We start from the raw sequence: 54,719 nt of genomic DNA, 5'->3' as shown, positions 1-54,719 counted from the left end.
CAGTTATGCCTGGCGGCCATAGCGAGTTGGCACCACCTGATCCCATCCCGAACTCAGCAGTGAAACAGCTCAGCGCCGATGATAGTGTGGGAGTTCCCATGTGAAAGTAGGTCACTGCCAGGCTTTATATATAAAAGAAGCCCATCCAATCGGATGGGCTTTTTTTATATCTGATAGTTTTGTAGTGCCCTTACCCGAACATGTGAACACCCCATGTGACAAAAACGCCGGGAGCGTTTTTGAATGAGCGAAGCGAACCCGAAGGGTCAGCCACAGGGATGTGGCTGATAAAGTAGGTCACCTTAAATGCTGAACCAAGACTTGATACGTACCCGGTCCTCATAGAGGCCCGGGTATTTTTTTGTCTCAAGGTTTGGGATTGTCCTGTCTTGAGTCGGGGAAATACCCATGTGACATTATCGCCGGGAGCGATAATGGACGCCGCTAGGCGCCCGAAGGGCTGGGCACAGGAAGTGCCCAGTCAAAGTAGGTCGGAGAATAAGCCAAGCTTAGTGAGGTGGCCTTTTCTATTATCTGAAGTTTAGACCGTGACCTACTTGAACGCAGTGACCGCCAATTGCTCCTGCATTGGCGGCATACCGTCCATCCATGGACATAACAAAAACATCAGGAATGTTTTTGCACGACCACAGGGAGCCCGGAGGGTCAGCCAAAGGGATGTGGCTGATAAAGTAGGTCACTTTAAAACAAAAGCCCACCTCAAATATATTGAGATGGGCTTTTTTTATATCTGATAGTTTTGCAGTGACCTTACCTGAACATGGTAACACCCCATGTGACCACATCGCCGGGAGCGATGTGGGATGACCACAGGGAGGTCGCGCAGCGATTTGCCCCAGGGATGGGGCAAACAAAGTAGGTCACCTCTGAACTCATCGCAAGTTCTTATTACAAACACATATACAGTCAACCAAGAATCTTTTTGCACGATCGCAGGGATCCCGAAGGGCCGCCTACAGGGAGGTAGGCGATAAAGTAGGTCACTGCTAGGTTTTAGCGTGGAAATTATTATGTGAGGCTGTTGCTAAAATTAAGGTACACACTCAATATCTGGAAACCCCTGACTTAAGGGTGATTAAGTGTGTGTATTAGGAGCTGTTGTTTAATCAAGATACTGTTGTAAGAGCTTCCATATTATCTTTTGCAATACTTTCATAGTATTGCTTTGTTAGCTCTGACTGTAGAAAATCATCATTTAAGAGTTTCAAAAACAATTCTTGAGATTTTTTTGTCTTTAAATTGAACTGAGAGCCATCATCACTATATTTAAACTTTGACTTGAGCGATGGGTGTGTTTTGGTAAATGAAATTATTTGGTGATTAGGGATAATTCCTAATACTGGCGAGTTTTTAGCTGATTTTACTAGCTTACGCGCGAATGAAATATCTCCGAGCCGATCTGTGAAAAGTTCACAGTTCATCACGAGATTAGTACTTTCAATGTTTCCAATACCTTCTTTAGCTACATTTTTTATGGCTTCATGAAAACCAAAGAATCTTTCGAGCGATTTTAAATCAAGGATGTAGTATTGACCATTGATTTTGAAAAACTCGAATTTGGCATTAATTTTAAGAATATCCGAATCAAGTTTTTTCAGTCTGTTTGCACCGTTTGGCTTCATTAAATTAAAGCCGCCACTGTCTTTTTTGAGCAAAGATACTGGGTATTGGTGTTTATACAGAGCAATCTGAGTGTCCTGATCACCAAGCAATATTAAAATTCCAGCTAGATTTGAGAAGTCATCCGAGCTTATATCAAATGCCTCAAAATCATCTGTCTCAATAATATCTTTCAATGAGCCCAACTGTGCGGGAATTGTATCGAGGTCATATCGATAGATAACGTCTTTTCTGCTATCAGCACTGGATAACTCTAATAGTGTCAGTTCATCATCCATGAGAACTTGGTCGCTTAGAGACTGAATGAAAATATCAGCTAGTTCATTATGGTCATCATGATTGATATCAACTGATTTGACTGATAAATCATCGTCATGACCTATTAGAAAATAAAATTCAGCCGAACAAGTACTTTTACCGATAATATTTGATATTTGTTTTTTTAGTTCATCCATTGTCATTTAACCTTCCTTCCGAAACTAACTTTATCATCTAGATCAAGCAAACGAACTTGATCATGTTCCCCTAGATGGTCTTTTGTTATTACAACAATGTTTTCTTTTTTCCCTGTGCGGCTAAGAACACTTACCTTATAGAGCCGAAAACCTAAAACAGCTAGGGTTGGGTTTACATAAAACTTGTCTGTTTTTACATAGATTATCCCAATGATGATTAACAATAGTCCTAAGGCAAGTAGATACCTCGTGCTTGTTAGGTTGAAACAAATTAATGGGATTATATATGTGGTTAAGAACGTAAGGTGTTCGTAGTTCAAGTCCTCAATACGAATAATTTTTGCAGGAATTTTGCTGCTTCCAGAAATTTTGTAATCGAACCTGAAGAAAAAAAACATACCCAAGAGGAGCATGAAAAATGCGGTGAGAGGAACTATGTTCGTTGATAGTAGTTCGTACCAGCCAATGAAAGAGCAAGCTGGGTCAAAGCATACTGGGAAATCGAGTGTTATAAGGATTATTAAGAAAAATAACAGCCAGAGCGACAAAATATATAGTTCCAGTTTGTCACTGACTTCACTCAGCTTCATTAATCCATCCGTGGTTGACTTGAGAGTTAATAATTGATCCGTGGGTATGGTAATTTATAAGATAAGCCTTGTCCAAGTTGTTACTTGTTGATAGCTCAAAATATACTAGTGGATACCATGCACGTGTTTTGTCTTTAGAGTTAAATTAACACCAAAACCAAACAATCTCTATGGATGTCTAGGTTTGTCCATCCAAACGAATCTAGTTTGTCTACGGCTAGTCTTGCTAAGGTCTTTAACAATCTCACTGTAGCCATTATTTGAAAAAGGCCCCGGTAACTAAACTATGTGCATATTAGGCAAGGTCTCGTGAAACCTGACCTACTCACTCCCCAGGCTTCCGAAACCGCAAAGTCATCCGATCACTCTCCCCAATTTCTAAATACTTCTCCCTATCCTTATCCCCCAATCGCAACATAGGCGGCAAAGTCCAGACCCCAGCAGGGTGATTAGTCGTATCCTTGGGGTTACTGTTGATCTCGGATTTTTCCTCGAAAACAAACCCAGCTTTTTGAGCCAATTCAATCACCAGTTCCTCAGTGAGATAACCCGAGGAATTCATTGTCTCCAGATCAGTACCCGGCTTGGCACGGTGATCAGTGAGCCCCAGCACGCCACCGGGTTTGAGCACTGCAAACATGGCATCGAATACCGTGTCAGCAAAGCCGCCTTTGACCCAGTTGTGGACATTTCTGAAGGTCAGTACAGCATCGGCGCTGTTATCTTCTCCCAGTTTCCAGTTATCAGGGCCGCTGAACACGGTGACATTGACCTGGTCGAATCGATCAGGATCACCGGCTATCCATTGGTCATAACGGGTCTGAATATTTTGTCGCCACTCAGGGCCGGTATCCTTGGGGAATGCTGCCGCAGTAAACTCACCGCCGCCTTGTTTTATCCAGGGCGCGAGCACTTCGGTATACCAGCCCCGCCCCGGCCAGATTTCAATCACGGACATATCCGGGCTGATGCCAAAGAATTCCAGTGTTTGTGCTGGGTGGCGGTATTGATCGCGCTGCATATTGCTGTTGTCGCGGTCAGGGTGTGTCAGTGCGCTTTGAATGTCTGCACTGACGCTGACTTGTGGCAGAAAAGTCATACAGGCGCCGAGAATGGCGGAGAGCAATGATTTCATAACGTCCTCTAGCTTTAATGGAGTGCTGAATAATCAATGACAGCATGAGCGGCGGATAGTTACAAGCAATGCCCATCTCAATGGTGAGCTTTGCTGATGATCAGCGTGCTGTGAGGGTATCAGTCAGTTTTGGGTTTCAGACGATATGATGCTTACCCACTAACTTAACGGTACTGGCCTGGGGTCCATTATCACCCTGAGTTTCAGTAAAGCGAACTTCCATACCTTCTTCCAGTTGTTCCAGCGCGCCATCTATCACGCTGTTACGGTGAAAGTAGATATCACGGCCATCGGGCGTCATCAGCCGACCATAATCCTGGGTCGGGGAGACGTGAGTAATACGGCCATGTGGCGGCGCTTCATGGGTTTTGACTTCAGCGCGCTGAACCCGGGCATAGCTTTTCAGTTGCCGTTTCATGGCATCAAAGGCATCACGCACGGCGACGTAAGCATCCTCATGGGCATGGTTTTTCGGGTCGCGGCTGACGACCAGTTCCTTGCCGGGGACGCGCAGGTCAATGGTGATATGGAACAGGTTGCCCTGGTTGTGATTCTTGTTACTCATTTCCACTATCACGTGGCAACGGGTGATTCGGTCATAGAGTTGTTCCAGCCCCTGAATTTTTTCACGGATCTTGGCTTCCAGGGCTTCGGAGGGTTCCATTTGACGGAAGTTGATCTGAATAGGCAGCTGCATCGCTTAATCCTCCGGCTTTGGTTGAGAATTTGCTAATTTGAGTTGTCATAGCCTGCCTTGGTCTGACAACTTCATCATGCGCCCAAGCGATGTGGCTGCGCAAGCAGAAGCGCGCGTCTGATTTGCTATCATGAACGGCTAATAAGCGGACGAGGGCATAAAATGGTGCAAATCCAGAAAGCCGACCCTGCAGCACGGCGCAAGGCGATACGGGGCATCCTGGTTGGGGCGCTGGTCGGCGCGGTGCTGTTTTTCCTGCTGCAGGGCACAATGGGCAATATCACCCCGTGGATTGAAAGCCATGCCGAGTTGCTGGTTGAGCACCACTACCTGGCGTTTTTGCTGATGTTGATACCGGTGGCGCCGATCATTGTCCTGAGTGGCTATCTGATAAAGCATGCCAATAAGGTCGTCAGGACGCAGCGATTTCCGCCGCCGGGTACGCCGGTAATCCGCGATGTTCGGGTCATTGAGGGCCAGAGCGCCGTGCTCCGTGGCCGCGTTGCCCTGGTCCTGCTGTGGATCATTCTGCTCAGTGCCAGTGCGATTCCACTACTCATCTGGTATATCTTCTACACTGTCAGCTGTGTGAGCTGATCAGCTGTCGATATAATTCTTTTCCTGAAAACGTGGCGAGCAGATGGCCAGGAAGATGAGATCCTGCTCACCGGTATTGCTGATCCGCTGTCGTGTTTGGGGCGGAATAATCACCACATCGCCAATTTTGACCTGTTTTGGTGCGCCGTCCCCGATCTCAACCTGCCCTTCGCCTTCAAGAATCACATAACGTTCGGTGGTCTGATTGAGACGGTGCCATTGTGTCGTGACGCCGGGTGTCACTCTGGCACGCGCGATTGACACATCGGGGTCGAGGCCACCATTGGATAATTCGTTGATAAAGCAGCCTTCAACAAAAAAATACTCACCGTCCGGGTCGTAGTATTTGATATAACTGGTCATGGGCCGATAGTAAAGGGTTTTTGCCGTCAGGAGAATAAAAAATAAAGGCACTGACGGAGGCTTTTCCCGCATCTTACTGATGGCACTGAAAAAAACTGGCACCAGTTATGCAAAAGCAGGTATGACACAACTCGTTGAGAGGTGAGTTATGAGATGGTTCATACTGATAATGTCACTGGTTTTACCCAGCGTACAAGCGGATGATTTTGTGCCATGGAACCGGCTGATACTCACTGGCGGTCCACATATCGTGATGGGCTTTGCGCCTCCCGAGTTAAGACGCACAGACGTGCTCAATATTTTCATTGAAGGCGATGGTATGCCCGGCGTGGCGCTACAGATGGCCAAGGATATTGGTGGCAACAGCGTCTATCTTGGTCGCCCATGTCAGTATCTGAAGGCCAGCCGGACGAATACCTGTGGCAAGGATGTCTGGACCTCGCATCGCTATTCAGGGCGGGTTGTGCATTCGATGAATCGTGCCATTTCTGCCATGAAGCTCCGCTACCAGGCGAAGAAAGTGCGTCTGATTGGCTTCTCCGGCGGCGGTACGGTCGCCAGCATTGCAGCGGCTATTCGTGACGATATTGAGCAGTTAGTCACGGTGGCCGGTAATTTGGACCATAAAAGCTGGACTGATTTCAACCAGATTGATCCGCTAAGTGGTTCCCTCAACCCTATCGACTTCAGCCAGGCGCTGGAGAAGGTGCCGCAGATTCATCTGATTGGCGAGCGTGATGAAGTGGTGCCGGGTTCGGTATTGACCTCGTATCTTTCCAATTTGAAAAAGCTGGATAACGTTCAGAGCTATATTGTGGCCGGGGCTGACCATACCTGTTGCTGGTCAGTGGCCGTGGCGGGCGTCCTGCAATAAAAAAAGCCCCTCGGGAAGGGGCTTTTTAAAGGTGGCGAGACTGTTGCTTAGCGGTTAGCGATGTACATGGTGACTTCGAAACCGAAACGCATATCCGAGTATTCTGGTGTAGTCCACATAATCATTTCTCCTGTTAATAGAAGGTGCGTTAACGGGCCTCTCCGTTAACGTTGAGTACATTGTGGCTGACACCAAAAAACAAGTAAAACGATGGTTTTCTATTATTGTTATCGCCTTTAGCGATTACTGCGCCGCCAGCCAGTCATCGTCTGATCCTTCGTTCATACCCTCAAACAGATAGGTCGACAGGTAACGCTCACCGGTATCCGGCAGCATCGCCAGGATGGTAGAACCCGGTTCAGCTTTTTCGGCCACTTTCATGGCTGCTGCCAGCGTACCACCACAGGACAGGCCGACAAATATGCCTTCCTCACTGGCCAGTCGCAGTGCCCAGTCCTTGGCTTCTTCATCGGTCACCGGGTAGAGCTCGTCGTGGACATCACGGTTAAGCACATCGGGCACAAAGTCCGGCGTCCAGCCCTGTATCTTGTGTGGATTCCAGTCGCCGCCAGCCAGCAGGGAAGCGGCCGCCGGTTCGGTAGCAATAATCTTGGTGTCGGGCCGGGCCAGTTTGATCATTTCACCGGCACCGGTCAGCGTGCCACCGGTCCCCCAGCCTGAGACCCAGTAATCAAGGCGTTTGCCAGCGAAGTCAGACAAAATTTCAGGGCCGGTGGTGTTGCGGTGAAAGGCGGGGTTGGCCGGGTTTTCGAATTGACGGGCCAGAAACCAGCCATGCTTGTCGGCCAGTTCTTTGGCCTTGTTGACCATACCGGTGCCTTTTTCAGCGGCCGGGGTCAGGATGACCTTGGCGCCCAGTGCGCGCATGATTTTACGACGCTCGACCGAGAAGGTTTCCACCATGGTGGCGACAAAAGGATAGCCTTTAGCGGCACAGACCATGGCCAGAGCGATGCCCGTGTTACCCGAGGTGGCTTCAACTACAGTCTGGCCGGGTTTTAGTTCACCGCGTTTTTCAGCATCATCAATGACGGCAAAGGCCAGCCGATCCTTGACCGAACCCATCGGGTTGAAGGATTCCACTTTGACGAACATATCCACATGGTCGGGAGCGATATTGTTGAGACGGACAACCGGTGTGTTGCCAATGGTGTCGAGAATGCTGTTGTAGATCATGGTTTGTCTTCTTGTTAAAAAAACTAAAGACCAAGCTTACATCAATTTGCAGTCAGGTAAAAAATGCCCGGGGAAAACAATGGAGCGTGCACAGTATGGCCTGTTAATGACTATGCCTCTGGAGCAGGGCCAATGCTCTCAGAGTTGATCGTTTTCGTAGTCAGCGATAATCGCCTCAGCCTGCGCCATGTCATCTTCATCAACGAAGACATAAGCAAAGTCGCTGGCAGGTAAGTCGCCTACTGCACCCTGAAGAAAATGACCGCCGACATGGCTTTCGATACCGTGGCTGTTAAGCAGACCTGCCACAATGTGGGCTTCCAGAATATTGCCGGCACGAAATACCAGTTGCATCTCGCTCTCCTGTTATTGCGCTGTGATTGCCAGTGTAGCGCGGGTGCAGATACAAAAACAGCTACCGAAGTAGCTGTTTTTATAACAGAGCAGCAAGTCCTGAGCTCAGGGACTACTGACGTGGATTTGCTGTTTGGTGGATTGCTTGGCTGGTTTCTTGTGACTTTCGATATTGGCGGTTTTTTCCAGCGCCTTGAGGATATTCTGGCGGGTGATGGAACCGACCAGACGGTTTTCCTTGATCACCGGCAGGCATTTGAATGCGGTTTTGAGGAAGGTCTCGGCGACATCAATAATGGACGCATCGACATCGACGGTGTTGCAACCTTCATGCATGAATTCAGAGACTTTTCCGGCCGCTTCGCCTTGATAGGCGGCATTGAGCGCGACCTGCATGCAGTCTTTCTCGGATAAGAAGCCAATCAGGTTGCCATGATGGTCGATCACCGGCGCACCGGAAATCTTGAACTCGATTAACTGGTGAATCGCCCGCAGCACGTCCATATCAGGCGTGAACGTGATCTTGGTGCCATTCATATAGTCTTTGACTTTCAATGGTGCGAGCATGGCTTCTCTCCTGTGACCTTATTGTTATTGCGCCTTGCGGCGGGCACATTCTTCTTTTTCCTGGGCGGAACAGGCGCCGCCACAGCTTCCGCTGAGACCAACCTGGTTCAGTCCGCCACAGCTGCCTTTGATTGACGAACGACCGAACAGAACGCCAACGGCCATGCCGGCAACAATCAGTAGCAGTAGAACAAAAGCAGCAATAAACGTCGTCATTTAGCCCCCAAAATCGTCAAGCATGATGTTCTCGCGCTCAACACCCAGGTCTTCCAGCATGTTAATGACTGCCGAGTTCATCATCGGTGGACCACAGATGTAGAACTCACAATCCTCGGGTGCCGGATGATCTTTCAGATAGTTGTCATACAGCACCGTGTGGATAAAGCCAGTGTACCCCTCCCAGTTATCTTCGGGAAGCGGATCAGACAGCGCCACATTCCAGGTGAAATTGTCGTTTTCCGCGGCCAGTTGATCAAAGTCTTCGGTGTAAAACATTTCACGCAGGCTACGGGCACCGTACCAGAAGGTCATCTTGCGATTGCTCTTGAGACGTCCCAGCTGGTCGAAGATATGCGAACGCATTGGCGCCATACCGGCACCACCGCCGATAAACACCATTTCCTTGTCAGTATCTTTGGCAAAGAACTCACCAAAGGGACCGGAAATGGTGACCTTGTCGCCTTCTTTCAGATCGAAGATGTAGGAAGACATCTGACCCGGCGGAATATCATCGTTGTCCGGTGGCGGGGACGCGATCCGGACGTTGAGCATCACGATGCCTTTTTCTTCCGGATAGTTGGCCATGGAGTAGGCACGGACCACATCTTCCTTGACCACGGATTTATAGCGCCACATATCGTAGCGGTCCCAGTCGCCCTTGTAGTCATCTTCAATGGTGAAGTTCTTGTACTCGACCGTGTGCGGCGGACATTCAATCTGGATAAAGCCACCGGCGCGGAAGTTCACGTCTTCGCCTTCCGGCAGTTCCAGAATCAGTTCTTTGATGAAGGTCGCAACGTTGTGGTTGGAGCGAACGGTGCACTCCCATTTCTTGACGCCGAATACCTCTTCCGGCACTTCGATCTTCATATCCTGCTTGATTGAAACCTGGCAGGACAGACGTTCACCGTCAGCGGCTTCACGCTTGGTGATGTGCGATTCCTCGGTGGGCAGGATGGAGCCACCGCCTTCAAAGATTTTGACTTTACACTGACCACAGGTGCCGCCACCGCCGCAGGCTGAGGAGACAAACATGTCTGCATCGGCCAGCGCGCCCAGTAACTTGCCGCCCGGCCGGGTGGTAATGGTTTTCTCGTCGTTGATAACAACAGACACATCACCGGTCGACACCAGCTTGGAACGGGCCCCGAGGATGATAAACACCAGGGCCATGATGATCATGGTGAAAAGTACGATACCGAGTATGATTTCCATTACAGCTGTATCCCCGAAAATGCCATAAATCCAAGCGCCATCAGTCCCGCGGTGATAAAGGTGATCCCCAGACCCTGCAGGCCGTCAGGCACGTCGGAATATTTGAGTTTTTCCCGGATGCCGGCAATCGCGGTGATCGCCAGCGCCCAGCCAAAGCCACTGCCTACGCCGTAGACCGCGCTTTCAGCGAGATTGTAGTCACGTTCGACCATAAACAGGGTGCCGCCGAGGATGGCACAGTTGACCGTGATCAATGGCAGGAAGATACCCAGCGCGTTGTAAAGCGCGGGCACATATTTATCCATCGCCATTTCCAGGATTTGCACCATGGCGGCAATCACGCCGATGTAGCTGATGAGACCCAGGAAGCTTAAATCGACTTCCGGCAGACCGGCCCAGGCCAAAGCACCGTCTTTGAGCAGGTACTGATAAATCAGGTTGTTGGCCGGCACGGTAATGGTCTGTACCAGAATAACGGCGATACCCAGGCCCAGCGCGGTTTCAATCTTTTTGGAGACCGCCAGGAAAGTACACATGCCCAGGAAGAAGGCCAGTGCCAGGTTCTCGACAAAAATCGAGCGGACGAACAGGCTGAGATAATGTTCCATTTACAGTACCTCCGTCCGGTGAACCTGGTGGATTTGGTAATCCGGTTTTTCCACCTGCTCTTTCTTCCAGGTACGAATTGCCCAAATCATCAGACCGATGACGAAGAACGCGCTTGGCGGCAGCAGCATAAGGCCGTTGGGCACATACCAGCCACCTTCATTAGCCACCGGAATCACCTGATGACCGAACAGCTTACCGGCACCCAGCAGTTCGCGGAAGAAAGCCACGCCCATCAGGATCAGACTGTAACCCAGGCCATTGCCGATACCGTCGAGGAAACTGAGCATCGGCGGGTTTTTCATCGCGTAGGCTTCGGCGCGACCCAACACGATGCAGTTGGTAATAATCAGGCCCACAAACACCGATAACTGTTTGCTGGCTTCATAGGCATAAGCCTTGAGCACCTGGTCAACGATGATGACCAGCGAGGCGATAATCGTCATCTGCACGATGATGCGGATGTTGCTCGGAATGTGTTTGCGGATGGCACTGATGAACATGCCGGAGAAGGCACACACCGTGGTCAAGGCAATACACATAATGAGCGATGACATCATGTTGGTAGTCACCGCCAGGGCCGAACAAATCCCTAACACCTGCAGGGTGATCGGGTTGTTGTCGACTAACGGATCGATAACATTGGATTTAGCTTCACTTGCCATCTGTTATTTCCCCAATTCGGAACGCATGTTTTTCAGGTAAGGACCAAAGCCCTGTTCGCCCAGCCAGTATTGCAGCAGGTTGGTGACGCCGTTACTGGTCAGGGTGGCACCGGACAGGCCATCGACTTTATATTCGGCTTCGGGTGAGTCTTTGCCGACATGACCTCGGATCACGCGGATTTCGACATCGCCGTTTTCATCAAAGACTTTTTTGCCTTCCCACTGGGCCCGCCATTTCGGATTATCAACTTCACCACCGAGACCCGGGGTTTCGGCATGTTCGTAAAAGCGCAGACCCTTGATAGTGTTGAAGTCGCCTTCCAGTGACAGGAAGCCGTATAGCGTCGACCACAGGCCGTAACCATGAACCGGCAGCACGACTTGTTTGATCGTGTCACCCTCAGTCAACAGGTATACCGGCGCCATTTTGGCGCGGCTGCCGATGCCGGCAATATCCTGTTTGTCTTTGATGTTGACGCTCATCTGCGGATCAGCCGAGGCTTTACGCTGATCGTAGCTGACCGGGTCAATATCGGTGTTGGCATAGCTGCCTTGACTTAAATCGACCAGCCTGACATCAAACTGCTCAAACAATTCATCGACGCTGCCGGCTTTGTTGCTCTGGCCGGTCACCGCGAGGATGTTACGTTTGATATCGGTCTTTTTATTGCTGGTCTGGATTGGTTTCAACGAGACCGCGGCGGTTGATACCAGGATCGAGCAAACCAGGCACAGCATGACCGCGATAAACAGGGTTTTCTTGGGATCATCGTTGGGCAGTGCCAGCAGGCCGCCCAGTAATCCTTTCTTTTTGCTTGAATCAGCCATTGGCTTCACTTCGTCTTAGTCTGCGTTTAACGTTGGCCTGCACCACAAAGTGGTCGATCAGCGGCGCGAACATATTGCCGAACAGGATGGCCAGCATAATGCCTTCCGGGAAGGCCGGGTTGACCACGCGGATCAGCACCGCCATAAAGCCGATCAGCAAGCCGTAAATCCAGCGGCCCTTGTCGGTCATTGCCGCCGACACCGGGTCGGTGGCCATAAACACCATGCCGAAGGCCAGGCCGCCGATAGTCATATGCCAGTACCACGGTACGCTGAACATCGGATTAGTGTCACTGCCGATCAGGTTGAACAGCAGGGTAGTGGCGACCATGCCCAGGAATACGCCGAATATAATGCGGAAGTTGGCGACCCGCGTGTATATCAGGAACGCTGCACCAATCAGAATTGCCAGCGTCGAGGTTTCCCCCAGCGAGCCCGGCATCATGCCGAAGAAAGTTTGTGACCAGCTGTAGCCGGCTTCCTGAATTGCTTCCACACCACCTGAAGCTGCCAGAGAAAGTGGCGTGGCACCGGTGTAACCATCAACGGCGGTCCAAACAGCATCGCCTGACATGGCTGCCGGGTAGGCAAAGTAAAGGAAAGCACGACCGGTCAGAGCCGGGTTGAGGAAGTTTTTACCGGTACCACCGAATACTTCTTTACCCAGCACCACACCGAAGATAATGCCCAATGCGACCATCCATAGCGGCGTTGATGGCGGCAGCGTCAGGGTGTAAAGCATGGAACTGACCAGGAAGCCCTCGTTGACCTCGTGATTACGCACCGCGGCAAAGATGACTTCGCAAATACCCCCCGCCAGCAGGGTGGTGAAATACATCGGCAGGAAGTAGAGCAGCCCGTGGAACATGTTGGCGACCAGACTCTCCGGGTTGTAGCCCAGACCGAACAGGTTCATCAGCGCAGCACGCCAGCCATCCGGTTCGCTCATGCCAATCGCGGCCATCGCCGAGTTGGCCTGGAAGCCGGTATTCCACAACATTAGCAGTAATACCGGGAAGGTCGCCACGACCACGTAACTCATCACCCGTTTAAGGTCGATGGCATCACGCACATGCGGTGAGCCGCGGGTCACATCAGCCGGTGAATAAATGAAGGTATCGACCATTTCATAGAGGGCGTAGTACTTCTCGTAGGGGCCGCCCTTCTGGAACTGGGGTTCGATACGATCAAGGAAACGTCTTAAACGCGCCATGATTATCCTTCTTTCTCAATTTGTGTCAGGTTGGTTCGCAGCGCCGGGCCATAGTCGTACTTGCCGGAGCAGACAAAGGAGCACAGGGACAGATCTTCTTCATCCAGCTCCAGACAGCCCAGCGCCTGCGCTGAGTCAGTGTCTTTGACAAGCAGCGCCCGCAGCAGTTGCGTGGGCAGAATATCCAGTGGCATCACCCGTTCGAATACGCCGACCGGTACCATGGCACGGGGACTGCCGTTTTGCGATGTGGTCAGCGCCAGTTCCTTTTTCTGCGGGAACAGGCTGTGAATGAAGACATTCAGGGCCGAGAATTTGTTTTTACCACCGGGGCGGATCCAGCCCAGCAATTCGCGTTCGACACTTTCCGCAATGACGGAGAGCTGATTATGGAAGCGGCCCAGGTAGGCAGCCCAGTTGTTGGCGGTGTGCCCGTGGAAAACCGAGCCGGAAATAATCCGTGCCTGGACATTCTGAATCTCACCGAATACCAGATCTTCGGTGCTGGCGCCGAGGCGGGTGCGGATTAAGCGGGGTTTATTTACCAGCGGGCCGGCAAAACTGATAATGCGCTCAACCCAGAGGCGGCCACTGGTAAAAAGCTTGCCGATGGCAATCACATCCTGATAGTTGATGGTCCAGACCGTTTTGTCGGCACCGACCGGATCCAGGTAGTGGATATGAGTGCCGGCCAAGCCTGACGGGTGCGGGCCTGAGAAAGTATGCACTTCAATATTATCTTGATGGCTGACTGGCAGGGCAGTATTGGCCGCCTGGCAGACAAACACCTTGCCATCAGTGAGCTGGCTGAGCACGGTCAGACCGTGTTTAAAATCGTCCGCGTATTCGTTAATGATGACGCTGGGATCAGCGGCCAGCGGGTTGCTGTCGATGGCGGTCACAAAAATGGAATGCGGGGTGGAATCAAGCGCCGGGGAACGGCTGTAGGGACGGGTGCGGAAGGAGAGCCAGAGGCCGGAGTCGACCAGGTTATCCTGGATGGCTTGCCGGTCCAGCGTATCCAGCTTGTCAGCGCTGTATTGCTGGAAACTTTTCTCTTCGTCACCGTCGAGTTCAATCACCACCGACTGCAAAGCGCGTTTGGCACCACGGTTAATCGCTTTGACAGTGCCGGCACCGGGCGCGGTGAACAAAACGCCGGGATTTTTCTTATCCTCAAACAGCGGCTCGCCCAGTTTCACCCGCTGGCCTTCCTCGACCAGCATGGTGGGCCGCATGCCCACATATTCATTACCTAAAACTGCTACCGTTTTAACGGGGTTACCGTCCACGATGGTTTGTTCTGGTTTGCCGGAGAGCGGCAAATCCAACCCTTTCTTAATCGAGAAATGCATGATTTCACCTGGTCAAGAGACAACGGCGTGTCTGCTGTCTGAGTGTCGCTAAATTTTCAACCCATTAGTATAAGTATTGTCGGGTGTGAAGGGAAGCTTAAAACACTACATAAAAAGAGGTATTTATGCCACCTGTTTACTGTGTCTGTCGTCTTCCTTGAGCCAGACCCAGGACACGAAAAAGGCGATCAGCGTAGCTGCTGCCGCCAGGATATAGGTCCACATCGGACCCGGTGTCAGCCATAGATAACCGCTGAGCAGGCTGCCCAAAGCACCACCGGCGCCAAAGCTCACACTACTGTATAGGGCCTGACCGCGGCCCTGGGTTTTACCGGTAAAGTGGCGGTGGACCCAGGCAATGGCGGCAGCATGGTACGTGCCATAGCTGGCGGCATGTAAAAGCTGGGCGCCAATCAGAACGGACAGGTTTTCTGGAAACAGCGCAATCAACAACCAGCGTAATGCGCTCAGCAGCAAGCTGGCGAGAATCACATAACGCAGACCGAAACGCGGCAGCCAGCGGTGCATAAACAAAAAGATAATCACTTCGGCAAAAACACCGAGCGCCCAGAGCTGACCTATCAGGCCGCGGCCGTAGCCATACTGTTCCAGGTAAATGGTGTAGAAGGTGTAGTAGGGGCCGTGACTGGCCTGGGCCAGGAAACACATCACCAGAAAAGCAATCACCGCCGGGCGTTTCAGCAGGGTTTTGAGTGAGACATGTTCCAGCGTCATGTGCCGGGAAGCTGATTCGGGCACTGTCAGGCTGACCAGCCAGATCCCGGCCGCACTCAGAAATAAAGCAACCGGTACAATATTGGGCTCAAAGAATTCCAGCAGCCAGCCCAGGCTCATTACAATCACGATAAACCCAATCGAGCCCCAGACTCTCACCTTGCTGTAATGGTGACTATGGTCACCGAGGTGCTGCAGCGTGGTCACTTCAAATTGCGGCAGTGAGGCATTCCAGAAAAAGCTGAACAACAGCAAAGTGCCGGCAATCCACAGATAGGACTGCTCGATAAAGATAGCGGTGAAGACCAGTACTGCGGCAAAGCTGGCAAATCTTACAATGCGCAGCCGCTGGCCTTTGTGATCGGCAATCCAGCCCCAGACATTGGGGGCAATGATCCTTGAGGCCAGCAGGATGGCGGTCAGCTCACCAATCTGGCTGGCAGAAAAGCCTTCCCATTGCAGGTAGAGGCTCCAGTAAGGCACCAGTACGCCCAGACAGGCGAAGTAAAAGAAATAGAATCCCGACAGGCGCCAGTATGGAAGTTGGGATAAAGGCACGCCCGCGGCTTAGGGTTTCTGTGCCGGAATAATGGGCGTTTCCGTCTCCACATCCATATTCTGAGCGCGGTGGCGCAGGACATGATCCATCAGCACCAGGGCCAGCATGGCTTCGGCAATCGGTGTGGCACGAATGCCGACGCAGGGGTCATGACGACCTTTAGTGACGACTTCAATCGGGTTGCCTTCCCTGTCGATGCTGCGACCCGGAATGCTAAGGCTGGATGTGGGTTTCAGTGCCATCGACACCAGCAGATCCTGGCCACTGGTGATACCACCCAGCGTGCCGCCGGCATTATTGCTGAGGAAGCCTTCCGGGCTCATTTCGTCACGGTGTTCCGTGCCTTTCTGGGTGATTGAGTCGAAACCGGCACCGATTTCCACGCCTTTGACGGCATTGATGCTCATCATCGCATGGGCGATATCAGCATCGATGCGGTCAAAAATCGGCTCGCCCAGGCCGGGTGGCACATGGCGGGCGACGACGTTGATACGGGCGCCAATCGAGTCACCCTTCAATGACTTCATATAGTCTTCCAGCGCCTGCTCTTTATCCGGGTCGGGACAAAAGAAGGCGCTTTGTTCCAGGTGGTCCCAGTCCAGTTTTTCAACCTGGACCGGGCCCAGTTGTGAAAGGTAACCCTGAATTTCAATGCCATAGCGCTGGCGCAGGTATTTCTTGGCAATCCCCCCTGCCGCCACCCGCATTGCGGTCTCGCGTGCTGAAGAGCGGCCACCACCACGATAATCACGAACCCCATATTTCTGGTAATAGGTATAGTCCGCATGGGCCGGGCGAAACTGATTCATGATGTTGCCATAGTCTTTGGAGCGCTGATCGACGTTTTCGATCATCATGCCAATCGGGGTGCCGGTGGTTTTGCCTTCAAACACACCGGACAGGATTTTGACTTCATCGGTCTCTTTTCGCTGAGTGACAAAACGGGTTTTGCCTGGCTTGCGGCGATCCAGATCGTTTTGCAGATCGGCTTCGCTGAGCTCCAGCCCAGGCGGGCAGCCGTCTACGATGCAGCCGATAGCCGGGCCGTGGCTCTCGCCAAAGCTGGTGACGGTGAACAGTTTTCCAAAAGTATTACCAGACATAACAATCTCGAATTAAACGATAAACAGCGTGGCAAAGCCGAGGAAGGCCATAAAGCCGATGACATCGGTCACCGTGGTCAGCAGCACGCTACCTGATAGCGCCGGATCAATGCCTACACGTTTGAGTGCCAGCGGGATGGTCACACCAGCGAGGGCGGCAGCAATCAGATTAATAATAATGGCGGTGCCAATCAGCACCCCAAGAGCCACGTTATTAAACCAGATCACGGTTACAATCGCGATAGTGGCAGCCCAGATCACGCCGTTGCTGGCACCGACCAGCATTTCCTTGCGCAGCAGCCAGCCCTGGTTTTTATCATTGAGCTGACCCAGCGCCATGGAACGAATGACCAGGGTCAGGGTCTGGCTGCCGGCAATACCGCCCATGCTGGCGACGATCGGCATCAGGATGGCCAAAGCGACCTGTTTTTCGATGGTGGTTTCAAACAGACCAATCACCCAAGCGGCCAGAAACGCGGTGAGCAGGTTCACCCCCAGCCATACCGAACGGCGGTGAACACTGCGTTTGACCGGAGCAAAGGTATCTTCGTCTTCACCCAGACCGGCCATACTCAGCATCGAATGTTCGGCATCATCACGGATAACGTCGACCACGTCATCGATTGTAATACGACCCAGCAGGTGATGATCCTTATCGATGACTGGCGCTGAAATCAGATCGTGTTTTTCGAAGCGGCGGGCCACATCGCGATCGGACATGTTCGCCGGAATCGGATCAACCTGATGCGACATGACCTCACTGACCAGCAAAGCGCGGCTGCGGCTGACCACCTGTGACAGACGCAGGGTGCCGAGATAATGATCGTTGTGATCGACGACGTAAAGACTATCGGTATTTTCCGGTAGCTCACCCAGCATGCGCAGGTAGCGCAACACCACTTCCAGGGTGATATCAGTGCGCACGGTGATGACGTCGGTGTTCATCAGACCACCGGCGGTGTCCTCTTCATAACCGAGCACGGCTTCAACCCGGCGCCGGTGCTGGATATCCATCGCCCGCAGCACTTCATGCACGATGTGATCAGGCAGATCCTGGAGGATGTCGGCGACATCGTCGGTATCCAGATCTTCAGTGGCGTTGATCAGATCGGCGGTGTCCATTTCCGTCATCAGATCGGTACGGACTTCCTCACCCATGTAGGAGAGGACATCACCGCGCAGATCAGGGTTAATCAGCGGCCAGCAGACCTTACGTTCATTAGGCGGCAGGGATTCGAGCAGATGAGCGGTTTCTGCCGGATGCAGACTGGCCAGCAAACGGCGCATGCGTACAAAGCGGCCGCTTTGCAGGGCATCGGCGAGCGTATCGATTGACTGATTGAGGGTGTGCTCTTGGTCCAGCTCTGACATATCCAGGTCTCAACGGCGGCGGTGATTCGGATCCATCTCTCGGCCGCTATTTTAGCCTGCTTGCCGCCGGCTGAATAGCGCCAGCGGCGTTTAATCGGGCATTGATGACGGCAAAGCTGTCGCTTTAATGGTCGGGACCGTTAATCTGTTCCAGCAGCATGTCCGCCTCGAGCGGGTCGCTGGAATTCATGATTTCCAGGGTATTGGCGGGCAACTGGCTCAGTTCTGTCTCGTTGATGACCTGTTTGACCTCCAGCAGCGCATTGGGATGCATACTGAAATTTTCCAGCCCCATCGCCAGCAGTAGCCGGGTATAACGCGGATCACCGGCCATCTCACCACACATCGAGACATCGACCTTGTGCTTCTTGCCTGCCTGCAGGGTAGTGTGGATGAGTCGCAGCACTGCCGGATGCAGCGGGTCGTAGAGATAGTTGACGTGATCATCGATACGGTCGATCGCCAGCGTGTACTGAATCAGGTCGTTGGTGCCGATGGACAGAAAGTCGACATGACGTGCGAACATCTCGGCGCAAACCGCACTGGCCGGAATTTCGATCATGGCACCAATCTCGATATGACGGTCGTACTCGAGGTGTTCCTTGTCCAGTTCGTGCTTGCACTGTTCCAGGATATGCCGTGCCTGCAGCAGTTCATGCATGGTAGATATCATCGGGAACATGATCTTGATTTTGCCGTAACAGGAGGCGCGCAGAATCGCCCTGAGCTGGGTACGGAACATATTGGGCTGGCTCAGACACAGGCGAATCGCACGCAGGCCCAACGCCGGGTTGGTGACTACGGTCTGGTTCAGATGGCGGCCGCCATCGACGGTTTTATCGGCACCGAGGTCAAAGGTACGGATGGTGACGGGCTGGCCGTCCATGCCTTCCACCACATCCCGGTAAGCAGCGATCTGCTCTTCCTCTTCCGGGGGTGCCAGCCGGTTCATATATAAAAACTCGGTCCGGTAGAGCCCAATGCCCTGGGCACCGGCGGCACTGATGGTGGATAAATCATCGGGCAATTCAGCGTTGGCCAGCAGGGTGATGGATTTACCATCGCGGGTTTTGGTGGGCTGGGATTTGTATTTGCTTAGCGATGAAATGTGCTCGCGGAAGGCAATCAGCCGCGATTCGTATTCTTCCTGGGTGGTTTCATCGGCGCCCAGCAGCATGATGCCGCTCTCACCATCAACGATCAGCGGCTCATTGTCCTGCACATAACGGCGCACCGACTCAACGCCGACAATCGCCGGAATGCCCAGGCTACGGGCGAGGATAGTGGTATGCGAGGTGGCACCGCCATGCTCGGTGACAAAACCGACAATACCCTGATGTTGCATCAGCACGGTATCGGCCGGGGTCAGATCCTCGGCGATGATAATATGACCCTTGAGGCGACCGTCGGGGATCTCGTGATCAGCCACTTCCTGATCGGTGAGAATGCGGTGGATGCGATTAACGACATGATCGACATCATCCCGGCGGGTGCGCAGGTAGGGGTCATCCATCTCGTTAAACACATTAATCAGCGCATCACGCTGCAGTTGCAGCGCCCACTCGGCATTACAGCGGCGCTGGCGGATCATATCGACCGGCACTTTGTTGAGCGAGGAATCGCCCAGCATCAACAGGTGGGTATCAATGAAGGCACTGACATCAGCCGGTGCGTTGGCCGGAATATGATTGCGGATCGATTTTAGCTGCTCCTTGGCCTGTTCAATCGCGTCGAGAAAGCGATCCACTTCCTGCTCAATGGCAAAGGCCGGGATCAGGTATTCGCGAACGTCAGGTTGGTTGTGGAACAGAATATGGGCGCGGCCCATGGCGATACCACGGGAAACCCCGATTCCCTGCAGTTCAAGGGTCATTCGCCTTCCCCGAAATAGTCATTGATCAAAGCACCGATAGCGCTTAAAGCAGCTTCAGCATCATCGCCTTCTGCGATGACCGTGATATCCGTGCCTTTGGCGGCGGCCAGCATCATCACACCCATAATACTTTTGCCATTGACCGTGCGGCCATCGCGGCAGACACTGATTTCGGCCTGATAATCAGACGCCGTCGTGACGAATTTGGCGGCAGCACGCGCATGCAGGCCCAGTTTGTTAATGATTGTGTAGGTTTGTTCCATCATTTACTCGAATATCCTGAGTGATGACAGCGGACCACGCCTTCCTGGCCACCGCTTAAGGCTTTGACCTCCAGCTCTTCAAGATTGAGGGTCGGATAATTAAGCACCCGTATCAGCATCGGCAGGTTGAGGCCTGAGACCACACGGATATCGCTGCGGTCAGACACGGCGCAGGCGATATTACTGGGGGTGGAACCGAACATATCGGTGAGGATCAATATCCCCTGACCCTGGTCGAGTTTCTGCAGATCCTCGTCCATTTCCAGCCTGATGTGGTCGGGGTTATCGCGGGAAGCGATAGACAGCACCTTGGTGGGCAAGGGGCAGCAGGACAACATCTGCTTTGCCGTATTGATGAGCTCGGTGCCGATATGATTGTGTGATACCAGTAAGATGCCTACGGTCATTTTTGCTCTCTGTTAAAACAGCTATCGCTGTGGGCAATTAACAATGGGGCTGCGCCAGTCTGCTGACGGCTTTGAATGTAATGGATATCCGGCCTGCAGGCAACAAAGGCCCTGACCTGGCCGAGGCCCGAGACCTTGCAGCAACTGGCTGTGCTAAACAACAAAGTCGCACTCAGGACGGCATCTGCGCCTGTTGCCTGCGCTTGAGTTTGAGGCCGGCGCTGTCGTGCTGCTGCATTTTAAGCCAGGTCAGCAAACGCGTCATCACGCTGGCCGGGTTGTTGGGAGACAATTTCAGCAACGGCAGACTGCGCTGCATGATAGTGGTGGTCAGTTGCTGACCTTCAATATCAGCGGGGATGGGCGCATTGCTGAGTTCAACGACACACTGCAGCGGGGCAGATTCCACCCAGGCGCTGACGCCAAACAGTTTTTCAATATCAATCGTGCCCAGTTCGCGGGTGTGCAGGAGCCCCTTGAGCATATTGGGGCAGTGCCCGAACAGACTGTCCTCACTGTCACTGACCTCAATCACATCATCAGCCACCAGTTGATGGCCGTCAGCGATCAGTGCTAAGGCCAGGCTGCTTTTACCGATGGCGGCTTCTCCGGTGATCAAAACGCCCTGACCGTGAATGCATACCATCACGCCGTGGCGGGGCTGAGGTTCAGAGTGAGCAGACATGATTCAATCGTCGTCTATGGAAAGCAGCAGTTCAAAAATGGCTTCGCTGTCACGGGCCTGGCGGATGCGTTCGCAGATATCAGGATCGCGAAACAGGGTGACCAGTCGTGACAGATGCTGCAGATGGTTGTCGGTATCTTCTTCCGGCACCAGCAGGGCAAAGGCAATATCAATGGGCTGGTTGTCGGCAGCTTCGAATGGCACCGGTGTCGCCAGCGTGAGCATGGCGGCGACGGTGTGGGTCAGCCCGGGCACCCGGGCGTGGGGAATCGCCACGCCCTTGCCCAGACCGGTACTGCCGAGGCGCTCACGCTCCAACAGTACCTGGAATATTTTCTCTGCTGTTGTCGCGTTCGTGTTGGCAGCCAGTTTCTGACTCAGATTTTCCAGCACCTTTTTTTTGCTGGAAGCCGGATCATGAAAACTGATGCTGTCTTTATTAACCAATAAAGCGGCAATAAGCATAGAAAATCCCGTGGTTTAATTGACTCGATGCTTCATTTCGGCACCGACTGCCTGATGGTGGTCAGTGATTTTATCTTTGTGCTTGATGATCTGGCGATCCAGTTTGGCAACCAGACTCTCAATCGCACTGTACATATTCTCGTGCTCATCAGAGGCGAACAAATCGGCGCCGCTGACGTGAACGGTGGCTTCCGCTTTCTGGCGCTGTTTCTCGACAGAGAGGATGACGTGGACATTGGTCATGTTATCGAAATGACGAGTCAGTTTTTCGAATTTTTTATTGACGTGATCACGCAGGCTGTCAGTGATATCGACGTGTTGTCCGCTTAAATTTAATTGCATAAATAAGACTCCTCTAGAGTGGTGATGACTGGTTCAGACCAGTCTTTTTCGCTCATTCGAAGGCGCAATCGCCAACGTTTCACGATACTTTGCAATTGTTCGGCGAGCGACATTGATGCCCTGTTCTCCCAGGATATCGGCGATCTTACTGTCGCTCAGCGGCTTGCGCGGGTTTTCCGCGGCCACCAGTTTCTTGATGATAGCGCGTATCGCCGTGGCTGAACATTCACCGCCGGCGTCAGTGCTGACATGGCTGGAAAAGAAATACTTCAGCTCGAAAATACCACGTGGTGTATGCAGGTATTTGCGGGTGGTGACGCGGGAAATGGTGGATTCATGCATTTCCACCGCTTCGGCAATATCCGCCAGCACCAGCGGTTTCATCGCTTCTTCGCCGTGGTCGAGAAAATCTTTCTGCCGTTCAATGATGGCCTCGGTGACCCGCAGCAGCGTTTCATTGCGGCTTTGCAGACTTTTCAGGAACCAGCGCGCTTCCTGCAGATTATTTTTCAGGTAGGTGTTTTCAGCACTGTTATCGGCGCGGTTGATCAACTGCGCATAATGTTCAGCAATCTGCAGCCGCGGTGCATTGTCCGGGTTGAGTGACAGTTGCCATTGGCCTTTAAAACGACGTGCATAGACGTCGGGCACAATATATTCGGTATTATTGGTTTGAATCAGGCTACCGGGACGGGGATTGAGCAGTTGGATGGAGCGCACCAGATCGGTCAGCTCATCATCAGACACTTTGAGTGCCCGTTTTATCTGCGCGTAGTCGCGTTTGGCAAGCGTGTCGAGGTGCTTGTCGACCAGTTCACGCAACTGGTCCATATGCGGCAGGCCGTTGGCCTCATAGACGCGCAACTGGATCAGGAGGCATTCGCGTAAATCACGGGCGGCCACACCGACCGGGTCAAAATGCTGGATCCGGTGCAATACGGTTTCAATTTCATCCAGTTCGGTGTCGGCGAACTCCTCGCCCAGGCTCTGCTGGATGTCTTCCAGCGTGGTTTTGAGATAGCCGTCGTCTTCCACTGAATCGATGATGGTGGTGGCGATGGCTTCTTCGGCCTCGGTGAAGTGGGTTAAACGCATTTGCCACAGCAGGTGCTGCTGCAGCGTATCACCGCTTTCGTCCTGATTATCGCGCTCCATATCGCTGTCGCCCATCGGTGCGCTGCCGATGCTGGAAACATGCTGGTTGTCGTACATGTCTTCCCACTTGGTATCGACTGGCAGATCTTCAGGGATGTCCTGGTTTTCCAGTTGGCTGATATCGCGGCTGGCCTGATCGTCTTCTTTACGCTGGCTGTTGTTTTCGTCGTAATCGTAGTCTTCTTCGACGTCCAGCAGCGGGTTGGTTTCCAGTGCTTCCTGGATTTCAGCCTGCAATTCCAGTGAGGAAAGCTGCAGTAAGCGGATGGCTTGCTGCAGCTGCGGTGTCATCGACAGGCTTTGGCCTACACGTAGCTGTAAAGTGGGTTTCACAAATGTTCTTGGAGTGATGTTGAGACCATGACTTTATGTTACCGCAAGTGTTATGCCATTGCCTACAGGATCCGGGCAAAATCTTCTGTGAGATAAATCCGTTTGCAGCCAGTCCTAAAACACACTGACAGCGCTGGCCTTGAAATGCAGCCAGACTGTGTCGCCAAGATGCAAAGACAGGCGTTGCAGCGAGGTCGGCGTGATGATGGCATGGAATAGTTCACCGCAGTCGACCAGCAGACGGACATGGCCCGATTCCTCCGCGATCTGTACCAGCCGCCCCTGAAAGCGGTTGAGCATGCTGCTGTGGTGCAGCGGCTGATCGGAAATAATGATCTGACTGGGGTCAATCGCAATATGGCGGGCCTGCGATGCATCATCAGCCACATGGATGATAATCCTGCCGGTGTGGAATAACAGCTCCCGGCATTGACCGTGGTAGAGGTTCAACAGCGGTGCCGCGGTAACACGGCCACCCACCAGGCTTATGGAATGGTCGGCAATCGCCATCGCCTGCAGCCGATCGTGGGTGGAGAAGATGACAGTCTTATCCTGCTCTGCGGCAAACTGGGTTATGGTCTGTTCCAATTGACGGATATGACGCTGATCCAGATGGGAAAACGGTTCATCCAACAGCAGAATATCAGGCTGATAGGCAATGGCACGGGCAATCGCGGCACGTTTCAGCTCGCCGCCCGACAGGGTGGCGGCGTCCTGATCGGCCTGGTTTGTGAGGTTCACCAATGCTAAAGCCTGCTCAATCAGATCGCCATAAGTGGCTTTGGGGATCTGCTGCAGCTTGAGTGCCAGCCTGAGGTTATCGCGAACGGTGCCCGGCAGCAGATAGGGTTGTTGGCTGACAAAACCGATACGGCGTCGCTGGGCGGCGCTGGGTTTGTCACTGATAAGCTGATTGCCCAGAGAGATATGACCATGTTGCGGCCGGCTGATAAACGCGAGCAGATGCATCAGGGTGGATTTACCGGCACCGTTTTCGCCCAATAAGGCGGTGCTCTGATTAGCCGGCAACACCAGCGACTCAATATTGAGCGCCTCGGTATCCGCAAAGCGCATCTGGATATCCTGAAGCTGATAGACCGGCGTCATGCTTTGCTCCGATTTAATGCCGACAGGGTGAAATTGAGCACAAAGGCGATAATCAGTAAGACCATGCCCAAGGCCAGCCCCAGTTCAAACTCGCCCTTGCTGGTTTCCAGGGCGATGGCGGTGGTCATGGTGCGGGTGTAGCCGGCGATATTGCCACCCAGCATCATGGCGGCACCGACCTCACCGATGGCGCGGCCGAAACCGGTAATAATGCCGGCCAGGATCGCCAGCCGGGTGGCGCGGATCACCTGCTGCATCATCGGCAAAGTCCGGGCTCCCAGGCTCTGCAGGGTGGTGACCAGCCGCGGATCGGCCGAGTTAACGGCGGTAATGGTCAGATTCATCATGATCGGGAAGATCAGAATCGCCTCGGCAATAATAATGGCATAGGGCGTGAACAGCAGGCCCCAGTCTCCCAGCGGGCCCTGACGGCTGAACATGCCATAGAGCAAAAGACCGATGACGACGGTAGGCATCGCCATCAGGGTATTAAGCAGATGCTGGATAAATCGTTTACCCGGAAAGCGATGCAGCGCCATGGCTACGCCCGCCGGGATCGCCAGTACCGCGGCTATCAGTGACGCGGCGAGGGAAATCACTACCGAGGTCATGACAATGCGCATGATCTCCGGATCGAGATTGACGATCAGGCTGAAGGCGGCGGCGAAAGAGGTAGCAAAGTAGTCCATTGCTCAGTATCCCCGCCTGTCGTTATCAGCTCTCTACCAGATTGAGTCGCTGACAGATGGTCAGCGTCGGTTCGGTTTTGTTCATGGTGTAGAAATGCAGCCCCGGCACATCCAGTTCGATAAGCTGCTGGGTGAACTCGGTCAGAAAGTCGAGGGTAAAGGCTTTCATCGACTCGGTATCATCGTAAAACTCTTCCAGCCGTTTACGCAGCCAGCGCGGGATTTCAGCACCGCAACTGGCTGAAAAACGGGCCAGTTGCGCAAAGTTGTTAATCGGCATAATGCCGGGAATCACCGGGATATCAATGCCTTTTTTCTCACAGCGATCCAGAAAAAAACGATAGGCATCAATGTTGTAGAAATACTGCGTGATGGCACTGTCAGCACCGGCATCGACTTTACGTTTGAAATTATCCAGATCAAATTCAGCGGTTTGTGCCTGGGGATGCACTTCCGGGTAGGCGGCGACTTCAATATTGAAATAGTCACCGGTCTCGGCGCGGATAAATGAGACCAGTTCGTTGGCATAACGGAAATCACCCGGATCGCGCATGCCAGACGGTAAATCACCGCGCAAGGCGACAATGCGTCGAATATTGTTGTCTTTATAGGTGGCCAGCATTTCGCGTAAGCGCTCGGCATTAGAACCCACACAGGATAAATGCGGCGCAGCATCGATACCGGTTTGCGGTTGGCTTTGCTGGATTTCAATCACCGCTTCCATGGTGTTGTCCTGGGTGGAGCCGCCGGCACCAAAGGTTACGGAATAAAATTCAGGAGCAAGGGGCTGCAGGTTTTCCCGCACCCGGCGCATATTGCTGATGCCCTTGTCGGTTTTAGGCGGGAAAAATTCGCAGCTGATAGTCAGGTTTCTGGACATGTTGTTGTCTTGGCTAAAAAAATGGGCCGAATAAATCAGCCCATATTAACTCAGGGTCTGCCGAACTTCACCCCGGCCTGTGTTTGAGGCCGGGATGAGGCAGCAGCATTAATAGCGATAATGCTCTGGTTTGAACGGACCTTGCTGATCCAGACCCAGGTAGTTGGCCTGTTCCTGTGACAGTGTGGTCAGGTTGGCACCGATGCGGCCCAGGTGAAGCTGGGCGACTTTTTCGTCCAGTTTCTTCGGCAGGACGTAGACTTTGTTGTCGTAGTCGTCACTGTGGTGCCAGAGCTCGATTTGCGCCATCACCTGGTTGGTGAACGATGCTGACATCACAAAGCTCGGGTGACCGGTGGCACAGCCCAGGTTCACCAGGCGGCCTTCAGCCAGCATGATAATGCGCTTGCCGTCGGGGAAAATCACATGATCAACCTGCGGCTTGATGTTTTCCCACTCATAGTCACGCAATGAAGCGACATCAATTTCATTATCAAAGTGACCGATATTGCAGACGATGGCTTCGTTTTTCATCGCTGCCATATGGTCGTGATTGATCACATTGACGTTACCGGTGGCGGTGACAAAGATATCAGCAACAGCCGCGGCTTCTTCCATGGTGACGATGCGGTAGCCTTCCATGCTCGCCTGCAGCGCACAAATCGGATCGATTTCAGTCACCAGCACGGTGGCGCCCATGCCACGGAATGCCTGGGCACAGCCCTTGCCGACGTCGCCGTAACCCAAAACCACGCAGATTTTACCGGCGATCATGACGTCAGTGGCACGCTTGATGCCATCCAGCAAAGATTCACGGCAACCATACAGGTTGTCGAACTTGGACTTGGTGACCGAATCGTTGACGTTAATGGCGGGTACTTTGAGCTTGCCGGCTTTCATCATTTCATAAAGGCGGTGGACACCGGTGGTGGTTTCTTCCGACAGGCCTTTGACGTCATCCAGAAGCTCTGGATACTTTTCGTGCATCATCAGCGTCAGATCGCCGCCGTCATCCAGAATCATATTCGGACGCCAGCCGTTGGGGCCGATAATGGTCTGCTCGATACACCATTCGGCTTCTTCTTCAGTTTCACCTTTCCAGGCAAACACCGGAATTTCCTGATCCGCAATCGCAGCGGCAGCGTGATCCTGGGTAGAGAAAATATTGCACGATGACCAGCGCACTTCGGCGCCCAGTTCAACCAGCGTTTCAATCAGCACGGCTGTCTGAATGGTCATATGTAAGCAGCCGGCGATGCGGGCGCCTTTCAGAGGGGCCTGATCTTTATATTCTTCGCGCAACGCCATCAGGCCGGGCATTTCGCTCTCGGCAATCTTGATTTCCTGGTGGCCCCATTTGGCCAGCGAGATATCGGCGACTTTGTAGTCGGGGTTCAGGTTTTCGATAACAGATTCCATGACAATTCCTTAATTATTTAAGACCGGCGGCATCACGTAAAATGTCTGCCATATCGGTTTTTTCCCAGCTGAACCCGGCATCTTCACGACCGAAGTGGCCGTAGGCGGCAGTGGGTTGGTAAATGGGTTTGATCAAATCCAGCATTTTCAGCAGGCCGACCGGGCGCAGATCAAAGTGTTCGCGGACCAGCAATTCCAGTCTTTCCTGCGAAATTTTGCCGGTACCGAAGGTTTCCACACTGATTGAGGTCGGCTCGGCGACACCGATGGCATAAGACACCTGGATTTCGCAGCGGTCGGCGAGACCGGCGGCAACGATGTTTTTGGCCACATAACGGCCGGCATAGGCAGCACTGCGATCGACTTTGGACGGGTCCTTGCCGGAGAAAGCACCGCCACCATGACGGGCCATACCGCCATAAGTATCGACAATGATTTTACGGCCGGTCAGACCTGCATCGCCCACCGGACCGCCAATGATGAACTGGCCGGTCGGGTTGATGTGGATCTTGGTTTTCGGCGTCAGCCAATCGGCCGGCAGCACCGGTTTGATGATGTGTTCCATCACCGCTTCCTGCAGATCGGTTTGGCTGATATCCGGGCTGTGCTGGGTTGAGAGCACGACGGCATCGATGCCGACCGGCTTGCCGTTATCGTAGGCAAAGGTGACCTGGCTTTTCGCATCAGGACGCAACCAGCCCAGTTCGCCGGATTTACGGATATGTGCCTGTCTTTTCACCAGACGGTGGGCATAGGTGATGGGGGCGGGCATCAACACATCGGTTTCATTGCTGGCATAGCCAAACATCAGGCCCTGGTCACCGGCACCCTGGTTTTCCTCGGTTTCACGATCCACGCCCATGGCGATATCGGAGGATTGTTTGCCAATCAGGGACATCACGGCACAGGTCTGGCCGTCAAAGCCGACATCAGAGCTGTCATAGCCGATATCGGTGATGGTTTTACGCACCACGTCTTCCAGATCGACCCAGGCCGAGGTGGTGATTTCACCGGCAATAATCGCGGCACCGGTTTTGATCAGGGTTTCGCAGGCAACCCGTGCCTTGGGATCCTGACGCAGGATCTCGTCCAGAATGGCGTCAGATATCTGATCAGCGACTTTATCCGGATGACCTTCTGATACGGATTCAGAAGTGAAAAGATAGTTACTACTCATAGCCAGCTTTCCTCATTACATTTCAGGCAAGGTAATGATAGTGACAAGCGTAGGGTGGGACAGTGCTCATTACTACCAGTTACCTGTTAATAATGAACGCCGTTAATGAAAATAACGTGGGATAAGCCTAGCAGGGGAGGCCCTGTTGCAGCGTTCCTTATCCGAAGTGGGACATATTAATCGAAACAGCGAATTTTTCAAGCCTGAGACATCTGCAGAATCAGACATTTACAGTTGTAACTGCTGTCCGTTTGCTTTTAACCATGCCCGGTGTTGTGTGAAGTTTGGATCAAATTGTCCAACCAGTTGCCAGAAAGCCGGGGAATGATTGTGCTGCTCGAGGTGGCACAGCTCGTGAATAATCACGTAATCAATAATCGCCGTTGGTGCCATCACAAGTTTCCAGTTGAGCTGTACTTTACCGCTGATGGTGCAACTGCCCCAGCGTGCCTTGTAGGTTTTGACTTCCACTGATGCCGGCCGCAGTCCACTCGATTCAGCCAGTGCATTGCAGCGGCGGATGAGATAATCCGCGGCCTGTTGCTTGTACCAGTCTGTGACCAGCTTCTGTAATGCGGCTTGAGAAGGCGTTTTCTGGCGCGTGGTAATGAATAACGTATCACCATCGCGGTAGATTCGGTTTTTACCCTGACCCGGACTGATATCTAATGTCAGCAGGTCTCCCAGAGACGGCAGCGTTTCGCCGTCCCGGTAAAGCCGATCTTCGATGGGTGGATTCTGTGCCAGCTTGGCTTTGATCCAGTGTTGTTTTTGCTCAACAAAACGCTCGGCATGATGCAAAGCGAGCCTGGCCGGCATACGCACTTTCACCGTGCCATTGCCTACCGCCAGCGCCATGGTTTTGCGCCTTTTGCTGCGTATGATCTCGACCTTAAAGCCGTCACTCTGGATAACGTTCATGTTTTTTATTGTGGCGATCGGCAAGATTTTTCGCCAGCGATTTGAGATAATAGACTGTTTTAAAAACCAATATTTGAATGAGCTCAGCCGTGAATTTGCAACAAGCCCGACGCCTGTCTGTAGCACCGATGATGGACTGGACCGACCGTGACTGTCGTTATCTGTTGCGACTGATCTCGCGCGAGTGCCTGCTGTACACCGAAATGGTCACCACCGGTGCGCTGATCCACGGTGACCGTGAGCGGTTTCTGGCCCACGATGCGTTTGAATATCCGCTGGCCTTGCAACTGGGCGGCAGTGAGCCGGATGAAATGGCTCAGTGCGCCATCATGGGCGAGGATGCCGGCTACCAGGAAATCAACATCAACGTTGGCTGCCCCAGTGACCGTGTACAGTCCGGCCGTTTCGGCGCCTGCCTGATGGCGGAACCCGAGCTGGTGGCTGAGAGCGTGGCGGCGATGCAGAACAAGGTCGGCATTCCGGTCACCGTCAAAACCCGCTTAGGGATTGATGACAAGGACAGTTACGAGTTTCTGACCGACTTTCTCGACAAGGTGTCAGCAGCCGGTTGCGAGATTTTTATTCTGCATGCCCGCAATGCCTGGCTGAAAGGCCTGAGTCCCAAGGAAAACCGTGACATTCCGCCGCTCAACTATGAGCGCGTCTATCAAGTCAAAAAAGATTACCCGCATCTGCATATCGATATTAACGGCGGTATCAAGGAGCTTGATGAAGCCACTGACCACCTGCAGCATGTTGATGGTGTGATGATGGGACGAGCGGCTTACCACAACCCTTATCTGCTGGCCGAGGCGGATAAGACAATTTTCGGCAAACACGAGCCGGCATTGTCACGCCGGGAAGTGATCGAGACCATGCTGCCCTATATCGAAAAACGCATGAGCGAGGGACGGCCATTGAAATCCATCACCCGCCACCTGCTGGGCGTGTTCCAGGGCGTGCCCGGTGCCCGCCGCTGGCGTCGGCACCTCAGTGAAAATGCCCATTTACCCGGAGCGGGCATTCATACGCTCAAAGAAGCGCTGGCGCTGGTTGATTAATTGGATTTTAACCACAGAGGCACAGAGGGCACAGAGAAAACAATAATGTTAGCTGGTTGCCTCGCATCCACGGGGTAACCTCGCCATAGCTTCCACCGCCGTCAGCATCTCTGACAGGCAAAAAATCTCTGTGAACTCTGTGCCTCTGTGGTTTAAGTCAGTTCCTGAGCCCGGTTCCTTTATTGAGTAAATACAGGGCATAAGCCGTTAATGCGGCGATAAACAGCAGAATAATCCCGAACGCAAACACCACCGGAATATCCGACACGCCCAGCATGCCGAAACGGAAAGCGTTCACCATATAGAGGATAGGGTTCAGCATCGACACGTTCTGCCAGAAGTCAGGCAGCAGGCTGATGGAGTAGAACACGCCGCCCAGGTAGGTCAGCGGGGTCAGGATGAAGGTCGGAATGATCGCGATTTCATCAAAACTGCGGGCATAAACCGCATTAATAAAACCGCCGATGGCAAACAATACAGCGCTCAATATCACCATGCTGATGGTGATAAAAATATGTTCTATCGGCAGATGGGTGAAAAACAGCGATACCAGCGTCACGATAACACCGACACACAGGCCCCGCGCCGTGCCTCCAGCGACATACCCGGCCAGGATCAGGTAATTGGGAATCGGTGAGACGATCAGTTCTTCAATATGGTTCTGGAATTTGGCGCTGAAAAACGAAGAGGCCACATTGGAATAAGCATTATTGATTACCGACATCATGATAATGCCGGGCACGATATATTCCATGTAGCTGAAGCCGCCCATTTCGCCGATACGGCTGCCAATCAGGTTGCCGAAAATAATGAAATACAGCGTCATGGTGATGGCCGGTGGCAGAATCGTCTGCGGCCAGATTCGGAAAAAGCGCCTGACTTCGCGGGTGACCAGCGTGGAAAAGGCGACCCAATGGCGTTGTTGACGGCTCCGGTTCATGCGCTTTGCTCCGAGGTTTCAACCAGGTTCAAGAACAGTTCCTCCAGTCGATTGACTTTGTTTTTCATACTGACGATTTCAACGCCGTGGTTGCTGAGCAGTTCAAATACGCTGTTGAGCGACTCGCCGCGGCTGATCTCGATTTCAATCGTGGTGTCATCGATACGCTCATAAGCGAGGCCATCGAGATTGACGTTGTCCATCAGCGGATATTTCAAATCGAGAACAAAGGCTTCCTTATCCAGGCGGTTGAGCAGCGATTTCATATCGGTGTTCTCGATAATCTCGCCCTTGTCGATGATCGCAATATTGCGGCAAAGGCTCTCGGCTTCTTCCAGGTAGTGGGTGGTCAGGATAATCGTGGTGCCGGCAGCATTGATCTGACGCAGGAATACCCACATGGAACGGCGCAACTCGATATCGACGCCGGCGGTGGGTTCGTCAAGGATCAGCAGCTTGGGATTATGCACCAGAGCACGGGCAATCATCAGCCGGCGTTTCATACCGCCAGACAATGAGCGTGACGGGGTATGGCGCTTTTCCCACAGCCCCAGTTGCTTGAGCAGTTCATCAGCGCGTGGTTCTGCCTCGGCAGCGGGCATGCCATAATAACCAGCTTGAGTGATGAGGATATGTTTGACCTGTTCAAAACCGTTGAAGTTGAACTCCTGCGGCACCAGGCCAATATAGCCCTTGGCGGTCTCCGGATCGTCATCCAGATCGGTATCGAACACCTTGACGGTGCCTGAGGTTTTGGTGATGAGAGAGGTAATCACACCAATGGTGGTGGATTTACCGGCACCGTTGGGACCCAGCAGAGCAAAGAAGTCCCCCTGTTTGACATCCAGGCTCACCTGTTTCAGTGCCTGCAGGCCATTGCGGTAGGTCTTGCTCAGGTTGTTGATGGATAAGGCTTTCACAGCTCCTCGCTTCGGGCTCAATAAAGGACGCTAGCGTACCATGTCCGGGCCTGTTATGAGAATTTGGAAATAACCATGAATACGATCAAAGCCCCTGAAACCGAAGCAGAATTACTCGCGCGCTGTCAGCTTTTGGCAGGGAGAACGCTGGGCCAGGTGGCTTCTGATATGGGGCAGACAGTGCCGGAGAATCTGCAGCGGCATAAAGGCTGGGTGGGGCAGTTACTGGAGGCCTATCTGGGCGCCGATGCCGGCAACCAGGCCGAGCCGGACTTTACCGATCTTGCGATCGAACTGAAAACATTGCCACTCAATGCCCGTGGTGAGCCGAAAGAATCCACTTATGTGTGCACGGTATCGTTGACTGAATCCGGTAGCCTGCAATGGCAGGATAGCTGGGTTCGGCGCAAGCTGTCGCGGGTACTCTGGTTACCGGTGGAAGCCGATGCCGCCATTCCGCTGGCCGATCGCTATGTCGGGCTGGGCTGGATCTGGCAGCCTGATGCCGAGCAGGAGAGACAGTTGCAGCAGGACTGGGAAGAGTTAATGGACCGCGTGGTATTGGGAGAGCAGGCGGAAATCTCTGCCCGGGAGGGCGAGTATCTGCAAATCCGTCCCAAGGCTGCCCACAGCCGGATCATGGCCAAGTCATTGAGTGACGAGGGGGAGTCCAGCCTGATTAACCCCAAGGGCTTTTACCTGCGCAGCAGCTTCACCCGTCATTTACTCGCGACGCAGTTCAAATAATGGTAACGTTTCCTGATAAGTAAATGGACAAGCAGCAGGTAAGCACAGCATGTTAAACGCGCTGGTGGTAGACAGCTCCAATTATTTTTGCGAGCAGCTAAAGGAATTACTGACCGCAGCCGGATTTGAAGTCGAGATGGCTTTTACCGGCTCTGATGGTTTGGACAAGGCAGCCCAGACCCGCTATCGCCTGGTGTGTTGTGCTGATAATCTGAAAGACTACGCCAGCAGTGAATTCAGCAGCCAGCTACGTGCACTCAGCGGCTATGAGTTCGCCACCCTGCTGGTGCTAACCGAGCAGGATAATTCCAAGCTACTCAAACAGGCCTTGCTGGCCGGTGCCACCGATATTTTCAGCAAAAATGATCTGCTCGAGATGGAAACCTATCTTGATCGACTGAGTCAGCGTGAAACACGTCAACTGGCTGGCCGCGTGTTGTTCATTGAAGACTCCCGGGTGTTACAGACCATCGTCATTGACCTGCTCACCGATATGGGACTGGATGTCGATGCCTATAACTACGCAGAAAGTGCCTGGGAGGCGTTCCAGGGCGGTGATTATGATCTGGTGATTACCGATATTATGCTGGAAGGTATCATGAGCGGCATCACCCTGGTACGCAAGATCCGCCGCGCTTACGGAGAATATGGCAACGTTCCTATCATTGCGACCTCCGGCTTTGACAATATGTCGCGCAAGATCGAATTATTTCATTTGGGCGTCAACGACTATGTTTCCAAGCCTATCGTGCGGGAAGAGCTGCGCCAGCGTGTCTTCAACCATGTCACCAGCTATCAGACGCTGAGAGAACTGAGAACCCAGCAGAAATCGCTCTACAGTCTGGCGATGCTGGATGAGACTTCAGGTCTGTTCAATCGTCACGCTTTACGAGAATTTGCCGGCAAGTATTTCAGCGAAGCTTATCGTTTTGATCGTCCTCTAACGCTGGCGGTGATGGACATTGATCATATGAAGCAGATCAATGAAGAGCATGGTTTCCAGATCGGGGACAGCTTGTTGGCAGAGCTGGGTGCCTGGCTGAAACGGCATCTGCGTGATGTCGATATGATTGCCCGCTGGGCCGGTGATGAGCTGGTCTTTATTCTGCCTGACTGTGATCTGGCTGATGCCAACGGCCTGATGGACCGGATGCTGGAAAGACTGCGTAAACTCAAGCCGGCAGGGATCCCCATTTCGGTCAGTGTGGGCATTGCTGAACTCGACCGCGACAATTACCGCTACGATAATCTCAACAGCCTGTTTGAACGCGCCGATAAGGCCATGTACCAGGCCAAGATGGCTGGCAGAGACTGCATTATCAGCTATCAGGAAGAAAAAGAGTCGGTCTAGTCGCCGCCGTAAAGCTTCTGGAATTCCAGGCACTGCGCCCGATCCAGCATGAATATGCCATGACCGCCCAAATCCAGGTCGAGCCAGGTAAAGGCCATCTCCGGCCATTTTTCGTCCACCGCCAGATCGCTGTTGCCCACCTCGACAAACAATAAACCGTCATGGCTGAGGTAATCGGCTGCCCGGAGCAGGATTTTTTCAACAAGGGCCAGGCCATTATCTTCCGCTTCCAGTGCCGAGGCCGGTTCATGCCGGTATTCATCCGGCAGTAAAGCCATCTCATCAGCGCCGACATAAGGCGGGTTACTGACAATCAAATCATATTGCTGCTTGGGCTCCAGCGCCTGCCAGCAGTCTGATGCGAGGGTGCTGACCTGGTTCTCCAGATTATGCATTTTGATATTGATATCAGCGACTGCCAAAGCATCCTCACTGATATCAACGGCATCGACTTTGGCGTCAAAGGCCAACGCCAGCGCAATGGCAATACAGCCACTACCGGTGCATAAGTCCAGCACCTTATGCACTTTTTCCGGCTGTGGCAGCCAGGGCTGAAACTGGCTGTCTATCAACTCGGCAAAGGGCGAGCGGGGAATCAAGACCCGCTCATCTACAAAAAACGGCAGACCGGCAAACCAGGCTTCATTTGTCAGGTAGGGTAGGGGAATACGCTGCTCAATGCGCTTGCGGATCAAATCGAGCAGGCAAGTTTTCTCATCTTTGCTGAGGCGCGCATCAAGAAATACGTCAGGCAACTCGGTAACGGGAAGATGAAGGCTGCTCAGCACCAACTGCGAGGCTTCATTAAACGCATCCTCATTGCCGTGGCCATAAAACAATCCCGCTTCAATGAAGCGGGATGTGGTCCAGCGCAGAAAGTCGCGCAGGGTCTTGAGTTCGGTTTGCGCGGCGGCGAAATCGGTCATGGGCTGTGTGTGATATCAACAAAGTGACCGGCGATCGCTGCTGCTGCGGCCATCGCAGGGCTGACCAGGTGGGTTCGGCCTCCCTGACCCTGACGACCTTCAAAGTTGCGGTTAGAGGTCGAAGCACAGTGCTCGCCGGCCTCCAGTCGATCCGCATTCATCGCCAGACACATGGAGCAACCGGGTTCACGCCATTCAAAACCGGCTTCAATAAAGACCTTGTCGAGGCCTTCCTGCTCGGCCTGTTGTTTGACCAGGCCGGAACCGGGCACCACCATCGCCTGCTTTACACTGGCCGAGACTTTGCCACCTTTGATAGCCGCGGCGGCCTCCCGTAGATCTTCAATCCGCGAGTTGGTGCAGGAACCAATAAACACACGATCCAGCTGAATATCAGTAATAGCCTGGTTGGCATTGAGGCCCATATATTTGAGTGCCTTTTGCATGCCATTGCGTTTTACCGTATCGGACTCGGCAACCGGATCCGGCACGCTGGCAGTGACCGGTACTACCATTTCCGGTGAGGTGCCCCAGGTCACCTGCGGTTTAATATCTTCAGCTTTCAGCACCACGACTTTATCGAAGTGTGCGCCGTCATCAGAATGCAGTTCTTGCCAGGCAGCTACGGCTTTGTCCCAGTTCTCACCCTGTGGTGCGAATGGTCGCTGGCCCAGGTAATCAATCGTGGTGTTATCGACGGCAATCATACCGGCGCGGGCGCCAGCTTCAATGGTCATATTACAGACTGTCATTCGGCCTTCCATGCTCAAAGCCTGAATGGCTTCGCCGGCAAATTCGATAGCATAGCCAGTGCCGCCGGCAGTACCGATTTCACCGATAATGGCGAGCACAATATCTTTGGCGGTGATACCAGGATTGACCTGACCTTCCACCCGCACCTGCATATTTTTGGATTTACGCTGAATCAGGCATTGGGTTGCCATCACATGTTCGACTTCAGAGGTGCCGATACCGAATGCCAGTGCACCGAACGCACCATGTGTCGAAGTGTGCGAGTCACCACAGACCACGGTCATACCGGGCAGGGTTGCGCCCTGTTCAGGGCCAACCACATGCACGATACCCTGACGTACGTCTTCCAGCCCAAACTCGGTAATGCCGAATTCATGGCAGTTTTTATCCAGGGTTTCTACCTGCAGACGTGAGACCGGATCAGCGATGCCTTTGTCACGGTCAGAGGTCGGGACATTGTGATCGGGGGTTGCCAGGATCGAGTTCAGCCGGTGCGGCAGGCGATGCGCCAGGCGCAGGCCCTCAAAAGCCTGTGGCGAGGTCACCTCATGAACCAGGTGGCGATCGATATAAAGCAAAGCCGTGCCGTCGTCATCCGTGCGGACAACGTGCTGTTCCCAGAGTTTGTCGTATAGCGTTTTGGCTGACATAAATCTTAAAAACCGAAAAATAATGATTTGTTGTTAACAGTTCATTATACCGTGTTGGCTTATGAAGCTCTATGCAAAAAAACTTAACTGACGCGCCGGAACCGCCCGGGCCGCTCAGTGAAAAATGAAGTAGCCTGTCAATCAGCGGACGAAACAAAAACGACAGACACAAAAAAACGGGCAATCCGAAGATTGCCCGTTTTTTGTCTTAAGCTAAGGAACAGTGGTTATTCCATATTAGCGTGTCTGTAACGCATATCTTCCTCAGCAATATCTTTCTCATGAATGAGATATGAGATCGTTGCTTCCAGGAACATCAGCGTCGACAATTCAAACATGGTACCCATTGGCAGACCTTTGGTTTTCGCAAAGCTGTCATCGTTACCAATTTGAATAGTCTGGTCTGCAATATCACCAATCGTGGATTGTGATTTAGAGCAGATCAGCACGACGTTCGCGCCTTCAGACTTGGCTTTATTGGCAAATGAAACAAGCTGGGTTGTTTCACCAGAGCCGGAGATAACGATCAGCAGATCGCCCTCACGGATGCTTGGTGTCGCAACTTCACCTTGAACATAGGTTTCATAACCACTATGCATCAATCTCATGCCTAAGAAGTTACCTACCAGCCTGGAGCGACCCGCACCTGTAATGAAGATACGTTTGGCTGAATCACACATGGAAACCAGTGTGGCTTCAAGTGATTCATCAGTCGCGCCGAGGATATCGGTGATTTTATTTAAGAGTAGATCTCGATGCATTATAAAATTCCTCTCGCTTAGGCTGCGTCAACCAGTGCACGCAGTTCTTTAGCAGAGTCTGCTGGAGAAGGCGCACCGTAGATAGCAGCACCAACAACAACGATTGCTGCACCAGCTTGTACACAGCTTTGGATGGTGTCTTTGTTGATACCACCGGCAACAGAAACTTTAACGTCCATACCCAGACCAGTGATGGTTTTCAGGTCTTCGAATGGAGTTTGGCCAGCTGCTTGTGCGTCCAGACCAGTGTGAACACCGATGATGTGTGCACCGTTTTGAGCTGCTTCTTTAGCAACGGCAGTTTTATCTTCAACACCGATCAGGTCGATTTGAGCTTCTGCGTTGTTAGCGTTGGCTGCTTTGATAACGCCTTTGATGGTCGCCATATCAGAAGCACCCAGAACGGTAGTGATGTCACCACCCGCTTCGAAGAAAGGAGAGGCTTCGTATTCACCCGCATCCATAGTTTTCAGGTCAACCAGGATCTTCTTGTCTGGGTGAGCCGCTTTCAGGGCTTTAACCAGTTTCAGACCGTTGTACTTGATGCATGGTGTACCAATTTCCAGGATATCGACGTAAGGCGCGACTTGCTCAGCCAGTGCCATAGTTGCGTCGAAGTCCAGTGAGTCGAGTGCCATTTGGATTTCAGCCATGTTACATACTCCTAAGTGTAGTAAAAATGATTGTTCACGCTTCTCTCTGTGAGCGAAGCGGGACTATAGATAGAAAACGGCCACAAGTCAATGTAGCCGTTTTCATTTGCATTCCGGCCCGCTCACAGCGGAGCGGGCTGAATACGTTCGAAAGCTGTGCTTGAATTAAGCGACGCTTTCCAGGCTTGCCAGACGATCAGCAAGCAATTCTTCCAATGTTTCCAGCGCTTTGGCAAAACCGTCGATACCTTCGCTCAGTTTTTCCTGTGCCATTGGGTTCTCGGCATGCATTTTCTCGAAAGTATCTTTGTCCATCGAGATTTTTTCGATGTCAGACTTGGCAGAGATTTCCGGAGACAGTTTACGTTCCAGTGTGCCTTCGCTGTTTTGCAGCTCTTCCAGCAGCTTAGGTGAAATGGTCAGCAGGTCAACGCCGGCCAGTTCGGTGATTTCACCCATGTTACGGAAGCTAGCGCCCATGACTTCGGTGTTGTATCCGAACTTCTTATAATACTCGTAAACAGCAGTCACTGACAGTACACCCGGATCTTCATGTGATTCGTAAGAGTCACGACCGGTGTCTTTCTTGTACCAGTCCAGGATACGACCTACGAATGGAGAAATCAGGGTAATGCCGTTTTCCGCACAAGCGATGGCTTGGTGCAGACCGAACAGCAGAGTCAGGTTACAGTGGATGCCTTCTTTTTCCAGAACGGCAGCGGCCTGAATACCTTCCCAGGTTGAAGCGATTTTGATCAGGATGCGGTTACGATCCACACCGGCCGCTTCGTATTGGGCGATCAGGTCACGACCCTTAGCGATGGTCGCTTCAGTGTCGTATGACAGACGTGCGTCAACTTCAGTAGAAACGCGGCCTGGAATGATGTCTAGGATTTTCAGACCGAAAGACACAGCCAGACGATCAAAAGCCAGCGAAACAACTTCAGATGCCGGTGCATCTGAACCCAGGCTTTCACGCGCTGCTTCCAGAGTATCGTCAACGATACCTTGATACTGAGGCATCTGCGCGGCGGCAGTAATCAGTGATGGATTAGTTGTCGCATCGCGCGGGGTGTATTTCTTGATTGCTTCAATATCACCGGTATCAGCAACAACAACGGTCATTTCCTTAAGCTGATCAAGTAAATTTGCCATGTTATGTACCTTTAGTTTGCAAAAATAAAAATGCCAATCGCTTATTAAAAGCAGACTGAACAATTGAATGTCGGGACACGAAAAGTCGGGCTAACCGCCTAAAAGCGGCCACGTATCACCGGGATGGGGTTAAAGGCTGATTAGCCTTTATTTTGAATGTAACGTTCAACACCCGTCATTGGTTTCGATTGAGACTGGCTACGAACATACTGTTCTACACCAGTTACAGGCGTGTTACTGCTAACCTGATTTCTGATGTACTGTTCTACACCGGTCAACTGGGCGCCACCCTGTGCCTGGTTTCTGATGTAACGTTCAACACCCGTCAGGCCATCATTGGCAGCGGCTGGTTTGTTGTCAGCAGCCGGGCTTGAAGAGAACAGGCCTTTAAAAAAGCCACAAATCGAAGCAAGTAAACCTTTATTTTCATTCATGATTATACCCCTGTTACATTTTTAACCCCATCTGCCCAACATAACGAGGTTGGTGCAACGGGTAAATTACTATTTTCGTTTTTATGTGGCAAGCCAGAAGCTTAATTCCGATGACGCCTGGTCAATCTGCCCCGGGGTGTTGCCACTGCATGTCATGCTTCAGTCCGCCTGTTTGACAACAGGTTCTTGTATGACTGGCACCAACACATTAACCCATTTGGAATGATTAAACACTGAAGTAGCAATGAAAAAAAACGAGCGGCCAATGGCCACTCGTCTTTTCTTTGCTCAGTGCAAATTGGGTTTCCGCTTAGGCTGCGTCAACCAGTGCACGCAGTTCTTTAGCAGATTCTGCAGGTGAGTCAGCACCATAGATTGCTGCACCCACAACAACGATGGTTGCGCCAGCGCGAACGGTGTCTTGGATGGTGTCTTTGTTGAGACCACCGGCAACAGAGATACGAACACCCAAGTTCAGACCAGCGATTTCTTGCAGGTCAGCGAAAGGTGTTTGACCGGCTGCTTGTGCGTCCAGACCAGTGTGAACACCGATGATTTGCGCACCGTTGCGAGCTGCTTCAGTCGCAACTGCTTTTTTGTCTTTAACGCTGATCAGGTCGATCTGCGCTTCTGAGTTGTTAGCATTGGCAGCTTTGATGACGCCGCCCATGGTCGCTTTATCAGATACACCCAGAACAGTACAAATGTCAGCACCTGCTTCATAGAATGGGGTCGCTTCGTATTCGCCAGCGTCCATTGTTTTCAGGTCAACCAGAACCAGGTTGTTAGGGAATTTGTTTTTCAGTGCAGTAACAATTTCCAGACCGTTGTACTTGATGCAAGGGGTACCCACTTCCAGGATGTCAACGTAAGGGGCAACTTGCTCAGCAAGTGCGATAGTTTGATCGAAATCCAGTGAATCCAGTGCCATTTGAATAAGTGCTTTTGCCATGCTGACATGCTCCTAATTTGGTTGCAGTTTATAGGTTATACGTTAAAAAATACGCTCGCAGACTATAAAGCAGTTTAATCGAAAATGTCAATTTTTGCCCTGAATCAGAGCGTTTCGGGGTTTTTACCGACAGCGCGCAGTGATTTGTATGCCTGAATACTCACACAGTTTGCAGCAGGCAACAATGCTAGACATGCTGATTTGAAGTATGCGACGCTTTGCTTCCCAATTAATGCAATCAGAGGGCAGGTTTTGACGACAAACGAAACAGTGGCTTTGAACAACATCGGCGGCCTTATTATCGATATGGACGGGGTGCTTTGGCACGGCAAACAACCGCTGCCCGGACTGCAGGCTTTTTTTGAGCTGCTCAGAGCCAAGCAACTGCCCTTTATTCTGGCGACTAACAACGCCAGCCTGACCCAACAACAATATATAGAGAAACTGGCCGATATGGGCGTGACGGTCAGTGCCGAAGAAGTGCTGACATCCAGCATGGCGACGGCCACCTATCTAAAGGATAGGCAGCCGGCCGATAAAAAACGTGTGTTTGTTATCGGTGAAGACGGGCTTAAACAGCCGCTGGAACAAGCCGGGTTCGAATTGACCAGTCTCTATCAGGTCAATCAGCCTGATAAAGGTATTACCGGTGAAGGCGCAGATATCGTGGTTTCCGGGCTTGATCGCACCTTGAGCTGGGACAAACTGGCGACGGCCACCCTTAATATCCGCGCCGGTGCAGCCTTTTATGCCACCAATGCCGATACCACTCTGCCTACCGAACTGGGCGAAGTGATCGGGAACGGCGGCACACTGGCGGCGCTGGAAGCCGCCACCGGTATCAAGCCTACTTGTATCGGCAAGCCTGAGCCCATTCTGTATCAGCAGGCTTTGAAGATTCTGGGCACTGAAGAAGACAACACCATTGCGATTGGCGACCGCCTGAATACCGATATTCTGGGAGCGGTCAATGCCGGTATACGCAGCATTATGGTACTCACCGGCGTGTCATCAGAAGCCGATATCAAAGACGTAGACTATCAGCCAACCTGGGTGATGCAGGATCTGGAAAACGTTACCCAGGCTTTGCAGCAAGCTTTATAAGAACGGGAGAGAATAATGAAAAAGATGATCAACGGCGTTGAAAGTGTATTGGAAGAGAGTCTGAAAGGCTTTGCCAAGGCACATAAAGATATTATTACCCTCAATCACCAGCCTCACTTTGTGACTCGCAACATAGCTGCAGACTCACCTAAAGTTGCCTTGATCTCCGGCGGTGGCTCAGGCCATGAACCGCTGCATACCGGTCTGGTAGGCAGAGGCATGCTGGACGCCGCCTGTCCCGGACAGATCTTCACCTCTCCTACACCCGACCAGATGATGATGGCAGCCCAGCAGGCTGAAAACGGCGCCGGTGTGTTGTTTATCGTCAAGAATTACGCCGGTGATGTGATGAATTTTGAAATCGCTGCAGAAATGCTCGACTGCCCGCATGATACGGTCCTGGTTAGCGACGATGTGTCTCTCCCCAAAGACCACTCAACCGGTCGTCGCGGTGTGGCAGGTACGCTGATTGTAGAAAAAATTGTCGGCGCCGCTGCCGAGGCCGGGGCTGATCTGGCTAGCTGTAAAGCCCTGGGTGACAAAGTTGCCAATGCCACCGCTTCAATGGGCGTGGCTTTGAGCAGTTGCACCGTGCCGGCTTTGGGTAAACCGACTTTTGATATTGGTGAAAACGAAGTGGAAATGGGAGTGGGTATTCACGGTGAGCGTGGTCGTGAACCGATGGATCTGAGTAGTGCCAGTGACATGGTGGATCACCTGGTTGCTGCGATAGATAAAGAACTGTTTCCGGGCAAAGGCGAAAAAATCCTGCTGCATGTGAATGGCTTTGGTGCGACGCCCCTGATGGAGCTTTACCTGGTGTATGACCTGGCTTCTCAATACTTCAGCGAACGCGGCGTTGAGGTGGAACGCTCTTTGGTAGGCAATTTCACCACCTCATTAGATATGGCTGGATGTTCTGTCACCGTGACCAAGCTGGATCAGGAAATGATTCAGTACTGGGATGCGCCGGTTCATACCGCTGCACTTCGCTGGGGATATTGATATTAACCACAGAAGCACAGAGAGCACAGAGAAAAATTAGGCAGGATCATGAACTTGTAACCTCAAGGAGGAGGTATGAGCAATTCGATAACGCGTTCGATTATTGGCACAGCGATTGATGTGCGCAGGGAGCTAGGGCCGGGCCTTTTGGAGGCCGTATACGAAGAATGCCTTATTGAGGAGTTAAGGCAAAGAGGGCTGGCCTTAGACAGTCAGCATCCACTCCCTATCGTCTACAAAGGCAAACGACTCAATTCATTTTACCGTTGTGACTTACTGGTTGAGAGCACTGTCATCATTGAATTGAAAACAGTGGATGCCATAATCGCGGTTCATAAAGCGCAGTTACTCAGCTATCTGAAATTAGCCAAACTAAGATATGGTCTTTTGCTCAACTTCAATGTGTCAGTAATGCGACAGGGCATTGTCAGAATGCTCAATAACTAACTTAAGACTCTGTGTCCTCTGTGCCTCTGTGGTTATATTTATTCGGTTTCCTGAAGCACCTCAGCCACTGCACAAATCATTAATTGGCTGGTGCGTGCCCCGGCATCGATATGGCCGCGTGCCCGTTCGCCTAGAAACGAAGCCCGGCCCTTGGTTGCCAGCATGTCCTTCGTCGACAACATACCGTCGTAAGCCGCTTTTTTGAGGGCATCCAACTGAGCAGGCAAGTCGCTAGCGTTGTTCTGTTCCAGACTCTCTACTGCCGGGATTAAGGTATCCAGCATGGTTTTTTCACCGAGATCGGCTTTACCCCGTGCTTTCACCGACTCAACACCAGCCCGGAAAGCAGCGGCAAAACTTTCTTTATTCACTTCAGTCTCTTTGGCTTTTTTACCCATCGCCATAAACAGGCTGCCATAGAGAGAACCGGAAGCCCCGCCCATCGTCGACATCAGCGTCATCCCGATTTTCATCAGCGCTGCTGACCAGTTCATTTCACTTAACTCAGCGGACTGCTCCTGCAAAGCCGCCAAGCCACGTTGTAAATTGGTCACATGGTCACCATCGCCAATCGCCTGATCCAGTGCCGTGACTTCCTCGGCATTGGCTTCAATGTCTTGACTGATGGCTTCCAGGAAGGCGGGAATGGATTGGGGGCTGATACTCATGATGTGTCCTTGTGCAGATCGTTTAGCAGATTATAAAGCCTTGGCTTGTGGGATCAAATGAACCACAGAGGCACAGAGTGCACAGAGAAAAGAAACTTCCCAGTGATAATGATGGCAGTTGGATATCTCAAGCGAGTCGAATATTTTCTTCCTTGGATAAGGTTATATAAAAAGCGAGGATCGCCAGTCAGAAGAGGGTGTTCGCCAATGACAAGCCTCAGTCGTTCAGCCCAAAGAATCTCCGTGACCTCTGTGCCTCTGTGGTTATTGAAATTTCAAAAAAAAAGCCCCAACCCGAAGGTTGAGGCTTTTTATTTTCTTCAGCATCAACCCGAAGGTTGTTGCTTAAGTGTTTAAGTACTCTATTAGAAGAATACGAAACCACCGATAGCGAAGATATCTTGGTCGAATGCATCTTCGTTGTCGTCTTCAACGCTGGTGTACTCAGCAATGAGTTTCAGGTTAGCGTTGACGTCGTGGTAAACACCGACAGTCCATTTTTCAATGGTGTCATCAGTTGAAGCGTTGTCATCTTCAAGCTCTGCGTAGTTTGCAGATACCAGAGTGGTACCAGCAAAACGGTAACCGGCTTGAACGATGTATTGGCTCCACTCTGCTTCAGAAGCTGGAGTAGCAGCAGTTACTGCTGGAACGCCACCAGTGATAGTCAGAGAAGCTGCAACAGGGTCAATTGAATCTTCTGCGTCAGAGTACTGAGCCATAAATTCAAAACCGCCCAGTGCCAAGGTACCACCGACAGTCCAGTAGCGAGCATCTTCAGGCAGGTCGTCGTTGTTCTGGAATGCACCACTGACCCAACCCATGTAAGAACCGCCGTCGAATGAACCAGCGTAAGACAGGTCTGCTTCATAACGCAGATCGTCCTGGTCACGACCGCCAGTAATAACTGGGCCGGTTGGTTTGGTGTTCAGAGAAGTTGCACCACTGGTTGGGTCAACAATAGCGAAAGCCGCTTTGAAGCCGTTCATGTCAGGAGTGGTGTAACGGATTTGTGAACGCCATGAAGCGTAGTCATAACCCAGACCGATACCACCCAGAGTGGTTTGCAGGTTGCCACCAGTACCGTAACCGACACCGAACAGAGTCTGGTCAGTCAGGATGTTGTGTGAACCATACAGACCCAGTGCTTTACCAGCCAGGATTTGACCAAAAGAACCGTCAACAGTGAAGTAAACTTCACGTTGTTCCAGGCCTGAACCACCGACGCCAGCAGTTGCACCGTAGCTGTCAGTATTGGTTGATGGGCTGAAAGAGATATGCGCTGCGATGTCCAGACCGTTCATGGTTGGTGCAGTCATATCAAAGTTGATGAATGATGGCAGCAGACCATCACGAACTTCAGATGTATCGTTGCCAGTAGCGTCGTTGTCAGTGAACACGGCGAACTGGTTGACAGAGCCGCTAACGCCCAGTGTCCAACCATCTTCGGCCATGACAGTGACAGCTTGTGCCGGAGCGGCAACAGCTGCAGCTGCAGCAACCATTGAGGCTAATGCTAGTTTTTTCATTCTGTTTCACCTTCTATTGTTAACAGATTACTTTAATTTCTCTCGCAACCGGATTGAATCGCGGTTGTTAGCTATTTTGCACAGAAAAAAATGCAATGCAACACTTTTACAACAAAAAATCAGGAAATGACAAAAATTTCACAAATTTGTGTTTTTTTTACCACAAAGGTCATACAGAAAGTGTATCGAACCACAGAGGCACGGAGGGCACAGAGGCGGTTTAGGTTCATCCACAGATTACGCAGATGGACACAGATTAGTGGGAATCATTAATAACTTGGCTTTGACTTGCACGGTCGAGACTTTTACGCCACCGCGTTTTTTTTGGTTGTTTTCACCACATGAAGCAAAAAACGCCTAAAGCAGAGGTGTCTGTATAAGCGCTACAAGCGCTGGGATATGTTTTTATCCGCGAAAATCTGTGCAATCTGCGGATAACCCAAAAAACCTCCGTGTCCTCTGTGCCTCTGTGGTTAGTATCTGAACACCGGAAACAAAAAAGCCCCGCCAGTAAAACTGACGGGGCTTTGATGTTCGTGGTGGCTCGACCTGGAATCGAACCAGGGACACAGGGATTTTCAATCCCTTGCTCTACCAACTGAGCTATCGAGCCGATAAGGCTGCGTATTAAACCCTTTTGGCAGGTGCCGTGTCAAGGGAAATGCAGGATTAATTGTGGCTGAACTTGTCGCGGCCATGAGGTCATGCTCTAATGACCGATGATTTTGTCCCATATAAGCAGTGAATAAGATGGCGTCAGATAAAAGAATTTCCTGGTGGCTAACGCTGGCCATACTGATAATAATCGCTGTGGCTGTGCCACTGGTCACAGATAAGTCCTGGCCACTTATGGTGGATAACGCTATCGACAGCTACATGGAGGCGGCAGAAAAAGCGTCGGATGACGATGACGACGATGATGATGAAGCGTCGGAGCAGGTCGCCTCTCGATTAGTGACGCTTGATGATGAGGTCGTCAATGCCGCAGGCATCCAGACCCTCAGCCTGCAACCGGACACTTATTTCCCTGAATCCAGAGCCTATGCCCGCATCATTGATGTCCGTGAACTGATCCAGTGGCGCTCAAAGCTGAAGCAATTGTCACTGGCGCTGGAACTGGCGCGTTCGGATGAGCGAGCCCAGTATGAAGAGTTTCAGCGACTGAAAAAGCTGGCAGCCAGCACGGGTAGCATTGCTAATAAGAAAGTGGTCTATGCCGAGTCCGGCTGGCGACAGGCTCAACTCAAGCAGGAATCGGCCCAATTAGCGTTAGATGATGCCAGAACCGAAGTCAGCCAGGGCTGGGGCCCGGTCATTGCCGACTGGCTGAGCAACGAGGATTCTAAAGCCTACCAGCGCCTGGTCAGTCGCCAGGAGACGTTGATTCAGATCACCTTGCCAGTGTCATTAAGCCTGCCCACCGATGTAAACGTTATCCAGGTCTCACGTCAGGGCAACCGGGACACGGCCAGAAAAGCCTACTTCGTGTCACCGGCCTATATCTCCAGTCATGCGGCGCAGGGGGAGACCTATTATTTCCGTATGGACACCGGCAGATTGCGGCTGGGCATGCGCCTGCATGCCTGGATCCCGCAAAATGAAGAAGGTTTAAACGGCTTTTTCATTCCCGAGCGCGCGATTGTCTGGGTTGACGGCAAGCCCTGGACTTATATTCAACAGGCTGATGACAACTACCGCAGAAAACCGCTGGAACAGGGGCAAGCGATAACCGGCGGGATCTTTATCCAGTCTCAGTTTGAAGCTGGAGACAAACTGATAGTTGCGGGTTCTCAGATGTTGCTATCGGAAGAGTTCAGCTGGCAAATCATGGATGAAGATGATGATTGATAGCCCGGCGTTTCTGAATCATTCAGCGACTGTTGTTCTGCCTGAGTTCTCAACTGTTGAGGTGATCAATGCTGTCTAAGCTGGTCGCCTTCTCGGTTCGCTTTCGCGGGGTCGTGGTGGCGCTGGCCATGCTCATGCTCGGTTATGGCGCCTATAAGCTCTCCAATGCCAGTCTGGATATCTTCCCGGAATTTGCCCCCAAGCAGGTCATTATCCAAACCGAAGCCCAGGGTCTGACTGCCGAGCAGGTCGAGATCCTGGTCACCCAGCCGCTGGAAAATGCACTGCGCGGGCTGGTGGGGCTGGAATCTGTGCGTTCACAGTCTATTCCCAGCTTGTCTGTATTGATTCTGACCTTTAAGGACAGCACCGATATTTACCTGGACCGGCAATTGGTCTCCGAGCGGCTGCTGGGGCTCAAGGATCAATTACCTGTTGGTGTGGAAACGCCGTTAATGGTGCCACTGGAATCCTCTTCCGGGACAGTGATGACTATTGGTCTGACCTCAGACAGTCACGACCTGATGCAACTCCGCTCTTTAGTCGACTGGACGCTGTCACCCCGCTTGCTCAGTGTCGAAGGGGTCGCGGATATCAATGTCTTTGGCGGCCACGAGCGCCAACTGCAAATCCAGATTGATCCCAACAAACTGGCACAGTTTGATCTCTCAGTCGAAGAGGTGACGGCTGCAGCCCGGCAGGCAACCGGCATTCAGGGCACGGGCTTTATTGAAAACCCCAACCAGCGTATGGCATTGCAGGTCACCGGACAGCCGCTTAATGCCGAACAACTGGCCAAGGTGGTGATTCGCAAGACCGGCGTGGATATTCTGCACCTTGGGGATGTGGCCACGGTCAAAACCGCGCCGGCACCGACTATCGGCGGCGCTGCGGTGGGCACAGTGCCCGGCGTAGTGTTGATGGTTATCGGTCAGTATGATGCCGAGACCCTGGCTGTAACCGAAGGCATTGAAGCTGCGCTGGCCGAGTTTAAACCGGGGTTTGAAGCCGAAGGCATCACCTTGCACGACGATCTGTTCCGGCCTGCTAATTATATAGAGAGCTCGCTGCACAATATCCGTGAACACCTGTTTGTGGGTGGTGGTCTGGTGATGCTGGTACTGGTGCTGTTTCTGTTCAACCTGCGTACTGCCATTATCTCGCTGACGGCGATTCCACTGTCGATCATGGCAGCGCTGATTGTACTGCTGGAGCTGGGCATCAACATCAATATCATGGTCCTGGGCGGGTTGGCGATAGCGCTGGGTGAAGTGGTGGATGATGCCATCATCGATACTGAAAATATTTTCAGGCGATTGCGCCAGAATGCCGCCTTGCCAGCACCGCGCCCCACTATGGAAGTGGTCTACCAGGCTTCCATGGAGGTCAGAAGTTCGGTGGTGTATGCCAGCTTTATTGTGATGCTGGTCTTTGTGCCGCTGTTGACCCTGAGCGGGGTGGCCGGACGCATGTTCGAACCGCTGGGTGAAGCCTATATCCTGTCGATTTTTGCTTCCCTGCTGGTGGCGCTGACTGTCACCCCGGCACTGTGTCATCTGTTGCTGACCCATAAAGGGGATATCAGTGACCGTGAGCCGCCGGTGGTCCGGTGGCTCAAGCCGCTATACGCCAAATCACTGCGCGCCATCAGCCGTGCGCCCGGCCTGACGGTATCTGGCGTATTACTTTTGTGTTTGACTGGTATCGGCATCCTGCCGCTGCTCGGCGGCAGTTTCCTGCCCGAACTGCGTGAGGGTCACTACATCATTCACACCTCCAGTATTCCCGGCACTTCTATTGGTGAGTCTTTACGCATCGGCGGCGAAATAGAAAAACGGGTGGCGGCGATCCCCGGGGTTCGCTCGACTTCGCAATGGGCGGGCCGTGCCGAGCGTGGGGCGGATACCTTTGGCACTCATTACAGTGAATATGAAGTGGATCTGGAACCGATGGACGGCACATCCCAGCAGCGGGTCCTGGACGAGATCCGCGATATTCTGGAAGCGTTTCCCGGCATTAATTCCGAAGTGAACTCCTTCCTGACTGAACGCATTGATGAAACGATTTCCGGTTATACCTCGCCGGTGGTGGTTAATGTTTATGGTCAGGATCTGGACGCGCTGGATCAAAAAGCTCGCGAAATTGCGCAGGTCATGCAAGAGATCGACGGCGCCACGGATATTCAATTACGGGCACCACCCAGTGAGCCACAACTGGAAATTCGGCTGGATTTGGATCGATTAGCTTTCTGGGGACTCAGCCCCAAACAGGTGATGGATACGCTGAAAACGGCTTATGACGGCACCACAGTGGGTCAGGTTCAGCAGGGTAACCAGATCTACGATGTGGTGGTGGTGGTACCTGAGAACTTGCGCCAGCAAATGCGACATGTGCGGGAGCTGCCGATCCGGGCGGCAGATGGTTTTATGCTGAGCTTGCAGGATATTGCCACGGTAGAGCAGGTGTCCGGGCGCCACGCAATCCTGCATCGTGATGCCCAGCGGCTGCAGACCGTGACCTGTAATGTCAGCGGGCGTGATTTAACCTCGTTTTTTGATGAACTGAGGCAACGGGTTCGGGATGAGGTTTCCTTCAGTGCTGATATTTACCCTGAATTTACCGGTGCGGCGATAGCCCAAGCTCAGTCACGTGAGGATTTGATTGTGCACTCCAGCCTGGCTGGCATTGCCGTGTTGTTACTGCTTTATCTGGCTTTACGCAGTCTGCGTAATATGGCGCTGGTGTTGATTAACCTGCCGTTTTCACTGGTGGGCGGGGTGATTGCGGTGCTGATGACAAATGGTGTGCTATCGATAGGCTCGATGGTGGGCTTTGTCACGCTTTTTGGCATCACTTTGCGCAACTCGATCATGCTGGTCTCGCATTACCAGTACCTGGTCGCAGAAGAAGGCGCCCGCTGGGACCTGGAGACAGCGATTCGTGGCGCGCAGGAGCGGTTGCCTTCGATTCTGATCACGGCGCTGGTGACCGCGCTGGCTATGCTGCCGATTGCGGTTAATTCGGACAATCCCGGTCGTGAGATCATGGGGCCGATGGCCAGTATCATTATTGGCGGCCTGGTGTCTTCGACCATTCTCAACCTGCTGGTTTTGCCGAGCGTGATGCTGCGCTTTGGGAAATTTGAGAAAAGGGAAGAGTCTGGCCTCGTGGAAAAAAGCTTCAAAGGCTGATTTTTTGGCCAGTTCTGACATTACGTCCGGCCGTTTGAATCAAATAAATGGTTTCTGTGCTTGATAAGCCAACCTTATCAATCCAGCGGCATCAGGAAGGCAAGGGCAATAATGCCTGCCACAAGCAGCAACAGTAACAAGTCCAGCATCAGGGTTGAATGGCGAAGCTCTGGGCGCGCTCATTGCGTTGATCGGCGAAAAACAGATAGATTTTTTTGAGCTCATCCGGACTGAAATGAATCAGGATCAATTGCTGGCCGGGATGAATCAGGTCGGGGTTATGACCCATGGCACGGGTGGTGAAGTTGTAGATGTAGCTTGTCTCCACCTTGTTATTGAGGACTTTTCCCAGAAATGAACTGAGTCCGGTCGGCAGCGGTTCGTCAGCGTCAGCAGGGATGGTTACCCGCACCATGTTTTTGTTGGGGGCAATGCCTTCCAGTGTCAGCCCTTGGCGGAAACGCTGAATCAGGCCGCTCTGAATAATCCCCCATAAACCCTGACGGTCGCGCTCTGTGACCCTGTGCAGGTAAAACAGCGCGTTATCGGGTAATTCACCGCTTTGTACTATTTCTTTAACTGATAGTTCTTCAACCCCGCGGTTAATGGTGGCCGTGACTTGCTGTGAAGGCTCAATGCCAGACTCTGCCAGCTCACCAGCAGTAGTCTGCCGGGTACGCTCGGTTTCAGTGATAACGGTGACCGCTGCTGATTTATCCAGACTTTTATCATTCATCAAATCAGCCAATGGTGCCTGACGACGGCTGCCATCCTCCTGCTCCAGGGTGATAACTTCGGTTTTGTCTTCAGTTGTCGCATCCAAATCGTCCAGCGTGGTCGTCTGTTTTTGGGTTTCAGTGTATTGCAATGTCAGCGGGGTGTCGGCTTCCAGGCTTTTGTCCTCCATCAGCTCGCCAATCGTGGTATCGCGCTGTTCCAGCTTGGGAATAGCAATCGTACCGTCATGTCGAACAAACTCACCCTGTTGCTCGGTAATGGTAACGGTTTTCTCTTCACTGGGTTCAGGAGCCAGATTGTCAACAAAAGTAGAGGCTTCTTCCTCCATCACCTGTTGCTGCTCAGGGGCGATGTCGATGGTTTCTTCGGTAATCACATCCTGACCGGCTTCCTCGATTTCAATCGGTGGCGTCACCGTGTGTTCCGTGCGTGAGGGTTGCAGATCGGCGAACAACAGATAGCCAAGTATGACCAGCACGATCAGAGCCAGAACGGCTGGAATGAGAGAGGGAGTAGGTCGGGCTGACTTGGCCATATCGGTTCGCTTAAGCAAAGAAAATTTAGTTCGAGAATAAGCCAGTCAATGTCGCCGGATCAAGTTTCTGCCTCCAGCTCGCGTCTTGAGCGGGCTCGACCTGGATTTGTGCCAGTATGTCACGTGCCTGTTGCTGGGACAGGATAGGAGACTTTGGCAACAGCGCCTGAAGCGTCTGGCTGAGCGCTGCTTCATCATCACCATTGACTTCAAGACATTCGACAACGGCCGAGGTCAACTGTTGCAGATCCACCTGTGATAGCAGGTAGGGAATACGTTTGATGGCAGCCTGTTCGGCTCTGATGTCATAGACCATTGCCATTTGTTCCAGTAACTGACGGTGTTGATCCAGCAAAGCCAGTTGTTGGCTGCTCAGCGTCAGTGGGGTGGGAACCAGGATTGGCCGTGAAGCCAGCCTGTTTTCGGCAATGGCCTGCTGCAGTTGTTGTTGGCGCAGTTGATAATCAGCTAGTTGTAAATCGATCAGTGCCGGTTCCGGCTCGGTGATCAGGGCAAAGCGCTGGTGCAGCACTAACAATGCGTCGGTGCTGTGCTGAGTTTTATTGAGGGGGGTAGCTGCTAAAGACGGTTTTGCCCCATGGTCTCGATAAACCGGCTGAGCATCCCTGACTTCAGTGGGTTGAGTTGTTGCCAGTGGTAACTCGGTCTGTGTCTGGGGGGATGTGCCAGTGTCATCCAGCGCTTCTTCAACAGCGCGGGTAATCAGGCCATGCACCAACCGGGCATCACGGAAGCGCACTTCATGCTTGGTGGGATGGACATTGACATCAACCCGATCCAGCGGCAGTTCCAGATACAACACATATGCCGGCTGTCTTCCTGCCGGCAACGCATCACCGTACGCCTGACGGATAGCGTGATTGATAATCCGGTCACGAATCACCCGGCCATTGATAAAGAAATACTGCACATCGGTCTGTGCCCGGTGTGCGGAGCGTTTGCCGACCCAGCCATGCAGTCTGATGGCATCAAATTGCTGTTCAAAATAACGGGCATCACGGACAAAGCCTAGCCCACAGATTTTGCCGATACGACGGGCATACTCGGCAGGCTCAGTGATGGCGGGCAGGCGATTTTTCTGGTCACCGAAACGCACAGCAAAGCCGATATCGAAGCGACTTAATGCCAGCCGGTTAAAACAGGTCTGCAAGTGATGCAGCTCGGTTTTGTCACTACGCAGAAAGTGGCGGCGGGCAGGCAGGTTGAAAAACAGTTCGGCAACGCTGATGCTGGTGCCATCCGGATGGGCGGCCGGTTCAACCGCCTGGTCATCACCACTGAGCTGCCAGGCGCAGTCCTGATCGGTCTGTTTCGACACCAGCGTTAGCCGTGAGACCGAGGCAATACTGGGCAGTGCCTCACCGCGAAAACCCAGACTGTTGATGTGGCTGAGTTGTTCTTTACTGTCCAGCTTGCTGGTGGCATGGCGGCTGAGCGCCAGCGGCAAGTCCTGCGGGTGAATGCCGCTGCCATTATCCGTGACCTTGATCAGCTGACTGCCGGCCCCTTCTATCTGAATATCAATCTGCGTGGCCCCGGCATCAATACTGTTTTCCACCAGTTCCTTGAGCACCGAGGCCGGCCGCTCAACCACCTCACCGGCGGCGATCTGGTTGGCCAGTTGCAGGGGCAGGGCATGGATACGTTTAGTCATGCTGCAAGTTTAGCAGTAACTTGGAATATGGACAGTTTGGAGCATTTTTTAGCCACAGAGGCACAGAGGACACAGAGAAATTTTCACCAAAAATACCCACAGCGTTTTGTGAGTGTTCACTCTTGTTAAAAATCACAGCTATAAACGGGGTGAGACCATCAGGACTGATGCTACACCAGACAAATGCCAAGATAACCGTCATTGCGAGGAGCGGCAGAGACGCGGCAATCCAGCCCGGTCAAAAAAAGGAACCATAAAGAACTGAACAAATCATGAAGAAAAACGCTGTGACCTCTGTGCCTCTGTGGTGTATGAAATCAGCCACTGAGGTCTAGGGGATTTTCAGTACATCACCGATATGCAACGTGGTGTTCGACAAGCCGTTCACGCTGCGGATATCAGCCATGCTGACCTGATAGCGCTGGGCAATCATGCTCAGGGTATCGCCGGCACTGACAATGTGCTGTTGCGGCACACTTGTACCCGGCAGCGGGTTACGCTGGAAATAATTACGAATGCCGACCATCATCGCATGGGCCAGTTTGCTCTGGTGCGCAGAGGTGCGCAGTCTTTTTTCCTCATCTGGGTTGGAGATAAACGCCGTTTCTACCAGGACCGAGG

At 52.4% G+C, this 54,719-nt stretch carries 56 protein-coding genes, 1 tRNA gene, 1 rRNA gene and 1 riboswitch (1 of these 59 running past the window's edge); of the genes, 11 read left to right on the top strand and 47 right to left on the bottom strand.

Translation table 11 applies throughout. The annotated features are described in order from the left end of the window. Positions 1 to 8 precede the first annotated feature (8 nt). Positions 9 to 123 (top strand): 5S ribosomal RNA (gene rrf / locus Q0X64_RS01130). A 1,004-nt stretch (positions 124 to 1,127) separates the two neighbouring features. On the opposite strand, the gene kwaB is transcribed toward rrf, so the two are convergent. The 4 genes from kwaB to Q0X64_RS01110 all read right to left on the bottom strand — a co-directional run bounded on the left by kwaB (position 1,128) and on the right by Q0X64_RS01110 (position 4,518). Then, the gene (gene kwaB, locus Q0X64_RS01125; protein ID WP_297807866.1) at positions 1,128 to 2,102 is read right to left on the bottom strand and encodes an anti-phage protein KwaB; all 975 of its coding nucleotides are present in this window, start codon (positions 2,100 to 2,102) and stop codon (positions 1,128 to 1,130) included. Beyond that, entirely contained in the window at positions 2,099 to 2,686 is a 588-nt protein-coding gene (gene kwaA, locus Q0X64_RS01120; protein ID WP_297807863.1) for an anti-phage protein KwaA, read from the bottom strand. Before kwaA ends, kwaB begins: the two co-directional genes overlap by 4 nt. Positions 2,687 to 3,011: 325 nt before the next feature. Continuing rightward, positions 3,012 to 3,821, bottom strand: a complete 810-nt coding sequence (locus Q0X64_RS01115; protein ID WP_297807861.1) for a methyltransferase — start codon at positions 3,819 to 3,821, stop codon at positions 3,012 to 3,014. A 136-nt stretch (positions 3,822 to 3,957) separates the two neighbouring features. Continuing rightward, a complete protein-coding gene (locus Q0X64_RS01110) occupies positions 3,958 to 4,518 on the bottom strand; it encodes an HPF/RaiA family ribosome-associated protein (RefSeq protein WP_297807859.1) in 561 nt (186 codons plus the stop codon). Between the two features lie 162 nt (positions 4,519 to 4,680). Here Q0X64_RS01110 and Q0X64_RS01105 point away from each other — a divergent pair, with 162 nt between their 5' ends. After that, the gene (locus tag Q0X64_RS01105; protein ID WP_297807857.1) at positions 4,681 to 5,115 is read left to right on the top strand and encodes a hypothetical protein; all 435 of its coding nucleotides are present in this window, start codon (positions 4,681 to 4,683) and stop codon (positions 5,113 to 5,115) included. On the opposite strand, the gene Q0X64_RS01100 is transcribed toward Q0X64_RS01105, so the two are convergent. After that, the gene (locus Q0X64_RS01100) at positions 5,116 to 5,529 is read right to left on the bottom strand and encodes a cupin domain-containing protein (RefSeq protein ID WP_297807854.1); all 414 of its coding nucleotides are present in this window, start codon (positions 5,527 to 5,529) and stop codon (positions 5,116 to 5,118) included. Positions 5,530 to 5,626: 97 nt separating this feature from the next. Between Q0X64_RS01100 and Q0X64_RS01095 the strand changes: the two genes are divergently transcribed. Next, positions 5,627 to 6,352 carry an alpha/beta hydrolase gene (locus Q0X64_RS01095; protein ID WP_297807851.1) on the top strand — a complete coding sequence of 242 codons (726 nt, stop codon included), beginning with the start codon at positions 5,627 to 5,629 and terminating at the stop codon, positions 6,350 to 6,352. 47 nt (positions 6,353 to 6,399) lie between these two features. On the opposite strand, the gene pqqA is transcribed toward Q0X64_RS01095, so the two are convergent. From pqqA to Q0X64_RS00960, 27 genes are all read right to left on the bottom strand, one after another. After that, the gene (pqqA, locus tag Q0X64_RS01090) at positions 6,400 to 6,471 is read right to left on the bottom strand and encodes a pyrroloquinoline quinone precursor peptide PqqA (RefSeq protein WP_297807886.1); all 72 of its coding nucleotides are present in this window, start codon (positions 6,469 to 6,471) and stop codon (positions 6,400 to 6,402) included. 124 nt (positions 6,472 to 6,595) lie between these two features. Next, positions 6,596 to 7,549 (bottom strand): cysteine synthase A, encoded by a 954-nt coding sequence (gene cysK / locus Q0X64_RS01085; protein WP_297807848.1) that lies wholly within the window; start codon positions 7,547 to 7,549, stop codon positions 6,596 to 6,598. Between the two features lie 138 nt (positions 7,550 to 7,687). Beyond that, positions 7,688 to 7,903 carry a DUF2007 domain-containing protein gene (locus Q0X64_RS01080; protein ID WP_297807845.1) on the bottom strand — a complete coding sequence of 72 codons (216 nt, stop codon included), beginning with the start codon at positions 7,901 to 7,903 and terminating at the stop codon, positions 7,688 to 7,690. 105 nt (positions 7,904 to 8,008) lie between these two features. Beyond that, on the bottom strand, positions 8,009 to 8,470 hold the full coding sequence (locus Q0X64_RS01075) for a CBS domain-containing protein (RefSeq protein ID WP_297807843.1): 462 nt from the start codon (positions 8,468 to 8,470) through the stop codon (positions 8,009 to 8,011). Positions 8,471 to 8,494: 24 nt separating this feature from the next. Further along, complete coding sequence (gene nqrM / locus Q0X64_RS01070) at positions 8,495 to 8,686, bottom strand: (Na+)-NQR maturation NqrM (protein ID WP_297807840.1); 192 nt, start codon at positions 8,684 to 8,686, stop codon at positions 8,495 to 8,497. After that, positions 8,687 to 9,904, bottom strand: a complete 1,218-nt coding sequence (nqrF, locus tag Q0X64_RS01065; protein ID WP_297807837.1) for an NADH:ubiquinone reductase (Na(+)-transporting) subunit F — start codon at positions 9,902 to 9,904, stop codon at positions 8,687 to 8,689. It lies immediately after the preceding gene. Then, the gene (gene nqrE, locus Q0X64_RS01060; RefSeq protein ID WP_297807833.1) at positions 9,904 to 10,512 is read right to left on the bottom strand and encodes an NADH:ubiquinone reductase (Na(+)-transporting) subunit E; all 609 of its coding nucleotides are present in this window, start codon (positions 10,510 to 10,512) and stop codon (positions 9,904 to 9,906) included. The genes nqrF and nqrE overlap by 1 nt, the downstream gene beginning before the upstream one ends. Continuing rightward, positions 10,513 to 11,175, bottom strand: a complete 663-nt coding sequence (locus tag Q0X64_RS01055; RefSeq protein WP_297807830.1) for an NADH:ubiquinone reductase (Na(+)-transporting) subunit D — start codon at positions 11,173 to 11,175, stop codon at positions 10,513 to 10,515. A gap of 3 nt (positions 11,176 to 11,178) precedes the next feature. Next, on the bottom strand, positions 11,179 to 12,003 hold the full coding sequence (locus tag Q0X64_RS01050; RefSeq protein ID WP_297807827.1) for a Na(+)-translocating NADH-quinone reductase subunit C: 825 nt from the start codon (positions 12,001 to 12,003) through the stop codon (positions 11,179 to 11,181). Beyond that, positions 11,996 to 13,216: an NADH:ubiquinone reductase (Na(+)-transporting) subunit B gene (locus Q0X64_RS01045; RefSeq protein WP_297807825.1), complete on the bottom strand. Its 1,221-nt coding sequence runs from the start codon at positions 13,214 to 13,216 to the stop codon at positions 11,996 to 11,998. Before Q0X64_RS01045 ends, Q0X64_RS01050 begins: the two co-directional genes overlap by 8 nt. Positions 13,217 to 13,218: 2 nt before the next feature. Continuing rightward, positions 13,219 to 14,571: a Na(+)-translocating NADH-quinone reductase subunit A gene (locus Q0X64_RS01040; protein WP_297807823.1), complete on the bottom strand. Its 1,353-nt coding sequence runs from the start codon at positions 14,569 to 14,571 to the stop codon at positions 13,219 to 13,221. 123 nt (positions 14,572 to 14,694) lie between these two features. After that, positions 14,695 to 15,864, bottom strand: a complete 1,170-nt coding sequence (locus Q0X64_RS01035) for an MFS transporter (RefSeq protein WP_297807820.1) — start codon at positions 15,862 to 15,864, stop codon at positions 14,695 to 14,697. Positions 15,865 to 15,873: 9 nt separating this feature from the next. After that, positions 15,874 to 16,968, bottom strand: coding sequence for a chorismate synthase (gene aroC, locus Q0X64_RS01030; protein ID WP_297807817.1), 1,095 nt, complete (start codon positions 16,966 to 16,968; stop codon positions 15,874 to 15,876). Positions 16,969 to 16,980: 12 nt separating this feature from the next. Continuing rightward, positions 16,981 to 18,339: a magnesium transporter gene (gene mgtE, locus Q0X64_RS01025; RefSeq protein WP_297807814.1), complete on the bottom strand. Its 1,359-nt coding sequence runs from the start codon at positions 18,337 to 18,339 to the stop codon at positions 16,981 to 16,983. Between the two features lie 124 nt (positions 18,340 to 18,463). After that, complete coding sequence (gene ptsP / locus Q0X64_RS01020; protein WP_297807812.1) at positions 18,464 to 20,212, bottom strand: phosphoenolpyruvate--protein phosphotransferase; 1,749 nt, start codon at positions 20,210 to 20,212, stop codon at positions 18,464 to 18,466. Continuing rightward, positions 20,209 to 20,478 (bottom strand): HPr family phosphocarrier protein, encoded by a 270-nt coding sequence (locus Q0X64_RS01015; RefSeq protein WP_297807810.1) that lies wholly within the window; start codon positions 20,476 to 20,478, stop codon positions 20,209 to 20,211. The genes ptsP and Q0X64_RS01015 overlap by 4 nt, the downstream gene beginning before the upstream one ends. Next, on the bottom strand, positions 20,475 to 20,882 hold the full coding sequence (locus Q0X64_RS01010; protein ID WP_297807807.1) for a PTS mannose transporter subunit IIA: 408 nt from the start codon (positions 20,880 to 20,882) through the stop codon (positions 20,475 to 20,477). Before Q0X64_RS01010 ends, Q0X64_RS01015 begins: the two co-directional genes overlap by 4 nt. 172 nt (positions 20,883 to 21,054) lie before the next feature. Continuing rightward, a complete protein-coding gene (locus Q0X64_RS01005) occupies positions 21,055 to 21,567 on the bottom strand; it encodes a serine kinase (RefSeq protein WP_297807804.1) in 513 nt (170 codons plus the stop codon). A gap of 3 nt (positions 21,568 to 21,570) precedes the next feature. Then, complete coding sequence (locus tag Q0X64_RS01000) at positions 21,571 to 22,032, bottom strand: PTS sugar transporter subunit IIA (protein WP_297807801.1); 462 nt, start codon at positions 22,030 to 22,032, stop codon at positions 21,571 to 21,573. Between the two features lie 15 nt (positions 22,033 to 22,047). After that, positions 22,048 to 22,374, bottom strand: a complete 327-nt coding sequence (gene raiA, locus Q0X64_RS00995; protein ID WP_297807799.1) for a ribosome-associated translation inhibitor RaiA — start codon at positions 22,372 to 22,374, stop codon at positions 22,048 to 22,050. A 33-nt stretch (positions 22,375 to 22,407) separates the two neighbouring features. After that, complete coding sequence (locus tag Q0X64_RS00990; RefSeq protein ID WP_297807797.1) at positions 22,408 to 23,862, bottom strand: RNA polymerase factor sigma-54; 1,455 nt, start codon at positions 23,860 to 23,862, stop codon at positions 22,408 to 22,410. Between the two features lie 114 nt (positions 23,863 to 23,976). Next, positions 23,977 to 24,969: an ATP-binding cassette domain-containing protein gene (locus Q0X64_RS00985; protein WP_297807794.1), complete on the bottom strand. Its 993-nt coding sequence runs from the start codon at positions 24,967 to 24,969 to the stop codon at positions 23,977 to 23,979. Next, the gene (locus Q0X64_RS00980; protein ID WP_297807791.1) at positions 24,966 to 25,658 is read right to left on the bottom strand and encodes an ABC transporter permease; all 693 of its coding nucleotides are present in this window, start codon (positions 25,656 to 25,658) and stop codon (positions 24,966 to 24,968) included. The genes Q0X64_RS00985 and Q0X64_RS00980 overlap by 4 nt, the downstream gene beginning before the upstream one ends. Before the next feature lie 25 nt (positions 25,659 to 25,683). Continuing rightward, a complete protein-coding gene (gene metF, locus Q0X64_RS00975) occupies positions 25,684 to 26,538 on the bottom strand; it encodes a methylenetetrahydrofolate reductase [NAD(P)H] (RefSeq protein ID WP_297807789.1) in 855 nt (284 codons plus the stop codon). 108 nt (positions 26,539 to 26,646) lie between these two features. After that, the gene (gene ahcY / locus Q0X64_RS00970) at positions 26,647 to 27,957 is read right to left on the bottom strand and encodes an adenosylhomocysteinase (RefSeq protein WP_297807786.1); all 1,311 of its coding nucleotides are present in this window, start codon (positions 27,955 to 27,957) and stop codon (positions 26,647 to 26,649) included. A gap of 13 nt (positions 27,958 to 27,970) precedes the next feature. Beyond that, entirely contained in the window at positions 27,971 to 29,134 is a 1,164-nt protein-coding gene (gene metK / locus Q0X64_RS00965) for a methionine adenosyltransferase (RefSeq protein ID WP_297807783.1), read from the bottom strand. 87 nt (positions 29,135 to 29,221) lie between these two features. Next, positions 29,222 to 29,299: riboswitch (S-adenosyl-L-homocysteine riboswitch) on the bottom strand. A gap of 63 nt (positions 29,300 to 29,362) precedes the next feature. After that, positions 29,363 to 30,055 (bottom strand): SprT family zinc-dependent metalloprotease, encoded by a 693-nt coding sequence (locus Q0X64_RS00960; RefSeq protein WP_297807780.1) that lies wholly within the window; start codon positions 30,053 to 30,055, stop codon positions 29,363 to 29,365. A 77-nt stretch (positions 30,056 to 30,132) separates the two neighbouring features. Here Q0X64_RS00960 and dusA point away from each other — a divergent pair, with 77 nt between their 5' ends. Further along, entirely contained in the window at positions 30,133 to 31,116 is a 984-nt protein-coding gene (dusA, locus tag Q0X64_RS00955) for a tRNA dihydrouridine(20/20a) synthase DusA (RefSeq protein ID WP_297807776.1), read from the top strand. Between the two features lie 157 nt (positions 31,117 to 31,273). Here the strand turns inward: dusA and Q0X64_RS00950 are convergent, their stop codons facing one another. Together Q0X64_RS00950 and Q0X64_RS00945 are read right to left on the bottom strand one after the other, a co-directional pair. Then, positions 31,274 to 32,056 (bottom strand): ABC transporter permease, encoded by a 783-nt coding sequence (locus Q0X64_RS00950; protein WP_297807773.1) that lies wholly within the window; start codon positions 32,054 to 32,056, stop codon positions 31,274 to 31,276. Beyond that, complete coding sequence (locus Q0X64_RS00945; protein WP_297807770.1) at positions 32,053 to 32,976, bottom strand: ABC transporter ATP-binding protein; 924 nt, start codon at positions 32,974 to 32,976, stop codon at positions 32,053 to 32,055. The genes Q0X64_RS00950 and Q0X64_RS00945 overlap by 4 nt, the downstream gene beginning before the upstream one ends. Positions 32,977 to 33,051: 75 nt before the next feature. Here Q0X64_RS00945 and mutH point away from each other — a divergent pair, with 75 nt between their 5' ends. Further along, the gene (gene mutH / locus Q0X64_RS00940) at positions 33,052 to 33,723 is read left to right on the top strand and encodes a DNA mismatch repair endonuclease MutH (RefSeq protein WP_297807768.1); all 672 of its coding nucleotides are present in this window, start codon (positions 33,052 to 33,054) and stop codon (positions 33,721 to 33,723) included. 49 nt (positions 33,724 to 33,772) lie between these two features. Further along, positions 33,773 to 35,074, top strand: coding sequence for a diguanylate cyclase (locus Q0X64_RS00935; RefSeq protein ID WP_297807766.1), 1,302 nt, complete (start codon positions 33,773 to 33,775; stop codon positions 35,072 to 35,074). Here Q0X64_RS00935 and prmB read toward each other — a convergent pair. The 7 genes from prmB to hxlA (Q0X64_RS00900) all read right to left on the bottom strand — a co-directional run bounded on the left by prmB (position 35,071) and on the right by hxlA (Q0X64_RS00900) (position 41,358). Beyond that, positions 35,071 to 36,000 (bottom strand): 50S ribosomal protein L3 N(5)-glutamine methyltransferase, encoded by a 930-nt coding sequence (gene prmB, locus Q0X64_RS00930; protein ID WP_297807764.1) that lies wholly within the window; start codon positions 35,998 to 36,000, stop codon positions 35,071 to 35,073. The genes Q0X64_RS00935 and prmB overlap by 4 nt on opposite strands. Continuing rightward, positions 35,997 to 37,403, bottom strand: coding sequence for a 3-isopropylmalate dehydratase large subunit (leuC, locus tag Q0X64_RS00925; protein ID WP_297807761.1), 1,407 nt, complete (start codon positions 37,401 to 37,403; stop codon positions 35,997 to 35,999). The genes prmB and leuC overlap by 4 nt, the downstream gene beginning before the upstream one ends. Before the next feature lie 227 nt (positions 37,404 to 37,630). Next, positions 37,631 to 38,164 carry a 6-phospho-3-hexuloisomerase gene (gene hxlB, locus Q0X64_RS00920; RefSeq protein WP_297807758.1) on the bottom strand — a complete coding sequence of 178 codons (534 nt, stop codon included), beginning with the start codon at positions 38,162 to 38,164 and terminating at the stop codon, positions 37,631 to 37,633. A gap of 17 nt (positions 38,165 to 38,181) precedes the next feature. Continuing rightward, on the bottom strand, positions 38,182 to 38,817 hold the full coding sequence (gene hxlA, locus Q0X64_RS00915; protein WP_297807756.1) for a 3-hexulose-6-phosphate synthase: 636 nt from the start codon (positions 38,815 to 38,817) through the stop codon (positions 38,182 to 38,184). 165 nt (positions 38,818 to 38,982) lie between these two features. Next, positions 38,983 to 39,972, bottom strand: a complete 990-nt coding sequence (locus tag Q0X64_RS00910) for a transaldolase (RefSeq protein ID WP_297807753.1) — start codon at positions 39,970 to 39,972, stop codon at positions 38,983 to 38,985. Between the two features lie 140 nt (positions 39,973 to 40,112). Beyond that, positions 40,113 to 40,406: a hypothetical protein gene (locus Q0X64_RS00905; protein WP_297807750.1), complete on the bottom strand. Its 294-nt coding sequence runs from the start codon at positions 40,404 to 40,406 to the stop codon at positions 40,113 to 40,115. A gap of 310 nt (positions 40,407 to 40,716) precedes the next feature. After that, positions 40,717 to 41,358 (bottom strand): 3-hexulose-6-phosphate synthase, encoded by a 642-nt coding sequence (gene hxlA / locus Q0X64_RS00900; RefSeq protein WP_297807747.1) that lies wholly within the window; start codon positions 41,356 to 41,358, stop codon positions 40,717 to 40,719. A gap of 252 nt (positions 41,359 to 41,610) precedes the next feature. Here hxlA (Q0X64_RS00900) and Q0X64_RS00895 point away from each other — a divergent pair, with 252 nt between their 5' ends. The 3 genes from Q0X64_RS00895 to Q0X64_RS00885 all read left to right on the top strand — a co-directional run bounded on the left by Q0X64_RS00895 (position 41,611) and on the right by Q0X64_RS00885 (position 43,914). After that, a complete protein-coding gene (locus tag Q0X64_RS00895) occupies positions 41,611 to 42,462 on the top strand; it encodes an HAD-IIA family hydrolase (RefSeq protein ID WP_297807746.1) in 852 nt (283 codons plus the stop codon). Between the two features lie 15 nt (positions 42,463 to 42,477). Continuing rightward, positions 42,478 to 43,467 (top strand): dihydroxyacetone kinase subunit DhaK, encoded by a 990-nt coding sequence (dhaK, locus tag Q0X64_RS00890; RefSeq protein WP_297807742.1) that lies wholly within the window; start codon positions 42,478 to 42,480, stop codon positions 43,465 to 43,467. 75 nt (positions 43,468 to 43,542) lie between these two features. Next, entirely contained in the window at positions 43,543 to 43,914 is a 372-nt protein-coding gene (locus Q0X64_RS00885; RefSeq protein ID WP_297807739.1) for a GxxExxY protein, read from the top strand. 38 nt (positions 43,915 to 43,952) lie between these two features. Here Q0X64_RS00885 and dhaL read toward each other — a convergent pair whose 3' ends face one another. From dhaL to Q0X64_RS00870, 3 genes are all read right to left on the bottom strand, one after another. Next, positions 43,953 to 44,582 (bottom strand): dihydroxyacetone kinase subunit DhaL, encoded by a 630-nt coding sequence (dhaL, locus tag Q0X64_RS00880; protein ID WP_297807736.1) that lies wholly within the window; start codon positions 44,580 to 44,582, stop codon positions 43,953 to 43,955. Between the two features lie 365 nt (positions 44,583 to 44,947). Then, positions 44,948 to 46,111, bottom strand: coding sequence for a porin (locus tag Q0X64_RS00875; RefSeq protein WP_297807732.1), 1,164 nt, complete (start codon positions 46,109 to 46,111; stop codon positions 44,948 to 44,950). Between the two features lie 537 nt (positions 46,112 to 46,648). Continuing rightward, positions 46,649 to 46,724 (bottom strand) — tRNA-Phe (locus Q0X64_RS00870). A gap of 137 nt (positions 46,725 to 46,861) precedes the next feature. Here Q0X64_RS00870 and Q0X64_RS00865 point away from each other — a divergent pair. Then, complete coding sequence (locus Q0X64_RS00865) at positions 46,862 to 47,959, top strand: hypothetical protein (RefSeq protein WP_297807729.1); 1,098 nt, start codon at positions 46,862 to 46,864, stop codon at positions 47,957 to 47,959. 68 nt (positions 47,960 to 48,027) lie between these two features. Further along, entirely contained in the window at positions 48,028 to 51,150 is a 3,123-nt protein-coding gene (locus tag Q0X64_RS00860) for an efflux RND transporter permease subunit (RefSeq protein WP_297807726.1), read from the top strand. 148 nt (positions 51,151 to 51,298) lie between these two features. Here Q0X64_RS00860 and Q0X64_RS00855 read toward each other — a convergent pair whose 3' ends face one another. From Q0X64_RS00855 to Q0X64_RS00845, 3 genes are all read right to left on the bottom strand, one after another. Next, positions 51,299 to 52,423 (bottom strand): hypothetical protein, encoded by a 1,125-nt coding sequence (locus tag Q0X64_RS00855; protein ID WP_297807723.1) that lies wholly within the window; start codon positions 52,421 to 52,423, stop codon positions 51,299 to 51,301. A 25-nt stretch (positions 52,424 to 52,448) separates the two neighbouring features. Continuing rightward, positions 52,449 to 54,098 carry a DNA mismatch repair endonuclease MutL gene (gene mutL / locus Q0X64_RS00850; protein WP_297807722.1) on the bottom strand — a complete coding sequence of 550 codons (1,650 nt, stop codon included), beginning with the start codon at positions 54,096 to 54,098 and terminating at the stop codon, positions 52,449 to 52,451. 331 nt (positions 54,099 to 54,429) lie between these two features. Further along, positions 54,430 to 54,719, bottom strand: partial view of an N-acetylmuramoyl-L-alanine amidase gene (locus Q0X64_RS00845; protein ID WP_297807720.1) — the final stretch only. The gene runs 1,057 nt beyond the window's last position; 290 of the gene's 1,347 nt are visible here — the last part of the coding sequence; the start codon falls outside the window, past its right edge — the gene reads right to left on this strand; it ends in the stop codon at positions 54,430 to 54,432.

Source organism: uncultured Methylophaga sp., assembly GCF_947259025.1.
GTDB lineage: Bacteria > Pseudomonadota > Gammaproteobacteria > Nitrosococcales > Methylophagaceae > Methylophaga.
The sequence above is the reverse complement of the archived record's forward strand: the minus strand, read 5'-3'. Positions and strand labels throughout refer to the sequence as shown.

What these genes read in the sequence shown, in the direction of transcription:
- kwaB (WP_297807866.1), bottom strand. Translation starts at nt 2,102, where the DNA reads ATGACAATGGATGAACTAAAAAAACAAATATCAAATATTATCGGTAAA.
- kwaA (WP_297807863.1), bottom strand. Translation starts at nt 2,686, where the DNA reads ATGAAGCTGAGTGAAGTCAGTGACAAACTGGAACTATATATTTTGTCG.
- Q0X64_RS01115 (WP_297807861.1), bottom strand. Translation starts at nt 3,821, where the DNA reads ATGAAATCATTGCTCTCCGCCATTCTCGGCGCCTGTATGACTTTTCTG.
- Q0X64_RS01110 (WP_297807859.1), bottom strand. Translation starts at nt 4,518, where the DNA reads ATGCAGCTGCCTATTCAGATCAACTTCCGTCAAATGGAACCCTCCGAA.
- Q0X64_RS01105 (WP_297807857.1), top strand. Translation starts at nt 4,681, where the DNA reads ATGGTGCAAATCCAGAAAGCCGACCCTGCAGCACGGCGCAAGGCGATA.
- Q0X64_RS01095 (WP_297807851.1), top strand. Translation starts at nt 5,627, where the DNA reads ATGAGATGGTTCATACTGATAATGTCACTGGTTTTACCCAGCGTACAA.
- cysK (WP_297807848.1), bottom strand. Translation starts at nt 7,549, where the DNA reads ATGATCTACAACAGCATTCTCGACACCATTGGCAACACACCGGTTGTC.
- Q0X64_RS01080 (WP_297807845.1), bottom strand. Translation starts at nt 7,903, where the DNA reads ATGCAACTGGTATTTCGTGCCGGCAATATTCTGGAAGCCCACATTGTG.
- Q0X64_RS01075 (WP_297807843.1), bottom strand. Translation starts at nt 8,470, where the DNA reads ATGCTCGCACCATTGAAAGTCAAAGACTATATGAATGGCACCAAGATC.
- nqrM (WP_297807840.1), bottom strand. Translation starts at nt 8,686, where the DNA reads ATGACGACGTTTATTGCTGCTTTTGTTCTACTGCTACTGATTGTTGCC.
- nqrF (WP_297807837.1), bottom strand. Translation starts at nt 9,904, where the DNA reads ATGGAAATCATACTCGGTATCGTACTTTTCACCATGATCATCATGGCC.
- nqrE (WP_297807833.1), bottom strand. Translation starts at nt 10,512, where the DNA reads ATGGAACATTATCTCAGCCTGTTCGTCCGCTCGATTTTTGTCGAGAAC.
- Q0X64_RS01055 (WP_297807830.1), bottom strand. Translation starts at nt 11,175, where the DNA reads ATGGCAAGTGAAGCTAAATCCAATGTTATCGATCCGTTAGTCGACAAC.
- Q0X64_RS01050 (WP_297807827.1), bottom strand. Translation starts at nt 12,003, where the DNA reads ATGGCTGATTCAAGCAAAAAGAAAGGATTACTGGGCGGCCTGCTGGCA.
- Q0X64_RS01045 (WP_297807825.1), bottom strand. Translation starts at nt 13,216, where the DNA reads ATGGCGCGTTTAAGACGTTTCCTTGATCGTATCGAACCCCAGTTCCAG.
- Q0X64_RS01040 (WP_297807823.1), bottom strand. Translation starts at nt 14,571, where the DNA reads ATGCATTTCTCGATTAAGAAAGGGTTGGATTTGCCGCTCTCCGGCAAA.
- aroC (WP_297807817.1), bottom strand. Translation starts at nt 16,968, where the DNA reads ATGTCTGGTAATACTTTTGGAAAACTGTTCACCGTCACCAGCTTTGGC.
- mgtE (WP_297807814.1), bottom strand. Translation starts at nt 18,339, where the DNA reads ATGTCAGAGCTGGACCAAGAGCACACCCTCAATCAGTCAATCGATACG.
- ptsP (WP_297807812.1), bottom strand. Translation starts at nt 20,212, where the DNA reads ATGACCCTTGAACTGCAGGGAATCGGGGTTTCCCGTGGTATCGCCATG.
- Q0X64_RS01015 (WP_297807810.1), bottom strand. Translation starts at nt 20,478, where the DNA reads ATGATGGAACAAACCTACACAATCATTAACAAACTGGGCCTGCATGCG.
- Q0X64_RS01010 (WP_297807807.1), bottom strand. Translation starts at nt 20,882, where the DNA reads ATGACCGTAGGCATCTTACTGGTATCACACAATCATATCGGCACCGAG.
- Q0X64_RS01005 (WP_297807804.1), bottom strand. Translation starts at nt 21,567, where the DNA reads ATGTCTGCTCACTCTGAACCTCAGCCCCGCCACGGCGTGATGGTATGC.
- Q0X64_RS01000 (WP_297807801.1), bottom strand. Translation starts at nt 22,032, where the DNA reads ATGCTTATTGCCGCTTTATTGGTTAATAAAGACAGCATCAGTTTTCAT.
- raiA (WP_297807799.1), bottom strand. Translation starts at nt 22,374, where the DNA reads ATGCAATTAAATTTAAGCGGACAACACGTCGATATCACTGACAGCCTG.
- Q0X64_RS00985 (WP_297807794.1), bottom strand. Translation starts at nt 24,969, where the DNA reads ATGACGCCGGTCTATCAGCTTCAGGATATCCAGATGCGCTTTGCGGAT.
- Q0X64_RS00980 (WP_297807791.1), bottom strand. Translation starts at nt 25,658, where the DNA reads ATGGACTACTTTGCTACCTCTTTCGCCGCCGCCTTCAGCCTGATCGTC.
- metF (WP_297807789.1), bottom strand. Translation starts at nt 26,538, where the DNA reads ATGTCCAGAAACCTGACTATCAGCTGCGAATTTTTCCCGCCTAAAACC.
- ahcY (WP_297807786.1), bottom strand. Translation starts at nt 27,957, where the DNA reads ATGGAATCTGTTATCGAAAACCTGAACCCCGACTACAAAGTCGCCGAT.
- metK (WP_297807783.1), bottom strand. Translation starts at nt 29,134, where the DNA reads ATGAGTAGTAACTATCTTTTCACTTCTGAATCCGTATCAGAAGGTCAT.
- Q0X64_RS00960 (WP_297807780.1), bottom strand. Translation starts at nt 30,055, where the DNA reads ATGAACGTTATCCAGAGTGACGGCTTTAAGGTCGAGATCATACGCAGC.
- dusA (WP_297807776.1), top strand. Translation starts at nt 30,133, where the DNA reads ATGAGCTCAGCCGTGAATTTGCAACAAGCCCGACGCCTGTCTGTAGCA.
- Q0X64_RS00950 (WP_297807773.1), bottom strand. Translation starts at nt 32,056, where the DNA reads ATGAACCGGAGCCGTCAACAACGCCATTGGGTCGCCTTTTCCACGCTG.
- mutH (WP_297807768.1), top strand. Translation starts at nt 33,052, where the DNA reads ATGAATACGATCAAAGCCCCTGAAACCGAAGCAGAATTACTCGCGCGC.
- Q0X64_RS00935 (WP_297807766.1), top strand. Translation starts at nt 33,773, where the DNA reads ATGTTAAACGCGCTGGTGGTAGACAGCTCCAATTATTTTTGCGAGCAG.
- prmB (WP_297807764.1), bottom strand. Translation starts at nt 36,000, where the DNA reads ATGACCGATTTCGCCGCCGCGCAAACCGAACTCAAGACCCTGCGCGAC.
- leuC (WP_297807761.1), bottom strand. Translation starts at nt 37,403, where the DNA reads ATGTCAGCCAAAACGCTATACGACAAACTCTGGGAACAGCACGTTGTC.
- hxlB (WP_297807758.1), bottom strand. Translation starts at nt 38,164, where the DNA reads ATGCATCGAGATCTACTCTTAAATAAAATCACCGATATCCTCGGCGCG.
- hxlA (WP_297807756.1), bottom strand. Translation starts at nt 38,817, where the DNA reads ATGGCTGAAATCCAAATGGCACTCGACTCACTGGACTTCGACGCAACT.
- Q0X64_RS00910 (WP_297807753.1), bottom strand. Translation starts at nt 39,972, where the DNA reads ATGGCAAATTTACTTGATCAGCTTAAGGAAATGACCGTTGTTGTTGCT.
- Q0X64_RS00905 (WP_297807750.1), bottom strand. Translation starts at nt 40,406, where the DNA reads ATGAATGAAAATAAAGGTTTACTTGCTTCGATTTGTGGCTTTTTTAAA.
- hxlA (WP_297807747.1), bottom strand. Translation starts at nt 41,358, where the DNA reads ATGGCAAAAGCACTTATTCAAATGGCACTGGATTCACTGGATTTCGAT.
- dhaK (WP_297807742.1), top strand. Translation starts at nt 42,478, where the DNA reads ATGAAAAAGATGATCAACGGCGTTGAAAGTGTATTGGAAGAGAGTCTG.
- Q0X64_RS00885 (WP_297807739.1), top strand. Translation starts at nt 43,543, where the DNA reads ATGAGCAATTCGATAACGCGTTCGATTATTGGCACAGCGATTGATGTG.
- dhaL (WP_297807736.1), bottom strand. Translation starts at nt 44,582, where the DNA reads ATGAGTATCAGCCCCCAATCCATTCCCGCCTTCCTGGAAGCCATCAGT.
- Q0X64_RS00875 (WP_297807732.1), bottom strand. Translation starts at nt 46,111, where the DNA reads ATGAAAAAACTAGCATTAGCCTCAATGGTTGCTGCAGCTGCAGCTGTT.
- Q0X64_RS00865 (WP_297807729.1), top strand. Translation starts at nt 46,862, where the DNA reads ATGGCGTCAGATAAAAGAATTTCCTGGTGGCTAACGCTGGCCATACTG.
- Q0X64_RS00860 (WP_297807726.1), top strand. Translation starts at nt 48,028, where the DNA reads ATGCTGTCTAAGCTGGTCGCCTTCTCGGTTCGCTTTCGCGGGGTCGTG.
- Q0X64_RS00855 (WP_297807723.1), bottom strand. Translation starts at nt 52,423, where the DNA reads ATGGCCAAGTCAGCCCGACCTACTCCCTCTCTCATTCCAGCCGTTCTG.
- mutL (WP_297807722.1), bottom strand. Translation starts at nt 54,098, where the DNA reads ATGACTAAACGTATCCATGCCCTGCCCCTGCAACTGGCCAACCAGATC.